Origin of the sequence: Enterococcus sp. 12C11_DIV0727 (genome assembly GCF_002148425.2) — a bacterium.
Lineage (GTDB): Bacteria > Bacillota > Bacilli > Lactobacillales > Enterococcaceae > Enterococcus_L > Enterococcus_L lemimoniae.
Window position 1 is genome coordinate 1,162,570 of sequence record NZ_CP147248.1, and the last position, 57,671, is coordinate 1,220,240.

58 protein-coding genes and 2 pseudogenes (2 of these 60 only partly in view) are annotated in these 57,671 nt (G+C 36.4%); 14 read left to right on the forward strand and 46 right to left on the reverse strand.

Annotation, left to right across the window (positions count from 1 at the left end; translation table 11 throughout):
- Together A5866_RS05580 and A5866_RS05585 are read left to right on the forward strand one after the other, a co-directional pair.
- Positions 1 to 42, forward strand: the end of a protein-coding gene (locus A5866_RS05580) for a GIY-YIG nuclease family protein (protein WP_086444119.1). Its footprint begins 234 nt before the window's first position; 42 of the gene's 276 nt are visible here — the last part of the coding sequence; the start codon falls outside the window, past its left edge; the stop codon is at positions 40 to 42.
- Positions 33 to 506 (forward strand): GNAT family N-acetyltransferase, encoded by a 474-nt coding sequence (locus A5866_RS05585; RefSeq protein WP_086444118.1) that lies wholly within the window; start codon positions 33 to 35, stop codon positions 504 to 506. The genes A5866_RS05580 and A5866_RS05585 overlap by 10 nt, the downstream gene beginning before the upstream one ends.
- 43 nt (positions 507 to 549) lie before the next feature.
- Here the strand turns inward: A5866_RS05585 and A5866_RS05590 are convergent, their stop codons facing one another.
- From A5866_RS05590 to A5866_RS05620, 7 genes are all read right to left on the reverse strand, one after another.
- Positions 550 to 1,227 (reverse strand): low temperature requirement protein A, encoded by a 678-nt coding sequence (locus A5866_RS05590; protein ID WP_254907535.1) that lies wholly within the window; start codon positions 1,225 to 1,227, stop codon positions 550 to 552.
- Positions 1,116 to 1,649, reverse strand: coding sequence for a low temperature requirement protein A (locus A5866_RS05595; RefSeq protein ID WP_254907534.1), 534 nt, complete (start codon positions 1,647 to 1,649; stop codon positions 1,116 to 1,118). Before A5866_RS05595 ends, A5866_RS05590 begins: the two co-directional genes overlap by 112 nt.
- 178 nt (positions 1,650 to 1,827) lie before the next feature.
- Positions 1,828 to 2,376, reverse strand: a complete 549-nt coding sequence (locus tag A5866_RS05600; RefSeq protein WP_086444117.1) for a cysteine hydrolase family protein — start codon at positions 2,374 to 2,376, stop codon at positions 1,828 to 1,830.
- 27 nt (positions 2,377 to 2,403) lie between these two features.
- Positions 2,404 to 3,096, reverse strand: a complete 693-nt coding sequence (locus A5866_RS05605; protein WP_086444116.1) for a 5'-methylthioadenosine/adenosylhomocysteine nucleosidase — start codon at positions 3,094 to 3,096, stop codon at positions 2,404 to 2,406.
- A gap of 16 nt (positions 3,097 to 3,112) precedes the next feature.
- Complete coding sequence (macP, locus tag A5866_RS05610) at positions 3,113 to 3,409, reverse strand: cell wall synthase accessory phosphoprotein MacP (RefSeq protein ID WP_086444115.1); 297 nt, start codon at positions 3,407 to 3,409, stop codon at positions 3,113 to 3,115.
- Positions 3,406 to 3,990, reverse strand: coding sequence for an NUDIX hydrolase (locus A5866_RS05615; protein WP_086444114.1), 585 nt, complete (start codon positions 3,988 to 3,990; stop codon positions 3,406 to 3,408). Before A5866_RS05615 ends, macP begins: the two co-directional genes overlap by 4 nt.
- A gap of 199 nt (positions 3,991 to 4,189) precedes the next feature.
- On the reverse strand, positions 4,190 to 4,885 hold the full coding sequence (locus tag A5866_RS05620; protein WP_086444113.1) for a hypothetical protein: 696 nt from the start codon (positions 4,883 to 4,885) through the stop codon (positions 4,190 to 4,192).
- A 274-nt stretch (positions 4,886 to 5,159) separates the two neighbouring features.
- Here A5866_RS05620 and A5866_RS05625 point away from each other — a divergent pair, with 274 nt between their 5' ends.
- Both A5866_RS05625 and A5866_RS05630 read left to right on the forward strand, forming a co-directional pair.
- Positions 5,160 to 5,825, forward strand: coding sequence for a 5-bromo-4-chloroindolyl phosphate hydrolysis family protein (locus A5866_RS05625; RefSeq protein WP_176332548.1), 666 nt, complete (start codon positions 5,160 to 5,162; stop codon positions 5,823 to 5,825).
- Between the two features lie 281 nt (positions 5,826 to 6,106).
- A complete protein-coding gene (locus A5866_RS05630) occupies positions 6,107 to 7,294 on the forward strand; it encodes a toxic anion resistance protein (RefSeq protein WP_086444112.1) in 1,188 nt (395 codons plus the stop codon).
- Between the two features lie 57 nt (positions 7,295 to 7,351).
- On the opposite strand, the gene A5866_RS05635 is transcribed toward A5866_RS05630, so the two are convergent.
- The 6 genes from A5866_RS05635 to A5866_RS05660 all read right to left on the reverse strand — a co-directional run bounded on the left by A5866_RS05635 (position 7,352) and on the right by A5866_RS05660 (position 13,636).
- Positions 7,352 to 8,503, reverse strand: a complete 1,152-nt coding sequence (locus A5866_RS05635; protein ID WP_086444111.1) for a mannitol-1-phosphate 5-dehydrogenase — start codon at positions 8,501 to 8,503, stop codon at positions 7,352 to 7,354.
- Complete coding sequence (locus A5866_RS05640) at positions 8,500 to 8,934, reverse strand: PTS sugar transporter subunit IIA (protein WP_086278916.1); 435 nt, start codon at positions 8,932 to 8,934, stop codon at positions 8,500 to 8,502. Before A5866_RS05640 ends, A5866_RS05635 begins: the two co-directional genes overlap by 4 nt.
- Position 8,935: 1 nt before the next feature.
- Positions 8,936 to 11,017 carry a BglG family transcription antiterminator gene (locus A5866_RS05645; protein ID WP_086444110.1) on the reverse strand — a complete coding sequence of 694 codons (2,082 nt, stop codon included), beginning with the start codon at positions 11,015 to 11,017 and terminating at the stop codon, positions 8,936 to 8,938.
- A gap of 29 nt (positions 11,018 to 11,046) precedes the next feature.
- A complete protein-coding gene (locus A5866_RS05650) occupies positions 11,047 to 12,492 on the reverse strand; it encodes a PTS mannitol transporter subunit IICB (protein ID WP_086444109.1) in 1,446 nt (481 codons plus the stop codon).
- A gap of 291 nt (positions 12,493 to 12,783) precedes the next feature.
- A complete protein-coding gene (locus A5866_RS05655) occupies positions 12,784 to 13,089 on the reverse strand; it encodes a CHY zinc finger protein (protein ID WP_086444108.1) in 306 nt (101 codons plus the stop codon).
- Between the two features lies 1 nt (position 13,090).
- Positions 13,091 to 13,636 carry a biotin transporter BioY gene (locus A5866_RS05660; RefSeq protein ID WP_086278912.1) on the reverse strand — a complete coding sequence of 182 codons (546 nt, stop codon included), beginning with the start codon at positions 13,634 to 13,636 and terminating at the stop codon, positions 13,091 to 13,093.
- A 195-nt stretch (positions 13,637 to 13,831) separates the two neighbouring features.
- On the opposite strand from A5866_RS05660, the gene A5866_RS05665 reads away from it, so the two are divergent.
- A complete protein-coding gene (locus tag A5866_RS05665) occupies positions 13,832 to 14,659 on the forward strand; it encodes an NUDIX domain-containing protein (protein ID WP_086444107.1) in 828 nt (275 codons plus the stop codon).
- Positions 14,660 to 14,698: 39 nt separating this feature from the next.
- Complete coding sequence (locus tag A5866_RS05670) at positions 14,699 to 15,220, forward strand: GNAT family N-acetyltransferase (RefSeq protein ID WP_086278911.1); 522 nt, start codon at positions 14,699 to 14,701, stop codon at positions 15,218 to 15,220.
- A gap of 135 nt (positions 15,221 to 15,355) precedes the next feature.
- Here A5866_RS05670 and A5866_RS05675 read toward each other — a convergent pair whose 3' ends face one another.
- The 7 genes from A5866_RS05675 to A5866_RS05705 form a co-directional block, all read right to left on the reverse strand.
- Positions 15,356 to 17,224 (reverse strand): acyltransferase family protein, encoded by a 1,869-nt coding sequence (locus A5866_RS05675; protein ID WP_086278910.1) that lies wholly within the window; start codon positions 17,222 to 17,224, stop codon positions 15,356 to 15,358.
- A gap of 484 nt (positions 17,225 to 17,708) precedes the next feature.
- Positions 17,709 to 18,962, reverse strand: coding sequence for a threonine ammonia-lyase IlvA (gene ilvA / locus A5866_RS05680; protein WP_176332547.1), 1,254 nt, complete (start codon positions 18,960 to 18,962; stop codon positions 17,709 to 17,711).
- 82 nt (positions 18,963 to 19,044) lie between these two features.
- A complete protein-coding gene (gene ilvC, locus A5866_RS05685) occupies positions 19,045 to 20,040 on the reverse strand; it encodes a ketol-acid reductoisomerase (protein ID WP_086278908.1) in 996 nt (331 codons plus the stop codon).
- A gap of 54 nt (positions 20,041 to 20,094) precedes the next feature.
- Entirely contained in the window at positions 20,095 to 20,577 is a 483-nt protein-coding gene (gene ilvN / locus A5866_RS05690; RefSeq protein WP_086278907.1) for an acetolactate synthase small subunit, read from the reverse strand.
- 1 nt (position 20,578) lies between these two features.
- The gene (gene ilvB, locus A5866_RS05695; RefSeq protein WP_086278906.1) at positions 20,579 to 22,273 is read right to left on the reverse strand and encodes a biosynthetic-type acetolactate synthase large subunit; all 1,695 of its coding nucleotides are present in this window, start codon (positions 22,271 to 22,273) and stop codon (positions 20,579 to 20,581) included.
- 13 nt (positions 22,274 to 22,286) lie between these two features.
- Positions 22,287 to 23,978: a dihydroxy-acid dehydratase gene (ilvD, locus tag A5866_RS05700; RefSeq protein WP_086278905.1), complete on the reverse strand. Its 1,692-nt coding sequence runs from the start codon at positions 23,976 to 23,978 to the stop codon at positions 22,287 to 22,289.
- A 481-nt stretch (positions 23,979 to 24,459) separates the two neighbouring features.
- The gene (locus A5866_RS05705; RefSeq protein WP_086278904.1) at positions 24,460 to 24,975 is read right to left on the reverse strand and encodes a hypothetical protein; all 516 of its coding nucleotides are present in this window, start codon (positions 24,973 to 24,975) and stop codon (positions 24,460 to 24,462) included.
- Positions 24,976 to 25,189: 214 nt separating this feature from the next.
- Between A5866_RS05705 and A5866_RS05710 the strand changes: the two genes are divergently transcribed.
- Positions 25,190 to 25,666, forward strand: a complete 477-nt coding sequence (locus tag A5866_RS05710; protein ID WP_086444105.1) for a TM2 domain-containing protein — start codon at positions 25,190 to 25,192, stop codon at positions 25,664 to 25,666.
- A 126-nt stretch (positions 25,667 to 25,792) separates the two neighbouring features.
- Here the strand turns inward: A5866_RS05710 and A5866_RS17055 are convergent.
- Positions 25,793 to 26,076 (reverse strand): annotated as a pseudogene (locus A5866_RS17055) (IS3 family transposase); the annotation flags it as partial.
- A gap of 496 nt (positions 26,077 to 26,572) precedes the next feature.
- On the opposite strand from A5866_RS17055, the gene clpP reads away from it, so the two are divergent.
- Entirely contained in the window at positions 26,573 to 27,169 is a 597-nt protein-coding gene (gene clpP, locus A5866_RS05720; RefSeq protein ID WP_010760682.1) for an ATP-dependent Clp endopeptidase proteolytic subunit ClpP, read from the forward strand.
- Positions 27,170 to 27,273: 104 nt separating this feature from the next.
- Positions 27,274 to 27,795 (forward strand): DsbA family protein, encoded by a 522-nt coding sequence (locus A5866_RS05725; protein ID WP_086278903.1) that lies wholly within the window; start codon positions 27,274 to 27,276, stop codon positions 27,793 to 27,795.
- Between the two features lie 15 nt (positions 27,796 to 27,810).
- On the opposite strand, the gene A5866_RS05730 is transcribed toward A5866_RS05725, so the two are convergent.
- The 7 genes from A5866_RS05730 to uvrB all read right to left on the reverse strand — a co-directional run bounded on the left by A5866_RS05730 (position 27,811) and on the right by uvrB (position 36,853).
- Positions 27,811 to 28,011: a hypothetical protein gene (locus A5866_RS05730; RefSeq protein WP_086278902.1), complete on the reverse strand. Its 201-nt coding sequence runs from the start codon at positions 28,009 to 28,011 to the stop codon at positions 27,811 to 27,813.
- A 48-nt stretch (positions 28,012 to 28,059) separates the two neighbouring features.
- On the reverse strand, positions 28,060 to 28,995 hold the full coding sequence (whiA, locus tag A5866_RS05735; protein WP_086278901.1) for a DNA-binding protein WhiA: 936 nt from the start codon (positions 28,993 to 28,995) through the stop codon (positions 28,060 to 28,062).
- A 31-nt stretch (positions 28,996 to 29,026) separates the two neighbouring features.
- Positions 29,027 to 30,025, reverse strand: a complete 999-nt coding sequence (locus A5866_RS05740; protein ID WP_176332546.1) for a gluconeogenesis factor YvcK family protein — start codon at positions 30,023 to 30,025, stop codon at positions 29,027 to 29,029.
- Positions 30,022 to 30,906: an RNase adapter RapZ gene (gene rapZ / locus A5866_RS05745; protein WP_086278900.1), complete on the reverse strand. Its 885-nt coding sequence runs from the start codon at positions 30,904 to 30,906 to the stop codon at positions 30,022 to 30,024. The genes A5866_RS05740 and rapZ overlap by 4 nt, the downstream gene beginning before the upstream one ends.
- Positions 30,907 to 31,269: 363 nt before the next feature.
- Positions 31,270 to 31,476, reverse strand: a complete 207-nt coding sequence (locus A5866_RS05750; protein WP_086278899.1) for a hypothetical protein — start codon at positions 31,474 to 31,476, stop codon at positions 31,270 to 31,272.
- Between the two features lie 443 nt (positions 31,477 to 31,919).
- On the reverse strand, positions 31,920 to 34,736 hold the full coding sequence (uvrA, locus tag A5866_RS05755; RefSeq protein WP_086444104.1) for an excinuclease ABC subunit UvrA: 2,817 nt from the start codon (positions 34,734 to 34,736) through the stop codon (positions 31,920 to 31,922).
- 122 nt (positions 34,737 to 34,858) lie between these two features.
- The gene (gene uvrB, locus A5866_RS05760) at positions 34,859 to 36,853 is read right to left on the reverse strand and encodes an excinuclease ABC subunit UvrB (protein WP_086444103.1); all 1,995 of its coding nucleotides are present in this window, start codon (positions 36,851 to 36,853) and stop codon (positions 34,859 to 34,861) included.
- 572 nt (positions 36,854 to 37,425) lie between these two features.
- On the opposite strand from uvrB, the gene A5866_RS05765 reads away from it, so the two are divergent.
- The 3 genes from A5866_RS05765 (at position 37,426) to A5866_RS05775 (ending at position 41,564) form a co-directional block, all read left to right on the forward strand.
- On the forward strand, positions 37,426 to 39,579 hold the full coding sequence (locus A5866_RS05765) for an amino acid ABC transporter substrate-binding protein/permease (protein ID WP_086444102.1): 2,154 nt from the start codon (positions 37,426 to 37,428) through the stop codon (positions 39,577 to 39,579).
- A 1-nt stretch (position 39,580) separates the two neighbouring features.
- Complete coding sequence (locus A5866_RS05770) at positions 39,581 to 40,318, forward strand: amino acid ABC transporter ATP-binding protein (protein WP_086278895.1); 738 nt, start codon at positions 39,581 to 39,583, stop codon at positions 40,316 to 40,318.
- Between the two features lie 142 nt (positions 40,319 to 40,460).
- Positions 40,461 to 41,564: an SLC13 family permease gene (locus tag A5866_RS05775; RefSeq protein WP_086278894.1), complete on the forward strand. Its 1,104-nt coding sequence runs from the start codon at positions 40,461 to 40,463 to the stop codon at positions 41,562 to 41,564.
- Positions 41,565 to 41,619: 55 nt separating this feature from the next.
- On the opposite strand, the gene A5866_RS05780 is transcribed toward A5866_RS05775, so the two are convergent.
- Both A5866_RS05780 and A5866_RS05785 read right to left on the reverse strand, forming a co-directional pair.
- Positions 41,620 to 42,561, reverse strand: coding sequence for a rhodanese-related sulfurtransferase (locus tag A5866_RS05780; RefSeq protein WP_086278893.1), 942 nt, complete (start codon positions 42,559 to 42,561; stop codon positions 41,620 to 41,622).
- Positions 42,562 to 42,798: 237 nt separating this feature from the next.
- Positions 42,799 to 43,170 carry a VOC family protein gene (locus A5866_RS05785; RefSeq protein WP_086278892.1) on the reverse strand — a complete coding sequence of 124 codons (372 nt, stop codon included), beginning with the start codon at positions 43,168 to 43,170 and terminating at the stop codon, positions 42,799 to 42,801.
- Positions 43,171 to 43,291: 121 nt separating this feature from the next.
- Between A5866_RS05785 and A5866_RS05790 the strand changes: the two genes are divergently transcribed.
- Complete coding sequence (locus tag A5866_RS05790) at positions 43,292 to 44,101, forward strand: MBL fold metallo-hydrolase (RefSeq protein WP_086278891.1); 810 nt, start codon at positions 43,292 to 43,294, stop codon at positions 44,099 to 44,101.
- A 75-nt stretch (positions 44,102 to 44,176) separates the two neighbouring features.
- On the opposite strand, the gene A5866_RS05795 is transcribed toward A5866_RS05790, so the two are convergent.
- From A5866_RS05795 to A5866_RS05830, 8 genes are all read right to left on the reverse strand, one after another.
- The gene (locus tag A5866_RS05795) at positions 44,177 to 45,568 is read right to left on the reverse strand and encodes an L-cystine transporter (RefSeq protein ID WP_086444100.1); all 1,392 of its coding nucleotides are present in this window, start codon (positions 45,566 to 45,568) and stop codon (positions 44,177 to 44,179) included.
- A 460-nt stretch (positions 45,569 to 46,028) separates the two neighbouring features.
- Positions 46,029 to 46,418 (reverse strand): DUF1149 family protein, encoded by a 390-nt coding sequence (locus A5866_RS05800; protein ID WP_086444099.1) that lies wholly within the window; start codon positions 46,416 to 46,418, stop codon positions 46,029 to 46,031.
- A gap of 125 nt (positions 46,419 to 46,543) precedes the next feature.
- On the reverse strand, positions 46,544 to 47,887 hold the full coding sequence (locus A5866_RS05805; protein ID WP_086444098.1) for a PFL family protein: 1,344 nt from the start codon (positions 47,885 to 47,887) through the stop codon (positions 46,544 to 46,546).
- A gap of 383 nt (positions 47,888 to 48,270) precedes the next feature.
- Positions 48,271 to 48,540 carry an ACT domain-containing protein gene (locus A5866_RS05810; RefSeq protein ID WP_086444097.1) on the reverse strand — a complete coding sequence of 90 codons (270 nt, stop codon included), beginning with the start codon at positions 48,538 to 48,540 and terminating at the stop codon, positions 48,271 to 48,273.
- A 348-nt stretch (positions 48,541 to 48,888) separates the two neighbouring features.
- Positions 48,889 to 49,320, reverse strand: a complete 432-nt coding sequence (locus A5866_RS05815; RefSeq protein ID WP_086444096.1) for a hypothetical protein — start codon at positions 49,318 to 49,320, stop codon at positions 48,889 to 48,891.
- Positions 49,321 to 49,401: 81 nt separating this feature from the next.
- Entirely contained in the window at positions 49,402 to 49,860 is a 459-nt protein-coding gene (locus tag A5866_RS05820) for a WYL domain-containing protein (protein WP_254907636.1), read from the reverse strand.
- Positions 49,794 to 50,288 carry a helix-turn-helix transcriptional regulator gene (locus A5866_RS05825; protein ID WP_254907263.1) on the reverse strand — a complete coding sequence of 165 codons (495 nt, stop codon included), beginning with the start codon at positions 50,286 to 50,288 and terminating at the stop codon, positions 49,794 to 49,796. Before A5866_RS05825 ends, A5866_RS05820 begins: the two co-directional genes overlap by 67 nt.
- Entirely contained in the window at positions 50,281 to 50,682 is a 402-nt protein-coding gene (locus A5866_RS05830; RefSeq protein ID WP_086278885.1) for a DUF3224 domain-containing protein, read from the reverse strand. Before A5866_RS05830 ends, A5866_RS05825 begins: the two co-directional genes overlap by 8 nt.
- Positions 50,683 to 50,921: 239 nt before the next feature.
- Here A5866_RS05830 and A5866_RS05835 point away from each other — a divergent pair, with 239 nt between their 5' ends.
- Complete coding sequence (locus tag A5866_RS05835) at positions 50,922 to 51,878, forward strand: NAD-dependent epimerase/dehydratase family protein (RefSeq protein ID WP_086444095.1); 957 nt, start codon at positions 50,922 to 50,924, stop codon at positions 51,876 to 51,878.
- Here the strand turns inward: A5866_RS05835 and A5866_RS05840 are convergent.
- The 8 genes and pseudogenes from A5866_RS05840 to A5866_RS05875 form a co-directional block, all read right to left on the reverse strand.
- The gene (locus A5866_RS05840) at positions 51,875 to 52,753 is read right to left on the reverse strand and encodes a MurR/RpiR family transcriptional regulator (RefSeq protein ID WP_086278883.1); all 879 of its coding nucleotides are present in this window, start codon (positions 52,751 to 52,753) and stop codon (positions 51,875 to 51,877) included. The two genes, A5866_RS05835 and A5866_RS05840, sit on opposite strands and share 4 nt — an antisense overlap.
- A 92-nt stretch (positions 52,754 to 52,845) precedes the next feature.
- A pseudogene (locus tag A5866_RS05845) lies at positions 52,846 to 53,850 on the reverse strand (IS30 family transposase).
- A 146-nt stretch (positions 53,851 to 53,996) separates the two neighbouring features.
- Positions 53,997 to 54,527, reverse strand: coding sequence for a hypothetical protein (locus A5866_RS05850; RefSeq protein ID WP_086444094.1), 531 nt, complete (start codon positions 54,525 to 54,527; stop codon positions 53,997 to 53,999).
- 22 nt (positions 54,528 to 54,549) lie between these two features.
- Positions 54,550 to 56,535: an FtsX-like permease family protein gene (locus A5866_RS05855; protein ID WP_254907533.1), complete on the reverse strand. Its 1,986-nt coding sequence runs from the start codon at positions 56,533 to 56,535 to the stop codon at positions 54,550 to 54,552.
- The gene (locus A5866_RS05860; protein ID WP_339099751.1) at positions 56,514 to 56,657 is read right to left on the reverse strand and encodes a hypothetical protein; all 144 of its coding nucleotides are present in this window, start codon (positions 56,655 to 56,657) and stop codon (positions 56,514 to 56,516) included. Before A5866_RS05860 ends, A5866_RS05855 begins: the two co-directional genes overlap by 22 nt.
- Positions 56,641 to 56,904: a hypothetical protein gene (locus A5866_RS05865; protein ID WP_254908750.1), complete on the reverse strand. Its 264-nt coding sequence runs from the start codon at positions 56,902 to 56,904 to the stop codon at positions 56,641 to 56,643. Before A5866_RS05865 ends, A5866_RS05860 begins: the two co-directional genes overlap by 17 nt.
- Before the next feature lie 90 nt (positions 56,905 to 56,994).
- Complete coding sequence (locus tag A5866_RS05870; protein ID WP_254907532.1) at positions 56,995 to 57,345, reverse strand: ATP-binding cassette domain-containing protein; 351 nt, start codon at positions 57,343 to 57,345, stop codon at positions 56,995 to 56,997.
- Positions 57,346 to 57,412: 67 nt separating this feature from the next.
- A protein-coding gene (locus tag A5866_RS05875) for a GntR family transcriptional regulator (protein ID WP_254907259.1) crosses the window boundary here: on the reverse strand, positions 57,413 to 57,671 show its 3' portion. 32 nt of this gene lie beyond the right edge of the window; the window shows 259 of its 291 coding nt (coding positions 33–291); its start codon lies off the right edge, out of view; the stop codon is at positions 57,413 to 57,415.

Consider the following 57,671-nt stretch of genomic DNA (forward strand, 5'->3'; position numbering starts at 1 on the left):
ATTGCTTATTTAATAGAGAAAGGAGTAAAAAAATGGCCTTAATCATTCGACCATTCAACAATAATGATGCGACTAAAATTGCCCTACTCTTAAAAAGAAACTTCTTAGAAATAAACAGCAACGACTATCCACTTGTCCAGATGCACAAATTAGCTGCTGAATACACGCCAGAAAAAATTTCTACTCAAGCAATATTTGGTCATACTTATGTAGCTGAAATAAATGGTACTCTAGTCGGTACAGGAACGATTTGTCCATTTTGGAATAGTCAAACGGAAAGTATTATTTTGAGTCTGTTTGTTCAACTAGAATTCCATGGACAAGGGATTGGTTCAGCTATTATGAAGTACCTTGAACAAGATGAATTTTATCTTAGAGCGCATCGCATCGAAGTTCCTGCATCTAGAACTGCCAAAGAATTTTATCTACATTTAGGGTATCAGCTAAAACATGCTGAAGGCATTGAAGATGAGAACGGCTATATTCGGATGGAAAAGCGACGTTAAAAAACCCTCCGTCATTCATTCAACGGAGGATTTTATAGCGCATCTATCTAAGCTCTTGTTTAACTTTATAAAGTAAGAATAGCAGAAATACAATATTAACAAATAAAAATGGTACCATAAAATCTTGTAGTAGTAAACTTGCCACGATCCAAGCTACAAAATACAAGACACTTTTACTATTAAACGGAAGATAGTTATGCTCTCGTTTACTATAAACAACCATATTCACAATGCTTCCACCTAAGAAACATACCAAACTTGCTGCCAAACATAAAATAAAGAATAGCGGTTGAATTTCGCCATTTACATAATTTTCATATAAAACGATCGACAGCCCCAAACCAACAAAAACAAAATAATGAGAATGGATCAATACTAAGCCAGCTGTCGACTTTTTCCGGTCAATCCCTGATTTGTATACAGCATTATAAAAGAGAAACATCACCACAACTAACAGAAAGAACAAAACACTACCAATGCTTATCTTATTAAAGGCAAACGTACTCGCTACAGCAATCACTGCTTCACCAAATAATAATAACGTAAATAAACTATAACGTTCCGTCAAATGACTAAAATTCGTGGGAAAATCTTCTAACGCTTTTTTCATTACAATTGGGAAAAAGGCTGTAATAAAAATTGAAAAAGCATATACGGTAAAGCGAATTGCATAGGTCCCCCAAGGTAAAATGTAATAAAACCGATCAACCCACTTGCACATAAAATAATTGCCAGCTGATAACATAATTTTTTGACCACAAGATCTTCTGTACTTCTCATTTTTAAATAATACTGTAATGCAATGCTAAAAAATAAGATCGATGTAGCTCCGGCAAAAGTAAAATGGGTCTTTTCAAAATCCACATTGATTGATTGAGCCAAAACCATTACCCAGAACATATCAAAAAATAAAAACAATGCACTGGTCTTATTTTTGATAGAAAAGCGATTAGCAAAAACGGTTTGATAGGTCCAAATTGTCCAAAATACCAGCGTCAACATTAAAAATTCACCTAGGCTTTGGAAAGATAACACTTGATTTGCATCAACAAACAAGATTGATGCAATACGACTAATGGCATAAGCAAAAATCAAATCATAAAACAGTTCGAATTCGGAAACCTCTTTTTTTAATACCTGCATTCGATCACGTCCATTCTGATTGATAGTTATCATCGTTTATTTTTATTATAATCGCGTTGGTCTAGTTAATACAAAAATAGTGACTTTTTGTCGTCAAAAAAAGAGCCCTGAAACAAAACTTATCATCAGCTTTGTTTCAGGGCTCTAAATCCGAAAAAGGGGAGAAAAAACGACATTGCTATTCTATTATTTCTGCACCTAAGGTTTGTCTAAAATGGTTCAAAGCCCATTCGTGACCTACTGGATCAAAACTTGCAACCGAATGTTTATGAATCACGATTTTATACCCTAAATTGTACGCATCCACAGCGGTGTGCAATACACAAATATCTGTACAAACACCCACTAAATGAACTTCTGAAATGCCTCTTTCTCGTAAACGAATATCTAGATCAGTTCCACTGAAAGCTGAATAGTGGCGTTTATCGATCCAATAAACATTAGCATTTTTACAACTTTTTTCATAGACTTCTGCAAGTTTCCCATACAGATTTCGACCAGAACTATTCGCAAGATTATGAGGTGGAAACAAAGCATTTTCTGGATGATACGGGTCATTTTGGTCGTGCCTATCAATCGCATAAACAACGAAATCTTTATTTTGAGTAAACGCTTTTGTCACCGTTACGATTGCTTCTTCAATCGCTTGTCCAGCAACTCCCGTGGTCAAAGCGCCTTTTGTCGCAACAAAATCATTCGTATAATCAATCGAAATCAATGCCTTCATTCTAAGACCTCCAATTAATAGACTCGACTAAACAAGATGTTCTACAAAATTAATCACCATTTGAGCTGACTTTTCTCCTGCTTCTTCAATAAATTCATCAAATGTTTGTGACGCTTCATGGTCAGCTGTGTCACTGATTGCTCTAACAACTAAAAATGGAATATTGAATTGTGCCGCTGCTTGAGCGATCGCTGCACCTTCCATTTCACAAGCTAATGCTTCAGGAAATTCGTTGATGATCTCTTTGACCTTTTCTTTGTCATTCACAAATGAATCCCCAGTTACGATCAATCCATGACGGATCGACATACCTGTCTTTTCAGCCGCTTTTTTCATTTCTAATTTTAAATAATCGCTTGATTCATAATATAACGGCATACCTGGTAATTGACCTGGTTTATAGCCAAATCCTGTGACATCTACATCAAAATAAGCTAATTTATCGGCAATCACGACATCGCCTACAGCTAAGCCTTGACCGATACCGCCAGCAGACCCTGTGTTGATCACCATGTTCACACCATACTGATGAATCAATAATGTTGTTGTCACAGCTGATAACACTTTTCCAATACCTGAACGGACAACGATCACTTCATGACGACCTAAAGAACCTGAAACGAATACTGCACCAGCTCTTTCCCAAGAACGCATATCAGATAAGCTCTCTTTTAAAATTTTTACTTCTTGATCCATAGCGCCGATAATTCCAATTTTCATAGAGACATCCTCTTTTCTATAAATTCAATACTATAAATAGTACAATAGCCAACAAAATTGCCACAACAATAATCGCTTTGGTCAGCGTATTACTGCGTTCGCGAATTTTTGTTTGCTCATTTGAGCGTGATTTGGTTATTTCTTTTTGCTTCTTGTGTTCTTTTCGGTAGAAATTCGAGATTTCTTTTTCCTTTTTACGGTACTCTTTATCCGCTTCTTTTTGTTCCTGCTCAAATATTCGTTTTGCGGCCTTTTCTTCTTCTTCTTTTCGTCTCCGTAATTCTGTCCGAGTGACCAGCGGACCTTTACTCATCGTTTATCCTCCTTCAGCAGCTCTTTTAATTGTTGCAGTTCCCAATACTGTACAGCAAATATCGTTTTTGCATCGCAAATCAAGCCACTGGCGATTTCTGCTTTTGCTTCATCCAATGTTAGTGTATATAATTCTAAAACTTCATCATCATCTTGAGGACGAGGATTAGGCACTTTTTCTAAGTCTTCTGCATAATAAATATGAAGGAGTTCATCAGCGAACCCAGGCGAAACGTACATCGACGTTACAAAGGTAAATTTATTAGCCCGATAACCAGTTTCTTCTTCTAATTCCCGTTCTGCTGTTACTTTTGGGTGATGTTGTTCACCAGGATCGATTTTTCCAGCAGGAATCTCTAAAAGAATTTTTTCCATCGGTTTTCTAAATTGTTTGACCATGATCATTTTATGATCGGCTGTAATCGGAATGACTGCAACCGCTCCTGGATGGAAAACCAATTCACGAGTACCAGTTTCTCCATTTGGTAAGCGGACTTCGTCTAAAACAACGTCAATGATCTTACCTTTAAATATTTCTTTTCTAGAAATCGTCTTTTCTTCAAACTCTTCAAAGTTCATCATGCAGTTCACCAATCTTTCTACGGATATATCATACCCTAATTTTGAAATTTTATCACTTATCGGTCTTTTTGTGAATCCTTTATAGATTCTATCGAGGTATTTTTTGAGTTTATTTAATCAATTTAAGAAAAATAGAGAGGAATAAAACTAAGAATCTAGTTTTATCGCTCTCTAAAGATCTTGATCTTCAATCATTTTATTATTTTTCTAATTCGGCTAGAGAGTTCATGATTTTAATTAAATCAGATTCATTATCACTTTTCTTACTATCTAATGTCCAACTGATACATTGTAAATAATGATCTTTCCCTTCCATTAAATCATAGATATAATAAACCTCGACACCATCTTTACTCGCAGTAAACTTACGACGTTCACCTTTTAGTTCATGGTATTTAATCTCTTCTTTTTTTTCATCTTTGATCTCACCTAAATCAGATAGATCAACAGAACTTTTGAAAGCATCAAAGTTGGCAAAATCCTTTTTAGCTTCACTCAATACCATATAGTATTCTTCATTCACCGCATTTTTCAAACTAACATCGGCATTATCACTTAACTCTTTTGCCTCAACAGTTTGCCAGCCATCCGTCAATTCTATTTTAAAATTACCATTTTTAGTCTTGACTACCTCTATCTTGCCCTTAGCCTCTTTTGATGAATCTTGGGTTGTTTCAGTAGCTGTTTTATTCTCATCAACAGTAGCGCTTGTTTTTGTTTTATCGCGTGGTTCATAGAATACTTCATCGTCACTATATGAGCTTGATTCCTCAACGCTAGAACTAGTTTGATCCCGATAAGCATCGAAATCTTCTTCTTCTTCAACTTTACGTCCAGAACAGCCTGTGACCAACAAGCCAACCAACAGTAGTGTCATGATTTTTATTTTCTTCACAATGTTTCTCCTTTTATCCAGATCGTTACCTTTCATTATACCTCACGTTTTTAATTTTTTCTCTTTTTTCTTTTGACTTTTTTGTGAACAATTTAGTTCATTCTACATCTAAAGTAGGAAAAAACACGATTTTGCCTTGTCATTTCTTACATTTTCTCTAAATATCAAAATCAACCTTTGGACTGATATTCTTTCTATATCAGAATGTGCTAAAATAACTTATGTAGCGAAGGTTAACTACTTTCGATGGAATGAATGATTGGAGGGAATTTAAATGAGAAATAGAAACATGTTCATAATAATTGCAGGTTTATTTTTAGTAGGTTTAATTTTGCGCCTTGTCACTGGTATCCATACACCAGTTATTGCTGTGGCTCTTTTGATCCTATTGATTTTATTTTTTGTCGGATCAAAGAAAAAGCCTGGAAAAACAGAAGATCCACTGCCTAACCTTACGAAAACTAAAGAAGAGCATTATGCCAGTTTAGGAATGACCGATCAGGAAATCGATTTTTTCCGTGATACAATGAACATTACCAAGAAACAAATCGTTCAGCTACAAGAGAATATGAATGCCTCTACTAAATTAAGAGCGATCGACTTACGCAATGATACAATAAGAGTTTCAAAAGCATTGTTTAAAGAATTAGTGAAAGAACCAAAAAAATTGCATTTAGCGAATCACTTTCTTTACACTCACCTACCTAACTTAGTTGATTTAACAAGCAAATACTTGGAAATCGATGATCATGAGATCAAAAATAAACAAACTTATGAAAAGTTAGAGGAAAGTGCACAAATCATCGATCAAGTCTCTAAATTGATCAAAAAAGACTATGAACAGTTTGTAGCAGAGGATTTAGAAGACTTAGATGTTGAGATTTCTGTTGCTAAAAATAGCTTAAAAAGAGATAATGAAGGTAACAATCATCAAGAATAATCGTTTTGTTTCACTTTTGCTTTGAAACATGCCAAGAAATACAATAACGTTATGAGCTGATATTGATTGCTCCTGCGATTACTCGCCGTACGAAAAGACTTGGTACAAGGTCAAGATGACTGAAAAGAACGTTGTTGCCAGATGTTACCTAGCTTCACGGGCTAACTCTTCGGGAAAAAGATAAAAATAGTTTGTGGCAAAAAGCACCACAATCGATTTTTCCTATTTTCCTGTCAGAGTTGAACGAGCCCGCTACGCTTTTAAATTTAGGAGGATTCAGAATGGAAAATGACCCAAAAAATGTAACACCAGTGAATGATACACTGGATGATTTATTAAATAATCCCTTTTCAACCCCTGTTGACTCATTGACTACGACTCAACAGAGTGAAATTTCTGCATTACAAGATCAACAAGTTGCTGAACGTTTAGTTGATAAACTACCTGCTGATAGACAAGCTCAAGCAAGAGAGCTTGCTTCAAAAATCGATGTTCAAGATTCGCAAGCAGTTATCACGTATGGATCAGCCGCACAAACAAAGCTAAGTGAATTTTCACAATCAATGTTAAATCATGTACAAGCACAAGATATCGGACCTGTCGGTGATTCATTGACTGATTTGATGTATCGTTTAAGCGAAGCAAACCCTGATCAGCTTAAAGCTGGTGAAGGAAATTTCTTTTCAAAAATGCTTGGAAAAGTTAAACAATCTGTTTTTGAAATCACTGCAAAATACCAAAAAATCGGTGCTCAAATCGATAAAATTTCAATCAAGTTAGATCATGAAAAAAATGGTCTTTTAAAAGACAACTTAATGTTGGATCAATTATATAATAAAAACAAAGACTATTTTGATGCGTTGAATATTTATATTGCTGCTGGAGAATTGAAGATGGAAGAATTACAAACCACCATTATTCCCGAAGCCATGAAAAAAGCTGAAGTCTCAGGCGATCAGATGGATGTTCAAATTGCAAATGACTACACCCAATTTTTAGATCGTTTAGATAAACGAACACACGACTTACGTTTGGCACGTCAAATCACGATCCAACAAGCACCACAAATTCGTTTGATCCAAAATACAAACCAAGCATTGGCAGAAAAAATCCAAGCGTCAATCAATACTGCCATCCCACTGTGGAAAAACCAAGTGGTCATTGCTTTAACACTCTTACGTCAAAAAGATGCTGTTACAGCACAACGCCAAGTTTCTGAAACAACCAATGACCTATTGAAGAAAAATTCTGAAATGCTTAAAATCTCTGCCATCGAAACTGCTAAAGAAAATGAGCGTGGTATCGTTGACATTGATACATTACAAAAAACACAAAATGATTTAGTTGAAACAATTCAAGAAACCCTAAGAATTCAGCAAGAAGGTAAAGAAAAACGTCGTGCAGCTGAAATTGAATTAGGACATATGGAAGAAGATTTGAAGAGTAAATTATTAGAATTAACTCAATAACGATAAATATAAGCGTGAGGCAAAACTAAAGATAAGTTTTGTCTCACGCTTATATCTTTAGACTAATTCATGATAAGATGTGCGAATTTTTTCAAATAATTTTGTATATGGTTTTAATCCAGTGTACTGTTCAATCGCTTGATCCAATCCCTGCTCTTTAATCGCCTCTTGCAATGCGCATGCTTCGGCATCTGTTGGCTCTTCAAATTTCATTGCTGCCGCAATCGCAATCGCCAACGCTTTTGGTGTTTCATTAAAAGCTTCCACAAATTGTCTCGCCGGTTGAATAAACCGATCATTTTCGCCAATTTTCCTAATTGGCGAGCGGCCGACGCGAGTTACATAATCTGAAACATAGGGATTTTTAAAACGTTCAATAATTTTATCGATATACGCTTGGTGCTCTTGGTGGGAAAATTGAAATTTTTTTTCTAATAACGCCCCCGTCTCCTCCAAAGCACTACGTACGATAAAGAGCACTTTTTCATTATGGATCGCATCTTCAATTGATTCTATATCTCGCATATGCCCAAAGTAGGCTGTCACAGCATGACCTGTATTAACGGTAAATAGTTTCCGCTCAATATAAGGCGTTAGATCTGGCACATAGTTTAATCCGGCGATTTTTGGTGCATTACTTTTATTCATAGGCGCTTCTACTACCCATTCATAAAATGGCTCTACCGTTACAGTTAAAGGATTTTTATGATGCTGGTTTGGTACGATCCGATCTACCGCAGAATTAGGAAACGCAACAAATTCATTCGCATATTCTTTAGCCTCAGTAGATAAAAGTGGCAACACGGCTGATCGAATAATTTCAGAGCCCCCAATCATATTTTCACAAGCAATCACAGTCAAATAGTCTTGCTCATTTTTTCTTAGCTCGATCCCTTTGGCAATGATTTCTGCCAATTTTGGTAAAATTGTTGGCCCGACCGCAGTTGTTATTATCTCGGCTTTGCTAATATAAGTCGCTAACTCTTCAGTTTCAGTTATACTATTAACGGCCTTGATTCCTTGAACAGTAAATTGTTCTTGTTCCTCATTTGCCAAAATAACCTCATATTCTCCTTGTTCATTGATCTGAGCTACGATTGCTTCATTCACATCAGCAAATACCAGTTTATAACCTGCTTGAACCAACAACCACCCAATAAATCCTCGCCCAATATTACCAGCACCAAAATGAACAGCTAATTTTGTCATGCGATCACCTCTTCTTTAAACAGATCGATAATTTCTGCTTTGGTCCCAGCAGCAATCAATTGATGTACGTTCTCCATCTCGGCACAAACTAATGCAATACTAGATAAAAGCGCTAAGTGTTCATCCCCTAAGCCTGCGATTCCAATAATCAATCGCACTTGATTTCCGTCAAAATCCACACCTTCCGGTACTTGTAAAACAACGATCCCAGATTGCTTGATCAACGATTTTGAATCGTCGGTTCCATGAGGGATTGCTACCATATTGCCGATATAAGTAGTTGTTAGACGATCGCGTTCAATCATCTTTTCAACATAATCAACCGATACATATCCCTGATTCGATAATTGTTTTCCTGCTGCTTGGATAGCTTCGTTTTTATTTGAAAAATGTTGTTGTAATAATATATCGTCTTTTTTTAATGTCATCATATTATTTTTTCCTCATTTCTAAATAAGATAATAATTTTTGAACAAAATAGGATGTGATTTCTTCGTTCGCTCCATGTTCCAAAAGTTGGATCATTTGTTGATCGTCTACAAATAAGGTGCTGATATAGCTGATCATTTCTAAGCCTTCTTGTGAAAATTTCTCAGGAACTAAAAGTAAAATAATTCGATCAACAGGCATTCTTGTATGATCCATTGTTTCAATGAGAATAGACTGCTCTAATGAAAACAATTGAAAAAAGGGTTCTTTGATTGATTCATTGCGAGCGTGGAACAGTCCAATTTTTGTATCTGGAATGCCAAAAGCTTTCCAATTCCCATCATGTAAAAAAGTACTGACTAATGACTCTACATTTAATCCTGGCGCTTTTTCTAACAATTGCGTACAAATAACTCGAACCGTATCTTCCATCGTTCCTACATTTTCATTTAACTTAGAATAGTTAAAGTTCTTTAAAATTGCTAAAACGATTGATGTGAACATTTTCTGCTGTTCTAAAAAATGAGTGGCTTCCAGCAAGGTTAGCTGCACTGCTTGCTCTTCTTGGGCAATTTTTTTATGATACCCACTGTGTAAACTTTTCAAAAAAACACTGATTTGTGAAAGTTCTCTTTCCGTCAAAATAGGTGAAACTAAAAAATAATCAAAATCTACCTGACCTAGATCGATCGTAGAAATAATGACAGTGTATTTACCTTCAGCTTTCCTTTTCCCTAACTCAAATAAAGAGACTGTTTCTAATTTTTTTAATTGAGGAATTCGTTGCCGTAATCGAGTAACAAGCATCCTAGAGGTGCCAATGCCACTAGCGCACACAACCAACCCAGAAAAACTGTTTTCACTTTCTAATTGCAACAACACTGCCCCAAAATGTAATACTAAATACCCGATTTCTTCATCTGGTACCGTCTTGTCTTGATAGACTTGATCAAATGCTCGTCTGACTACTTTAAACAAAGCTTCATAGTCTTGCTTGATTGATTGAATCAAGGGATTGTAAATACGCATACCTTGTTTTAATCGTCTTAACGTTGGGCGTAAATGAGCGATCAATCCTTTTGTTAAAAGCTCTTTTGGTAATTTTTGACCTAATTCTGCTTCAACGTTTGCAATTAATTTTTTGACGAACATCATGATTTCCAGTTCTTCATTTTCCAAGTTATATACTGTACTTTCAGTGCTTTTAACCCCTCTCAGATGCGTCGTAACATAGGCCGCTTCACCATCTGGTACGAATTCTGCTTCCATATCCAAAATATCAGCTAACATATTTTTGGCTACTGTAAACTCGGGGTATTGTGTCATTTTTTCACCAGTGCCATTGGGTTGGATAAAATTACCTGCGATCATTCGTTCAACTGAAATCGAAATATGCACGATCAAATTCGCATAAGCTTCATCATTGATTCCCTCTATATTGTTATTGCGCCAGCTTTTAACACTGCACTCCACTTTTTTTAATAACGTTTCACTAACTAAATCGAGTAAACGATCTTCCACCCATTCGTTCGTGGTATGATCTCGAGATTTTTCTTGGAAAAATTTTAGTAAACGATAATCTGGAAATTGCTGCCCAAAAAGCTCGCTCATCAACTGTCTTTTTTGCACTTCATTCGCTTTTAGAGAGACACCAAATCCTCTTCTTCTTTCAATTTTGACTGTATTTGGTAATCGTTCTTCAATTTTAGTTAGATCATTACTAATTGTTGAAATCGTAACACTTAAATCATTAGCTAGTCCGACTAATTTTACTGACTCTTCTTTTAAAAGAACTTTAAGAATTTTCTGTTGGCGTTCTTCTGGACTATAATCGTTATAAGATAAATCCATCAATTGCCAACGGAAGCGTTGCTTATCAGAATCAAGACCTACTAAGGATAAAATTCCATGCTCTTTTGCTAACGTAAGTTGATAAGAAGTCAGTGTACTTTCGACTTCCTTTAAATCACGTCGAATGGTTCGATGACTAACACTTAGATCTTCTGCTAGTTCGTTGATTGAAACAGAACGATTACTTGTTAACAGCTGTTCCATGATTAGTCGAGCTCGTGCTGAAAGATACATGGAATTCTCCTCTCTAACTCTTTTAGTTGTTAAACAGATGTTTTAACAACTAATATTTTTTCAACTAATTCATCATAGCGATCACTGCTTAAGAAATTATCAACAGACACATGATACGCCTTAGGTAATTTTTCCTTTGCTCGCGAAGTTAAGTCCTTATGGGTTACAACAATATCCGCATCTTCAGGTAATTGTGCGATAGCAGAGTTGATCACCTCGATTGATAACCCAGCTTTTTTCACTTTGATTCGTAAAACAGACGCGCCCATCGCACTTGACCCCATTCCTGCATCACAAGCAAAAATAATTTTTTTCGTATGCGCAAGCGTTTCAGCAGTATCACTGATTTTTTCAGCAGACGAAAAGCTACTTTGAACTTCTGGTACTAATGTCTTACGACCTTTTAAAGCACTTGCCTTTTCAGAAGCATCTTCAATCGTAGTATCCGTTGCTTTTGATGTTTTCAAGACAACGGAAGAAATCGCAAATGAGACGCTCGTCGCCACTATAATTCCTGCCAATACACCTATATAACTATCACGAGGTGTCATTGCTAAAATTGCAAAGATGCTACCAGGTGAAGCTGGAGCTACTAATCCAGCATTAAATAATAAAAACGTCATTACACCTGCCATTCCACCACCGATTGCTGAAAGAATCAAAACAGGTTTCATCAAAATATATGGAAAATAAATTTCATGAATACCACCTAAAAAATGGATAATAATCGCGCCAGGTGCCGTTTGTTTAGCGCTACCTCGACCAAAGATCGTATAGGCCAACAAAATACCTAATCCTGGTCCAGGATTTGATTCTAATAAAAATAACACTGAGCGCCCTGTTTCGGCTGCTTGTTCAATAGCAATTGGACTGATTACACCATGATTGATGGCATTATTTAAAAAGAGCACTTTAGCTGGCTCAACGAAAATACTTGCTAATGGCAACAATGAGTTTTCAACTAAGAAACCCACTCCAGTTGCCAAGAAATTATTCAATGCTTCAACTGCAGGACCTACAATCAAAAATGCAATAATGGCTAAAATAGAGGACAAAATCCCTGATGAAAAGTTATTGACCAGCATTTCAAAACCTGGTTTGATTTTCCCATCGACAAGTTCATCAAATTTTTTAATACAATATGCACCAGCAGGCCCTACGATCATCGCTCCTAAGAACATAGGAATCTCTGCACCTGTAATCACGCCCATTGTAACCATTGCACCAACGACTCCACCGCGAATATCATAAACCAAGCGCCCACCTGTAAAACCTATCAAGATCGGCAATAAATAGGTGATCGTCGGCCCTGTTATTTCATTTAATTGTTCATTTGGAAACCAACCTGTTGGAATAAATAAAGCGGTCAAGATTCCCCAAGCAATAAATGCCCCGATATTGGGCATGATCATTCCACTAAGAAAACTGCCGAATTGTTGAACTTTCACTTTTAAATTACCTTGTGTTTGTTCCATTTTTTTCCTCCTTCTTCTTATAACAAGAAAAATGTTGAGTCATCGATCTGCGCAGATCTTCTCAGACAACCCTTCGTTGTCTTTTACATTGTAAACGCTCACTAAAGATGATTCAAGAAGATGAAAATTCGGTTTTGTCCAAAGGCGTTGGACAAAACTTGAACAAGATATCTTGCTCATGAATTGAATGAGTTTAAACTTTTTAAAGACAACAAAAAAGTCGACCAAAACGAAACATCCGTTTTGATTGACTCTTTAAATCCGAATTATCTTTTCAATGCTCTATTCCTGTTAACTAAAATAAATTTGACTATGCAATGCGCAGTTGGGGTTAAATAAGTGCCCACAATTTACACATTTAGCATGTGTTTTATATTCCATTGCACTTAGTTCCGTACGGCAAGAACCACAAAGAACGATTTTTTCATTTGAAACTGGCCAAGCAGAGAAAAGATGATCTTCCTGCTCATCATGGCACTGAAAACAAGCGTAATACTTTTTACAAGAGTAACATTTATTTGCCACTATATCGACTGATGAACTATAGTGAACACACCGTCCTTCATGATCGATCGTCGCTCCATATAGTTTCACCATATTAGTTTCTCCTTTGATCGAACGATTTTGATATTCTTTGTGCTATAAAAGCAGTCAAAAATGCTTTGATCGTATCTCCAGGAATAAACGCTAGATTTGCCATCAAACTTTTAGACAAACTCATATCAGATAAAATACTCATCCCGACTGCTCCACAAAAATCAATAAACAATGCACCAAAAAGGAGGGTAATTCCAAATCCCCAGAAAATATTTTGATTATAAGGATTGACCCTTTCACTAGCCCAGCCTATCAAAAAAGTCGCAAATGGATAAGCAAAAAGGTAGCCTGCTGTGATACCGAGAAAAACAGCGATTCCCCCTCTTCCTCCAGCTAAAATAGGAAAACCAATCGCAACAAGTAGTAAAAACAGTAAGGTTGCAATCGTTCCATTTTTCTTACCGAGTAGCAATCCACTTAACATAAAGCCAGCATTTTGGATCACGATCGGTACTGGTAATAAACCAAGCGGTATCGGTGGGAAAAAGCCTAAAACAATAATAATGCTGATCATAATAGCAATTCTCGTGATATCTTTTGTTTTCATTTGTTCTCTCCAAACGTAAAATAATATTTTGTCTCTATAAAATACTATTTAAGAGCACAATTGTCAACCTCTATATAAAAAAAGTTAACCACAAAACTTTATTTTAAGTGTTATCAGTCTTTAGTTGTTTTTCCTGTTGATAATGATACAATAAAGTACAAAGTACTTTTATCGGATGTAGAGAGGATGAGCAACTTGACACACTTTAGGTCAAAGGAAGCGGAAAAGCAATATTATGAACAAGAAGCTAGCGAAACTGAGTTTTTAAAATGGTATCACCAACAAGAACTTCCTGAATATGAAAAGCCTTCTCTGACTGTAGATATTGTTTTAATGTGCTATAACAAAGAAGAAGATCAACTTAAAATACTGCTGATTAACAGAAAAGGACATCCTTATAGAAATTCTTGGGCCTTACCTGGTGGATTCGTCAATAGAAATGAATCAACTGGAGAAAGTGTTTTACGGGAGACAAAAGAAGAAACTGGCGTGGTTATTTCTAAAGAAAATATCGAACAACTTCATAGTTTCAGTCGGCCGGATCGAGATCCTCGCGGCTGGGTCGTAACCGTTAGTTATCTCGCTTTTATTGGTGAAGAACCATTGATTGCAGGAGATGATGCTAAAGAAGTCCGCTGGTTTACAATGGAGCGGAAAGAAAACACACTGGCTCTTACCAATGGCGATGTAGAAATCATTTTGGATTTACAGACAGGTGCTTCAACTGGGAAAGATACTTTAGCTTTCGACCACAGTGAAATTATTCTGAAAGCTTTCAATCGAGTGGCGAATAAAATGGAACATGATCCTCAGGTATTGCAAGTTTTAGGGAAAGATTTTACGATCACAGAAGCTCGCAAAGTATTTGCAAAGTTTTCTGGTATTGATTATAAAACAATCGACCACTCAAACTTTAAAAAAGCCATGCTTCATCATTTTGAAGAAATTGGAGAACGTCCGGTAGGTATTGGTCGCCCTTCAAAAATTTATCAGCTAAAACCTGAAAACTCTGTTAAAAAATAATATCTCCTCACATAGTTACGGTGAAGAAAGGCGGATGAAATGGTCGTTTATTTAAGAAAAGCTGAAGCAACTGATCTAGTTAACATCATGGAAATTATTGCTGCTGCGAGACAAATGCTCCATGACAAAAATATTCCTCAATGGCAAAATGGTGAAGGACCTAATGAAGAACAGTTGAAACAAGATATCGTTTTACACCAGTGTTATGTCTTGATCGTCGATCAACAAATTGCAGGTCTGGGCATCCTTTCAACAAGTCCTGAACCGCCATATGAACAAATAAAAAATGGGCAATGGCAACAGACTCCTGGAAGCTATTCAGCGATTCACAGAGTCGCTCTTGATCCTACCTACCAAGGGAAAGGATTAGCATTGCTTTTAATGAATCTATTGATTACGACATCTAGATTGAATGGATACCTTGATATTCGCATCGATACCCATCCAGAAAATAAAACAATGCAACAATTGATTCAAAAAGCTGGTTTCACTTATTGCGGTGACATTTTACTGCCAGTAGCTGATGGCGAACGATTAGCTTATCAATTGGTATTGACTTAACTATAAAAAGCCTAAAACAAACAATTCAATCGTTTGTTTTAGGCTTAATTCGTCTCTTACTTTCTTCTTTTCTCTCTAGTAAAAGTTATCTCAGCAGATGTATTGTTAGTTAGGACGTTGCAGCTTTACCTGACGCTATTTCACTAACTGTTTTGCAATAAAACTTGAGTATTTTACTTGTCCGTCTACATTCGGATGAACTCGGTCATCATAAAACCATTCCTCATGCTCATTACTGTAGCCGTACCAGTCAATAACGACTAGATTTTTGTACTTCTTCTTCATTGTTTCGAGCATTCCATTGACTTCATTTTGCCATCTACGAGTAGGAACGCGAACGTTGATCCAAAAGACCTTGCGTTTTGAACCGATTGCTGTCATGAATTCATCAAATTGCGCTTCGGTAAATGATCCATTAGTCCCAAGACCAACTAAAACATTATCTTTCAATAATTGTTCTTTCTCTAGTTTTTCAATGACTGGTGTACTGGTATATAATTGTCTCCCTACTTCACCATCTACGATCATCTTAGGAAAAATCTCTTGTAATCCTGCAGCTGCATCTAAGATAACAGAATCACCGAAAGCTGTAACGTCCATCTCTTTGGCTTTCTTCGCTTCTTCAGCAGTTAAATCAAAATTCGCCTCTGACTCTGGCGTTGCCGCTTTTGTCGAATCGGTCGTTCTGCCTTCGTTTTTGGCTTTTTCTTCTGCTTTTCTCTGTTCTGCTTTCTTTTTGTTTGCTTCAATATTTTTTTGTAGTTGTTGCTGTTCTGCAGTAACTTCATTGGAAGGCGCAACAGCTAGAGCAAAGAGTGCAAAACAAGATAAAACAACACTGATCAAAGCCGTCACTTTAGCCACTGTAAACCATGGTTTGCGGAAAAAATCTTTGATAGCAAACCACGTATACTGATAATAAAATTTGCCCAATGGTTTCTCGATAAATCGATAGGATAATTCACTAATACCTAAAATCAAAGCAATCTCGATCAAAGAATGCAACAACACATGATCACTTAAATTTTTGATTTTAGCTTCATAAAAAATCATGACTGGGAACTGATACAAATAAATTCCGTAACTTCTTTTTCCAAACCAGGTGAAAACAGGATTTGTCAGCCAACGATTTAAATCGGCGCCTGGATGAGCTGTAACTGCCACTAGAATCGTTGCAAAAATACTGACAATAAACATTCCACCATAATAGACAAAAGCCAGATGGTCTGCTAAAAATAGGAAGGAAAGCAGTAAGACAACCAAGGAGGTAATTCCAACGCCATTCAGTAAATTTTTAGCCTTTATCGGTATTTCTTCTTTCAGACGGAAACTTGGCCAAACAAAGGCCAGCCCACTTCCCATTAAAATCGAAAATAATCTTGTGTCTGTTCCATAATAAACTCTTGTCGGGTCGGCACCAGGAGTATACAAAACTGCCATCAAAATACCAGATCCAACAGCCGCTGCCATGATCAAACCAAAAATTTTACCACTATGTTTCACATACTTTTTTAGTACAATAAATAACAACGGCCAAATCAAATAATTCTGTGCTTCAACTGCAAGAGACCAAATATGTGTAAATGGTGACTGGGTGGTAAATCGATCAAAATAAGAAAATCCTTTAAAAATTTGCCACCAATTATTATAGTACAAGACACTACTGGCGACTACACTACGTAAATTATTGAGTAAGTCTTGCTGGAAAAAAACAATATAGGCTGAAGCTGCTACCAGCATGGCGACTAAGCCTGGATAAAGCCGTTTCATACGACGAATATAAAAGCTTTTAACATCGATTGCTTCAGTTTGTAACCATTCTTGCCTTAGTAAATCAGTAATTAAATAACCAGATACTGCAAAAAAAATAGGGACACCTAAATAGCCCCCATGCATTATATTAGGGAACAAATGATACAGAATCACGCCGACGACCGCAATAGTTCGTATTCCATCGAACCCGGTAATATAACGGCGATTTTCTAACCTTTTCTTATTATTCATTTATATTTTCCAACTTTACTAATATTCTTTTTTATATTTCGAGTAATTTTTAACAAAGGAACATGATTTTAAAAATGATAGACGATAGAAAAAATAAGTCTTATTTGACCCGAAAAAGGTGGTCTGTTGAAGTGTTAAAAAAATTCTATCTGGGCTCATGTTCTTTGACGGTCGGTGTTTTTCTGACCGATTTAATGTAGTAAGTTAAATATACGTTCTTTCCAGACAAATGGCAAGAACTCTCTCTCCTATTTTCCATTTTTTAAGTAAATTTTAGACATTCTTTTGAAATAAAAAAAATGAGTTGTCAGTTAGAATTTCATCTAGTCGGCAACTCATTTTTTATTCATTTGTAAGAGAGCGAAAAAACGGCAAGAAAAAAGTAGCTACTACACTTCGTTTCGATCTCATCAATCTCTATACCTTAACGACACTAGGAATTTAAGGACTTGGTTCTTGGAGCTAAACACTTTCGTCTCGGCCTCTAAACAAGTAACGCATACAATGACGGATTATCACTTAAATCAATATACTTAGGATCAAACTCTGCCATTTTCTGTAGTAGATTAGGTAACTCCTCTTTGTCTTTCAGTAAAATACCCAACACTACTGGGCCTGTTCCACGATTGACTTTTTTCGTATACTCAAACCGGGTAATATCATCATTTGGACCTAAGATATCTGTTACGAATTCTCTTAATGCGCCTGGTCGCTGAGGGAAGTTGATCACAAAGTAATGTTTTAGTCCTTCAAAAATTAAAGAACGTTCTTCGATTTCTTCCATTCGATTGATATCATTATTACCACCGCTGATGATACAAACAACATTTTTCCCTTTAATCTCATCTTTGATCAGTTCTAATGCTGAAACACTCAGAGCGCCAGCTGGCTCGACTACAATTGCTTGTTTAGTGTATAACTCTAAAATCGTAGAACAGACTTGTCCTTCATCTACAGCTAAAAGCTCATCAACATATTCAAGCGTATGTTCATACGTTAAATTGCCCACTTGTTTAACTGCTGCACCATCAACAAATTTTTCTACACTATCTAGCATTACCGGTTTGCCTTCATCAAAAGCCGCCCGCATCGATTGGGCACCTAATGGTTCTACGCCAATAACAGCCGTCGTTGGACTAACGCTTTTAGTATAGGTAGAAACACCACTAACTAAACCACCACCACCGATTGCTGCCAACAAATAATCTACTTGAAATGCAGCTTCATTCGCCTCCTGAAAAACTTCAATGGCTACTGTCCCTTGTCCAGCCATGATATTTAAATCATTAAAAGGATCAATAAAAGCTTGATGATTGGCATTAGCATATTCTTTAGCAGCTTTAGCGGATGCATCAAAAGTATCACCAATTAATTTAACTGTCACTTCATCTCCACCAAAAAACTTTACTTGAGATATTTTTTGTTGCGGCGTTGTTGTTGGCATAAAAATCGTTGCCGCAACGTTCATTTCATGACAAGTGTATGCAACTCCTTGAGCATGATTCCCTGCACTTGCACAAACTACACCGTTTTGCAGCATCTCATGAGGAGTTTGTTTAATCGCATAATAGGCCCCTCTTAATTTGAATGAACGAACTTTCTGTAGATCTTCTCTTTTTAAATAAACGTTGCATTGATATTTTTGTGATAGATACATATCGTATTGCAATGGCGTTTTGGTTACTACGTCTTTTAGCACATCATATGCTTCTTCAACATTTGTTTTTGTTAATGTCAACAAATTCTCCCCACCTTTCAGTATGTAAGAGAGACCGAGAAAAATGACTATTTTCTCAGCCTCTGCTCGCTAATCGTTTAATTTAGTCTTCTCTTGAAACAAATGGCATCATCTTACGTAATTCTGCACCGACTTTTTCGATTGGGTGTCCAGCATTTTCTTTACGCATTTGATTAAATTCTTTAAAGCCGTTTTTGTTGTCATCAATGAAGCCTTTTGCAAATTTGCCATTTTGGATATCCGTTAAAACCTCTTTCATGTTCGCTTTAGCTTCAGCCGTTACGACACGAGGTCCTGAAACATAATCGCCATATTCAGCAGTATTTGAGATTGAGTTACGCATTTTCTCAAATCCTCCTTCATAAATCAGATCAACGATCAATTTCAATTCATGACATACTTCAAAGTATGCCAATTCTGGTTGGTAACCAGCTTCTGTCAACGTTTCAAATCCAGCTTCGATCAAGCTTGTTAAACCACCACATAATACTGCTTGTTCACCGAACAAATCAGTTTCAGTTTCTTCTTTAAAGGTTGTTTCTAACACACCAACACGTGTTGCGCCGATTCCTTTGGCATAAGATAAGGCAACATCACTGGCTTTTCCTGTTGCATCTTGATAAACCGCAAATAATGCAGGTACTGCAAACCCTTCTGTAAAGGTACGACGAACAAGGTGTCCTGGTCCTTTAGGAGCAACTAAGAAAACATCCACATCTTTTGGTGGGTTGATTACATCAAAATGAATATTGAAGCCGTGTCCGAAAGCTAACGCGTTACCTGCTTCTAGATTTGGTGCAATCTCTTTGTCATAAAGATCTCCTTGAATTTCGTCTGGTGCTAAGATCATTACAACATCTGCTTTTTTAGATGCTTCTTCAACAGATAATACGTCGAAACCATCATTACGAGCAGCTTCTGATGATTTTCCTTCACGGATTCCGATGATCACTTGATTACCGTTATCTCTTAGGTTTTGCGCATGAGCATGACCTTGTGAACCATAACCGATGATTGCAATTGTTTTTCCTTCTAATTGATTGTTCTCTACTGAATTATCGTAATATACTTTTGCCATTGTTGAACCCTCCAAATTTTTTATGCTTATAAGCGTATGCTTTAAGACCCATTTTTAGTTGTTGCCTCTGGTAAATCCAGTGACGCCTGTTCTTGCTAATTGTTTGATGCCATATGGTGCGACAACATCAACGAAAGCACTGATTTTTTCACTCGTTCCTGTAACTTGAATCACCACTGAGCGAGTGCCGACATCGATCACATTGGCTCTAAACGGATCGATCACTGAGAATAATTCAGCGCGAACTGCTGCTGGTGCATTGACTTTTACCAATGCTAATTCTCTTTCTAAATGCGCTTCATCTGTGATATCTGAAACTTTAATCACATCGATTTGTTTATTTAATTGTTTAGTGACCTGTTCTGCTTCTTTTAAATCTGATACTTGAACCACTATGGTGATTCGTGATACATGATCTAACTCTGTTGGACCAACTGAAATACTGTCGATGTTGACTTGTCTGCGTGTCAGCACGCCACTGAAGCGATTCAAGACACCAGAATTATTATTGACTGTTGCTGTAATGATCCGTTTCATTTTAGTCCACCCCCAGCATTTGATAGTTAGCTTTGCCAGCCGGAACCATTGGTAGTACATGTTCAGTTGGCGAAACCATCACTTCGATCAAAATCGAACCAGTTTCTTTAAATGCCTCAGTCAAATCAGCTTCAATGGTCGCCGGATTATCAAGCCTAACGCCTTTGATATGATAAGCTTCTGCCATTTTAACAAAGTCTGGTTGGCTCTCAAAGACAGATTCTGAACGACGTTCGTTAAAGAAACTTTCCTGCCACTGGCGAACCATCCCTAATGATTGATTGTTTAGGATCACAATCTTGATTGGACTATTATAAATGTTCAAAATAGCTAATTCTTGATTGGTCATTTGGAAACCGCCATCACCTACGAATAATACGACTTCCTTATCTGGACACCCTAATTTTGCACCGATTGCCGCTGGAATGCCATACCCCATTGTCCCAAGACCACCACTAGTAATCAATTGCTTCTCATTTTTGAATGGATAAAATTGAGCTGCCCACATTTGATGTTGACCTACATCGGTTGCAACAATCGCTTCACCCTTCGTCAATTCACCGATGAATTCGATGACTTTTTGCGGCTTGATTTCAGTGGTTTGCTCTTTATCGTATTTAAACGGATGTAATTTTTTTCTAGAAAGATTTAATTTTTTCCAATCAGTCGTATCGCTGCATGTGACTTCGATTTTCAGCATTTCTTTTAAGGTCTCTTTGGCATCGGCTACAATCGGAATTTGTGTCTCAATGATTTTCCCAATTTCAGCTGGATCGATATCCACATGAGCAATCATTGCATTTGAAGCAAATTCTTTTGGTGCACTGGCTAAACGATCATCAAAACGAGAGCCGATATTAATCAGCAAATCGCAATCTGTCAGCGCCATATTGGCTGCAAACGATCCATGCATACCACCCATCCCTAAGAATAATTCGTGTTCAGTTGGGATAGCCCCTAACCCTAGTAAAGAACTCAATGCTGGTACTTGATATTTATTGATAAATGCTACTAATTCTTTTCCCGCATCAGCGTGTAAGACACCCGCACCTACAAGTACTAGTGGTTTTTTGGCTATAGCAAGAGCTTCCATCAATTTTTTCACCTGAAGCTTATTCGGTTTCAAGGTTGGTTGATAGCTTGGTAAGTTTAGTTTGACCTCAATCTCTGCATCTGATTCCATTATAGTGATATCCTTTGGTAAATCGATCACAACTGGTCCTTTTCTGCCCGTTGTTGCAATATGAAAGGCTTCTTCGATAATTCTTGGTAGCTCTTTGGTTTCTCTAACCTGATAATTATTTTTGGTGATGGGCATGGTTAATCCGATCACATCGGCTTCCTGAAAAGCATCTTTTCCGATACCATCTGTGAGAACTTGACCTGTAAACACAACCATTGGAATCGAATCACTCATCGCATCCGCAATCCCGGTAATTGCATTCGTTGCACCAGGACCGCTGGTTACGATCACAACACCAGGTTTACCAGTTGCTTTAGCGTAACCTTCAGCCGCATGTACAGCGCCTTGTTCATGTCGCGTCAAAATATGAGGAATATCGCCATCATATAAAGCGTCATATAAAGGAAGGACTGCTCCACCAGGATAACCAAAAATCATTTCTACCTTTTGCTTCAACAACGCTTCTATCAAAATCTTTGAGCCATTTTTCATTTTTCTTCGTTGTTCTGCCATGAGCTTCCCTCCTCTAGTCTAGCAAATCTTCTGGAATCTGCATGATTCCGCCTGTATGAGCTGAAGTTACCAATGCTGTATAACGTGCTAAGTATCCTGTTTTTACCTTAGCTTTGAATTTCGGCAATTGGTCATTTCGTTTCGCCAACTCTTCATCAGAAACATGTAGTTCTAGTGTTCTATTGATTAAATCGATTTCGATTTCGTCACCATCTTTTACCAAAGCGATTGGACCACCTGCAGCTGCTTCTGGAGAAATATGTCCTACAGCAATTCCCCGAGTTGCTCCAGAGAATCGGCCATCAGTGATCAAGGCAACATCTTTACCTAAACCACGTCCAACGATACTCGATGTTGGTGCCAACATCTCTGGCATACCAGGACCGCCCTTTGGTCCTTCATAACGAATCACAACAACATGTCCTTTGGTTACTGTATGATCATCGATTGCAGCAACAGCTTCATCATGGGAACTGAAACAAATCGCTTTTCCAACAAATTTTTTGATTGATGGATCAACACCACCAACTTTGATCACACTGCCTTTAGGTGCAATATTGCCATATAAAATCGATAAACCACCGACTGGGCTGTATGGATTTTCTTTTGGATGGATGACTTCTTCATTTTTGATTACAGCATCCTGAACATTTTCACGAATCGTTTTTCCTGTAACCGTGATTCGATCTGGATGAATAGCATTACCTAGATCAACTAACTCTTTCATGATTGCTGGAACGCCGCCTGCTTCATGTACATCATGCATTGAGTACGCAGAAGAGGGTGCAATTTTAGAAAGGTATGGAACACGCTCTGCAATTGCATTGACTTCCTCCAGGTTATAATCAATCTCAGCTTCATTAGCGATCGCTAAGGTATGCAAGACAGTATTTGTTGAACCGCCCATTGCCATATCTAAAGCAAAAGCATCATCAATTGCTTCTTTCGTAATGATATCTCTTGGTTTCACCTGATTTTTAACTAGGTCCATCAAATGAAAAGCGGATTTTCTAACTAATTCTCTACGTTCATCTGATACAGCTAAAATCGTACCATTACCCGGTAAAGCCATTCCTAAAACTTCCATCAAACAGTTCATAGAGTTTGCCGTAAACATTCCTGCACATGAACCGCAAGTTGGGCAAGCATTTTGTTCCATAAAATTAAATTCTTCTTCAGTCATTTTACCTTCTTTAAAAGTACCGACCGCTTCAAACATATTAGAAAGTGTGGTTGTATGTCCTCTTGGGTCAACGCCTGCTTTCATAGGTCCGCCTGAACAAAAAATGGCTGGAACATTGGTCCGAACACTGGCCATCAACATTCCTGGAGTGATTTTGTCACAGTTTGGGATGTAAAAAACACCATCAAACCAATGAGCATTAATGACAGTTTCTGCAGCATCTGCAATAATTTCTCGACTTGGCAGTGAATAACGCATACCAATATGTCCCATAGCAATCCCATCGTCTACACCGATCGTATTGAATTCAAAAGGAATTCCTCCCGCTTCACGGATTGCTTCTTTTGCCACATCCGCTAATTCTCTCAAATGCACATGACCCGGGACAATATCAATATAAGAATTGCAAATTGCAATAAACGGCTTGTCCATATCTTTGGCATTTTTAACCTGTCCAGTCGCATAAAGCAAGCTTCTAGCAGGGGCGGCTTCGATTCCTTTTTTGATTTGATCACTACGCATGTTTCATCCACTCCAATTCTGTTATCTGCAGAGAATTCCATTTTTCAGATTCTTCTGCTTCAGTTTCTTATTTATGCATTGCCTCTTTACAGCACAGCACTTTCTACAAAAAAAACATCCCATCGATTAAATGGGATGTCTTAGTAAGAACCCCATCTACCAAAGACAAACAGGACTCAAACATCTGCGAAATTTCTCAGTGTTCTAAGTCCTACACGATAAAATAATGACTAATACGTGGTTGTTGTTTGTCTTTTTCATGGCAATGGTCTCCTCTTTTATAAAATCTATAAAGATTAAAATAGCATGTGATAAATAAAAGCTTTTGTTAACTATAAACCGAATAAATGAGAATGTCAATAAAATTTGATAAAAAGATTCAGAAAATTCTAAAAACATCCGTATTAATTTTCTTACTTATCGTTTGTATTTTTGACTATATAAAAAAAGACACCCCAAATGATTGGAGTGCCACCTATTTTTAACCTCTTTGGAAATAATATAACGGTTTATGCGTTAATCGCTTCATTTGTCGTTTCTTGTCTTCGATGATTGAAAGTAACTCATCTGAAAAACTTTCTAAGATGACCCGACCGCCTTTATACGTACTGCCGCCCATTGAGATCACTTCATCAGGCGTTAAAATGACTTTTCTATGTGCAATTTTTTTGAAAAACTCTTCAATCAAGTATGTAGGCAAATAGAAATTATTTTGAGCCGAAAACGATTCTAAATAGATAAAATCGTCGATACTGATATAACAATCATCCATTGAAATAAAATTGACTGATTTGTCGACATAGATGTCTCTTTTTTGGAGGATCTCATTGATTTTCTTGTTCAGAAGATTCAATGTCTCTATTTCCTTGACATAGTTTTCTAGTTCTCGATACCGGACAGCCTTACGCTCCTCATAGGTCACACGTAATGCTACGCCGACTGATACGATCACAGCACCGATCAAAACACCTGTAATACCTGCAATAAAAACAACCATTGGGATTCCCTCACTCTTTTCATTCTTGTTTTTTTAGTATAACACACTCTTTCATATGCGCAAAAAATAAGAGAAGAATTAGTTATTTCACTTAGTTTTTTATTTTCTTTTGTATATTCTAATTATCTACTTTATTAAAAGGTCTAGATTACCCATTCCATTAATGATATAATATGACAGTAGTAATATTATATATGAGAGTTGGGAAGTTAATATGGGGAAAAAAGTTATTAAGTTGGATTTCGATGATGTTGTTATCGCAAATGAAGATGGAAGTACGACACGCGCACTGTATGAATGGTTTAATTTTAAACCAGAAATTGGTGATCTTGTCGATGTATTTGAAGATGGTGACGAATTAATCATCCACAAAGCAGAAAAGGCTGTAAGTGCAACTGACAATTTACAAGACAAAATCAATATCAACATTGTTAATGAAAATAACAATACACAATCAGTTGGTGGCTATGTACAGCATGGCAGAGTCGTTAACAAATGGATTTATTTTATCTTAGCATTTTTCTTAGGTGGTCTAGGTGTTCATAAATTCTATTCTGGCTTTTCTGGAAAAGGCATTATGTACTTAGTATTCTGTTGGACAACTATTCCTGCAATTATTGCATTTTTTACATCAATTGCTACATTACTTAAACCTGCTGATCAAAACGGAAACATTGTTGTAACTTCATAATAATCAAACAAAAAAACTTAGGATATGTAGTGACTCCCAAAAGTTAGACTTTTTGTAGAGTGGATTTTTCCACTCTATTTTTTATGTAGTCTTTTGATTGAATTGTCGAAACTCTACAGGACTTTTTCAATTCAATTTTTCTTTGATCCGGTGATGATTATAATAATAAATGTAGTTCTCGATTGCTTTTCTTAACTCATTTTGACTTTACCATGATACAATTCTTGCTTTAAGATACAGAAAAAATTCTCCTATGGAGAATTATCTAAACAGGTTTCTTTTCGAGACATATTTTGAAAAATACAGGTGTCCTTTAATGTTTGTCTATAGGTATTCATTTGATAAGCCCAACCTAGATCAGAGTGGAAGGTGCGACGATAAGGACAATCATTCGTTTGAGACATAGCTTCTTATAGACCAGTCATAATTGGCTACTTCTTGATAGGATAACTCTGTATTTAAATACAACTCTATAGCATCTAACTTAAATTGAACAGAATAATTTTTATTTTTTAGACTACGAAGCAGTCCTTCTTCACCAAATTCTTTATAGGCATTGATCCATTTTCTTATTTAAGAATTATCTTTAAACCCATACTTTTTCTGGAGAAAATGTGTACCTCCATGACCTGATAAGTAGTCATAGACAAATTTAAGTTTAAATTCAAACGTGTGTTTTGCCATACAAAAAAAACTCCAATCCAAAAGTTAGACTTTCAGGTCTAACTTTTGGATTAGAGGTGCAATATTCTAAAGTTTTTTTACCAAAAACTCCTTATTTTTTTGTTTAACCTTGTGCATTAATGTTGACCTTTTTTGACCAATAAAGTATACTTTTTTTAAGCATTAAGGTATGCTTTGTGATAAAATGATTTTGAAGAGTTTTTTATATAGGAGGAATATACTATGAATTTAATACCAACAGTCATTGAACAGTCATCTCGTGGAGAAAGAGCGTATGACATTTATTCACGATTATTAAAAGATAGAATCATTATGTTGAGTGGTCCGATCGATGATAATGTAGCCAACTCAGTTATTGCGCAATTACTATTTTTGGATGCGCAAGACTCTGAAAAAGATATCTATATTTATATCAATTCACCAGGCGGAAGTGTTTCTGCTGGTTTAGCTATTTTCGATACAATGAATTTTGTTAAAGCAGATGTTCAAACAATCGTCCTTGGCATGGCTGCTTCTATGGGGAGTTTCTTACTAACAGCTGGTACAAAAGGCAAACGTTTTGCCTTACCAAACGCTGAAATTATGATCCATCAACCGCTAGGCGGCGCTCAAGGTCAAGCAACTGAGATCGAAATCGCAGCGAAACACATTCTTGACACGCGCGATCGCTTAAATAAAATTTTAGCAGAGCGCACGGGTCAACCACTTGAAGTCATCGAACGTGATACTGATCGTGATAACTTTATGACAGCTCAACAAGCAAAAGAATACGGCTTGATCGATGAAGTAATGGAAAATAGTAGCTCATTAAGCAAATAAACTCAATGCCCAAAATTTCTTTTAAGAATTTTGGGCATTTTTATTTAAACTACGAACAAAAAGCGCTACACTAAAGAGAGAAGAAATGAAAGGATGGTATTAAAATGGATATTTCAGTAATTGATGCAACAAAAGTTACAACAGAGAACGGTTTAGCTATTGGTAATGATTCAGCACCCGTAAAAATGGTAGAATTTATGAATGTTCGTTGCCCTTATTGTAAAAAATGGTTTGAAGAATCTTTTGACTTGTTAAATGAATATGTTAAAGCCGGTAAAGTTCAACGAATCATCAAACTTTTAGATAAAGAAAAAGAAAGTTTGCAACGTGGTAATGTCATGCATCATCATATCAATTATGATCTACCTGAAAAGGGTTTAACTGATTTAAAACAAATGTATGATACCCAAGATCAATGGGGACATCTTTCTTTAGAAGATGTCGCGATATTTGCAGAAGATAATTTGCAACTAGCTAAAAAAGAAGAACCTGCAATTGTTCAAGCCATCGTAGCGGAAGCGGAAGCTGCTAATATTAAATTTGTGCCAACCATCGTAATTGGTGAGCATATCTTTGATGAGTCAGTGACAAAAGAAGAATTAATTCGCTACATTGAAGGGAACTAAAAAAGTGAGACAAAGCTATTTAGGCTTTGTCTCACTTTTTTTATTTTCATGATCGGTATTTACGCTTTTATCTATTGAGGCATCTTCCACTTCTTTTTTAGCATCTTGACCAAAGCTCAAAATCTTATCTACATCTTCTTTTCCAAGAAAAGTCCCTAGTCCTTCTCCCAGTTGTTTGATTTGCCTCATGATAAAATCTTTATCTTCTACACCCATCCTACTCACCTAGCCCTCTGCTATTTGGATTTAGCCTTCTACACGGAACTATGCACTTTTTTCTCTTAGTTTATCTGCAAATTCATTGATTTTACGAATCCGATGATTGATGCCAGATTTCGAAATAGCGCCAGATGGAATCATCTCACCCAACTCTTTCAAACTGACTTCCGGATATTCTAAGCGTAATTCTGCAATCTCCTGCAGTTTCTCCGGTAAAGCTGAGAGTCCAACAACACTTTCAATATATTGGATATTTTCAATTTGTTTCGATGCTGCATCGATGGTTTTATTTAGATTTGCGGTTTCACAATTTACTAAACGATTCACTGAATTACGCATGTCTCGAACGATACGGACATCTTCAAATTTTAGCATTGAATTAGTCGCACCAATCAAGGTTAAAAAATCAGCAATTCTTTCGGCACCTTTCAAATAAGAAATGTAACCATTGCGCCGCTCCAACGTCCGGGCATTTAAGTCATAGTAGTTCAGCATCTGGCAAATATCGTCATTATGTTCTTCGTAAATCGAAAATATTTCCAAATGATAACGACTTGTTTCCGGATTATTGACCGAGCCGGAAGCCATAAACGCTCCTCTTAAATACGATCTCATTTTTTGTGCATTCCCGATAATATCATCGGATACATGGGTGTTGAACATCATGCCATCTAAAATATCCAAATCTGCTAGGACACTTTTCGTGTCTTGCTTTAGTCGAACGATATATACGTTATTTTTTTTTAGTTTCATTTTTTTGCGGACTAACAATTCCGATCGAACATCGTAATGATCTTTTAAAAGAGAATAGATTCGTCTGGCAATCGCTGCATTTTCAGTTTGAACATTCAGTACAAATTGCTGGTTTACAATACTTAATGATCCGTTCATCCGAATCAAAGCAGCTAACTCAGCCCGAGCGTGCTCTCGATGAACCTCCAATGTCGTCAGTTCTTTTTTTACATCTGCTGCAAATGACAAGTTTCAGCCCTCCTCTCTTATTGATAAGTCCTTAATATCTTGCGCCAAATACAATTCGGAATAATTCGTCTACTACTTTATCCCCATCATGAAAAACGCCACCATCACGTAGCTTTAAGAAGTCCGTAGAAATCACACGACAGCCTTCGTCTCGTAATTTTTGGAAGTCATGTTCCACTTGGACTAAGTACTCATCATAAACTTCTGGATCCATATAGCCATCAGGAACGTTTTCTGTATTGACCAAAACAGTATCAACAAATTTACTATTCAAGTGTTCATGAAGTACACACACATGATCAGCATCAGTAAAATGTTCTGTTTCACCTTTTTGAGTCATGATATTACAAATATAGACGACTTCACCTTCCGCATTAATGATCGCATCGCCAATTTCATTGATCACCAAATTAGGTAAAATACTGGTGAACATACTGCCTGGTCCCAACACGATCATATCCGCTTCCTCAATTGCTTTAACAACTTTTCTAGCCGCTTTAGGTTGCTCATCGTCATTGGTATTGGTTACAAAAACATGATCAATTGTTTTACGATCAACGGCAATGCTTGATTCACCGATCGCAGTCGTACCATCTTTAAATACAGCATGAAGAGTCAATGGTCTTTCTGACGAAGGATAGATATGTCCATCTACATGCATCATTTTTGAAAGTAGCTGAATTGCTTCATAAGTGCTGCCACGCATTTCTGAAACAGCAGCAATAATCAAATTACCAATTGCATGGTTGGCAAAATACTTGTCTGATTTATCAAACCGATATTGAAAAATATCTTCATAAAGCTGGGGCATATCAGACAAAGCAACCAACACATTACGTAAATCTCCTGGCGGCGTCATATTCATTGACTCACGAATCGCCCCACTACTGCCACCATCATCAGCAACAGTCACAACAGCTGTGATATCAGCACTTTGGTTCCGCAAGCTTTTTAAAATAACAGGCAAACCCGTTCCACCGCCAACAACGACGATTTTAGGTTTTCTAATCCGGTAGGTTTTCATTTTCATGAGCGGTTCACCGTCTCTTTCCGCTTGCCTTTGTCACGATGTGTGATGTTTACATGGTAATCTTGTTCAAGTTCCTTAGCCACACGCTCTGTCAAAGCTACTGAACGATGTTGTCCTCCCGTACAGCCGATAGCAATCGTTACACTGGATTTGCCTTCTTTTTCATAACCAGGCATCACGTTTTTCAACAAATCGATAAAACGAGTATAAAAACTTTCTGTCTCTGGAAAACTCATGACATAATCATAAACAGATGAATCTTGACCTGTCAGCGGTCTTAGTTCAGGGATATAATGAGGGTTTGGTAAAAAACGCACATCCATCACAATATCAGCATCAATCGGCAATCCATATTTAAAACCGAATGAAATCAGCTCAATACGAAATTCATGGGTATCTCTTGATTTGAATTCTTCATTGATTCTTTCTCGTAATTGTCTTGGAGATAATTCAGTCGTATCGATCACAACTTGAGCATCACCTCTGATCTCTTCAAGAATCGCTCGCTCTTTTCTAATGCCTTCTGTAATTAGGCCATCCATTGCTAATGGATGCGCACGGCGCGTTTCTTTATAACGAGAAACTAATTCTTCATCTGTTGCATCTAAAAACATGATCGTTGTGTCGATCAAATTAGTATTTTCTAATTCAACTAACATATCTTGAATTTCTCTAAAAAAGTTACGAGAGCGTAAATCAATTACTAAAGCAATCTTCGTTACTTTTCCAGATTCTTTGATCAATTCCCAAAACTTAGGGATTAAACTTGGGGGCATATTATCGATACAAAAATACCCCATATCTTCAAAACTTTGAATGGCTACAGTCTTCCCTGCACCGCTCATTCCAGTGATTATCACTAATTGTAAATTATCAGCCATGTATAGCGCTCCTTTGAAAACATTTTACTAATTATAGCATTCCGGGCGTATCAAAGAAAGCTTTTCAAACGATTCTATTGATTTATTCGGATTTTCTTATAAATTGATGCGAATAAAAATTGGAACAGTATTATCTATCAGTATTGCTTCAGATTACTATTTGATACATCACTAAATCACTTCGACTAGAGCCAAAGACACTTTTCTACTATATTATAACCACATAACAATGGATTCCATATATATAAAATGAATTAAAAAAACATTTGTAAAAAAACAAGAGAACAAAACAAACGTTTTGTTCTCTTGTTTTTTGTTTATTTATGTTTGAATAAAATAATTTAAGCAAGTCTCTCTACCTAACTATGCATTCTCAATGACATTAAAATAGGCTAAATTCAAAATAGGCTCATCACAACTTATGACTGGACGATCAGACGGATGGCATTTAACCACTTTGACTTGTACATCTTCTTCTTTTTTGGAGATGGCTTCCCCTACAAAAAACCAAGAAAAATTTGATTCATGACAAACATAATGTTCACCAATTTTTACTTCTCTTTTTTTCAAGAAAAAATCATCCTTTCATACTCTTCTGATATCTATAGAATATCATGTTTTTTAAGAAATTATTATTCAACTTACGTATATATTCTTTCTTTTTTTGACTTTTTTTAAATAAAAGTGATTATAAAACGTATGTTTTCATTCGTTTTATCATTTAATTCTCATTTTTATTTATCAAATAGTTCTCTTATATTTACTTTTCACGGAATAAGTCCTTATTTTAAAAAAAAAAAGACAACCTTCACTGATGAAGGCTGTACTTTTCTTTTTTGAACGGATTATTTATAGAAGGAAAGATATATACCAATTAGGTTGAACAATATATCTATCTGATTGTGATTCTACTGCAACCACTTTAAGAAATCAATACCAATAGACAATTTTGTTCCAAACTTCATACTTTCTTTAAAAACAACGGTAATACTTTCAAAATGGAGTATACCAATTTATAAAACTCGTTTTAAATACTTACCCGTATAGCTGGCTTTGACTTTGGCGATGTCTTCTGGCGTCCCTGTTGCTACAATTGTTCCACCACCATCTCCACCTTCTGGACCCAAATCAATTACATGGTCTGCCGATTTTATCACATCTAAATTATGCTCAATCACAAGAACCGTATTTCCAGCTTCAACCAATCGTTCCAAAACGACTAGTAATCGTGCAATATCATCAGTATGCAATCCTGTTGTCGGCTCATCTAATATATAGAAATTTTTACCATTTGAATTTTTGTGTAGCTCACTAGCAAGCTTCATTCGCTGTGCTTCTCCACCAGATAGCGTGGTTGCTGGTTGGCCTAACGTAACATAGCCTAATCCTACATCGACAATTGTTTTCAATTTACGATGAATCTTAGGGATATGTTGGAAGAATGCCACTGCATCTTCAACAGTCATATTCAATATATCAGAAATATTCTTTCCTTTATAATGAACTTCTAGTGTTTCTGAGTTATAACGTTTACCATGACACACTTCACAAGGAACATAGACATCTGGTAAAAAATGCATTTCAATCTTAATAATTCCGTCGCCACGACATGCTTCACAACGGCCGCCCTTCACGTTAAAACTAAATCGTCCTTTTTTGTATCCACGAACTTTAGCTTCATTAGTCTTTGCGAATAAATCGCGAATGTCATCAAACACACTTGTATAGGTCGCCGGATTACTTCTTGGCGTACGCCCAATCGGACTTTGATCGATATCAATGATCTTTTCGATATGTTTGTATCCAGTAATACTTTTGTGTTTTCCAGGTTTATTCGAATTACGATTGATTTTTTGAGCTAAAGCTTTTTTCAAAATTTGGTTGACCAAGGTACTTTTTCCAGACCCTGAAACACCAGTTACAGCCACAAATTCTTCTAAAGGAAACTCTACTGTGACATTTTTCAAGTTATTTTCAGCTGCACCGGTAACTTTGATTATTTTACCGTTACCTTTACGACGTTCTTTAGGGACTGGGATTACTTTTTTCCCAGATAAATACTGACCAGTTAAAGAATTAGGATTTTTTGCGACTTCATCCGGCGTACCAGAAGCTACGATTTCTCCGCCTAAATGTCCAGCACCAGGTCCCACATCGATCAAGTAATCAGACGCTCTCATTGTGTCTTCATCATGTTCCACGACGATCAAGGTATTGCCTAGATCACGCATTTTCTTCAGTGATTCGATCAGACGATCATTATCTCTTTGATGAAGACCAATTGATGGCTCATCCAATATATATAAGACTCCCGACAAATTAGAACCAATTTGAGTCGCTAAACGAATCCGCTGTGCTTCACCACCCGACAATGTCCCTGCCGCTCGACTAAGTGTCAAATAATCTAGTCCGACATTTTTTAAAAAGTTCAGACGATCTTCAACTTCCTTTAAAATTGGTTTGGCAATCATTTGTTCTTGTTCAGATAATGTCACTGTTTCGAAAAATTTCACTGCATTTTTGATAGCCAATTCACTGACTTGACCGATATTTGTATTATCGATTTTAACTGATAAGGCTTGTGGATTTAAACGGTATCCTTTACATGTCTTGCAAGTTAATTCAGTCATATATAAACGCATTTGATCACGAGTAAAGTCGCTATTTGTTTCATGATATCGACGCTTGATATTTGTTAAGACACCCTCAAATGGAACTTCCACATCACGCACTCCGCCAAAATCATTTTCATAATGAAAGTGGAAAGGTTCTCCATTCGAACCATTCAAAATGATTTCTTGATGTTCCACGGGAAGTTCGTTAAATGGTGTATCCATGTCAATATTGAAACTATCAGCTGCTTGTTCCAACATTTGCGGATAATATTGAGAACTGATTGGATTCCAAGGTGCAATTGCCCCTTCTCGCAATGTTTTAGTTGGATCTGGAATGACTAGATCCCGATCGACTTCTAATTTTATTCCTAATCCATCACAATCAGGACAAGCTCCAAATGGCGCATTAAAAGAAAACAATCTTGGCTCTAATTCACCTACAGTAAAACCACAGTATGGACAAGCATAATGTTCACTGAACAACATTTCTTCTCCACCAATCACATCAACTAGTGCATAACCGTCTGCTAATCTCAATGCTGCTTCAAATGAATCAAATAAACGAGAACGGATACCTTCCTTTACAACAATACGATCAATCACAATCGCAATATCATGTTTTTTATTTTTTTCAAGTTCAGGTGCTTCGCTGACATCATAGGTTTCCCCATCTACTCGCATCCGAACATAGCCTTCCCGTTGAATCATTTCAAATACTTTTTTGTGTTGACCCTTTTTCTTCACGATCACAGGTGCTAATACTTGGAGCTTTGTTTTTTCTGGCAGTTCCAAGACTTTGTCTACCATCTGTTCAACAGACTGACTAGTAATTTCAAAACCATCATTTGGGCAAATTGGATGCCCTACTCGAGCAAACAACAATCTTAAGTAATCATTGATCTCGGTTACGGTTCCTACTGTCGAGCGTGGGTTTTTACTTGTTGTTTTTTGATCGATCGAAATCGCTGGACTCAACCCGTCAATACTATCCACATCTGGCTTATCCATCTGACCTAAAAATTGTCTTGCATAAGCTGAAAGACTTTCCACATAACGGCGTTGTCCTTCTGCATATAACGTATCAAAAGCCAGTGAACTTTTCCCAGAACCAGAAAGCCCAGTTACTACAACCATTTTGTCACGAGGAATCGTGACATCTATATCTTTTAAATTATGTGCACGTGCACCATGAATAACAATCTTATCATTTGCCATTACTACTCTCCTTTGCTGTGAAACACAGTGATAATGTTTTTCTGAACTGATGTTGAACAGTACAAGGTGACCACAGGGAACGTTGATCCTTATTATTTTCTATTTCCTTTAGCCAATCCACCTTACTCTGCTGCTTTCAACTCCAAAATCGTATCTCTTAGAGTTGCTGCTGTTTCAAAGTCCAATGCTTTAGCTGCATCGCGCATTTCTTTTTCTAGTTTCATTAATAAATCAGCTTTTTCTTGGCGACTCAACTCATGATATGATTTATCGATCTTGATTGGTTCGCCTTTTTCATTTGTTTTAGAAATTGAAATCAACTCGCGGATTTCTTTAATGATTGTTTTCGGTATAATACCATGTTCTTCGTTATATTTTTCTTGGATCGAACGGCGTCGTGCTGTTTCATCCATCGCTTTTTGCATAGAATCAGTGATTTTATCAGCATACATAATAACTCGACCATCTGAATTACGGGCGGCACGACCAATAGTTTGGATCAATGAGCGCTCACTCCTCAAGAAACCTTCCTTATCAGCATCTAAAATCGCAATCAATGATACTTCAGGTACATCTAACCCTTCACGGAGCAAGTTGATCCCGATCAAGACATCAAATTCACCTAAACGTAAATCTCGAATGATTTCTGTTCGTTCTAAGGTCTTAATGTCACTATGCAGGTATTTGACTTTGATCCCTAACTCTTTAAGATAATCGGTTAAGTCTTCAGACATTTTCTTCGTTAAAGTCGTGATGAATACACGTTGATCTTTCTCAACTCGTTCATGGATCTCGCCTACTAAATCATCGATTTGTCCCATGATCGGACGAACTTCGATCAATGGATCTAATAAGCCTGTCGGACGAATGATCTGAGGAATAACAGTATCTGTTTGTTCATACTCGTATGGTCCAGGTGTTGCAGAAACGTACACCACTTGATGCACATGTTTTTCAAATTCTTCTAACCGTAACGGACGATTATCCAAAGCACTAGGTAAACGGAAACCATAATCTACCAGCATTTGTTTTCTAGCACGGTCACCATTATACATACCACGAATTTGCGGCATCGACACGTGTGACTCATCGATCACAAGTAAAAAGTCATCTGGGAAAAAGTCAATCAATGTATACGGCGGTTCGCCTTCTGAACGGCCATCCATATGACGAGAATAATTTTCGATACCAGATGTATAGCCCATTTCCCGCATCATTTCGATATCGTAATTCGTTCTCTGCTCCAAACGTTGTGCTTCCAGTAATTTATTTTCATTGCGCAAAACAGTCAAACGAGCATCCAACTCTGCTTGGATTTGTGAAATTGCATGTTCCATATGATCTTCATTGGTTACAAAGTGCGTTGCTGGAAAGATCGCGACATGTTCTGTCTCACCGATCACTTCACCAGTCAATGCATCAACTTCTCGAATCCGCTCAATCTCATCGCCAAAAAATTCAACTCGTAACGCATGATCATCTCGTGATGCAGGAAAAATTTCAACAACATCGCCACGAACACGAAAGCGTCCACGTTGAAAATCTATATCGTTTCGCTCAAATTGAATATTTACTAAATCAGTCAACAGCTGACTACGATCAATCTCCATGCCTACACGAATCGAAACAACTTGCTCACTATACTCTTTGGGATCACCTAAACCAAAAATACATGAGACAGATGCCACTACGATCACATCGTTTCGTTCTAATAAAGAGCTTGTCGCAGAATGTCGTAACTTATCGATCTCATCATTGATACTGGCATCTTTTTCTATATAGGTATCGCTTGAGGGTACGTAGGCTTCTGGTTGATAATAATCGTAATAACTAACAAAATACTCGACCGCGTTATTAGGGAAGAATTCTTTGAACTCTCCATAAAGCTGTCCAGCTAATGTTTTATTATGGGCAATGACTAATGTTGGTTTGTTTACTTCGGTAATCACATTGGAGATCGTAAATGTTTTCCCGGTTCCAGTTGCACCTAATAAAATTTGTGCTTTTTCCCCGCCTTCGATACCGTCTACTAATCGTTTGATTGCTTCTGGCTGATCTCCATCTGGTTTATATTTTGAGACTAAATCAAATGTATTGGAGGTCTCTCTTTCTATCATCCAACATCCTCCTTTTACTTCTTTTAATTACGGCTTCATTTACTAAAAACAACTGGGAATATGAATCTCACTAACTGATACAACTCGCCTTAAGTTGAAATGAAACTACTGTCATTATTTTAACATACCGAACATATTTTCGCTAGTTTTAGAATAGTTTGCGTATACGCATTTTTTGCCAATTTACATTTTATTTAATCTTTTGTTTGCCTCTAAATTAGTATCCTTCGATAATTCCCAACTCTTTTATGTCACATTTCATAACATAAGATGTGAGGAAATGAGTTTTTTTTGACTTTCTCATTGTGAATGACTTGTGTTTTTGCCTTTTTTTACTATATAATTATCCAATATGCGAGCTATCTAGCTACACAAATTAATTCTTAGGAAACTAGAAAAATTGTCATTGAAACAGAAAACGTTTCAAAGTCAATTCCCTAACTTTCTACAGGACTAAACGATTTGTTCCGCTTTAAAACGTTATCTAGCTGGGTGGGCTAGTCACTACGCTCTACTTCGATCTCATCAAGACTGGACGAGCCCACTACGCTTTTAAAATTAGGAGGTATTTTATGAAAAAGAAACACTTTTTACTTTCATTCATTGTAATGATGGCAAGTCTACTGACATTTACACTTGGGCAAAGCGCTCAGGCTGAGGAAAAAACATATACTATAGGAACAGATTTGACTTTCGCCCCTTTTGAATTCCAAGACTCTAAAGGAGAATATGTTGGAATCGATGTGGATCTGCTTCAGGCAATCGCTGAAGCTCAAGATTTTAAAGTTAATCTGAAGCCGCTTGGGTTTGATAGCGCCATTCAAGCTGTACAATCAAAACAAGTAGACGGTATGATTGCCGGTATGAGCATTACTGATGAACGAAAAAAATCATTTGATTTCTCAGATCCTTATTTTGATAGCGGTCTGCAAATGGCCGTTAAAACAGGAAACGATAAAATCAAAAGCTATGATGATCTAAAAGGCAAGACAGCTGCTGCTAAAGTGGGAACTGAAAGTGCTGCTTTCTTAGAGAAAAACCAAGAAAAATACGGCTATACAATCAAAAATTTCGATGATGCAACGGGTCTTTATCAAGCACTTGAAAATAATGAAGCAGATGCCATTTTCGATGATTATCCAGTTTTAGGCTATGCCGTAACGAATGGCCAGAACCTGCAATTAGTTGGTAAAAAAGAAACAGGTAGTTCATATGGTTTCGCTGTTAAAAAAGGGCAAAACAAAGAATTGATTGAAAAGTTTAATGCTGGTTTAAAAGAACTAAAAAGCTCAGGTAAATATGACGCTATCTTAGCGAAATATATTACTACAGGAACTGAAACAGATTCTGATTCTAAAATGAAAAAGATCCAACCTAAAAAAGATACCTATGTAGTCGCTAGTGATTCAACCTTCGCTCCTTTTGAATTTCAAAATGCTGATGGTAAATACGAAGGAATTGATGTTGACTTAGTAAATCGAATTGCCGAACTGCAAGATTTTACTATCGAGTTTAAATTTATCGGCTTTAGCTCTGCTGTTCAAGCAGTCGAGTCTGGTCAAGCAGATGCAATGATCGCCGGCATGACGATTACAGATGAACGTGAAAAATCCTTTGACTTTTCTACGCCTTACTTCAATAGTGGCATTCAAATCGCTGTCAAAAAAGGCAATGACAAAATCCATTCTTATGAGGATTTAAAAGATAAAAAAGTTGGCGCTAAAATTGGGACTGAAAGTGCTGATTTCCTTGAATCGAACAAAGATAAATATGGTTACTCGATCAAATATCTAGATACGACAGATGCATTATACAGTGCGCTTGAGATCAATGAGATCGATGCTATGATGGATGATTATCCTGTCATTGGTTATGGTGTGGCACAAAAACAACCATTAACAACGCCAATTCCACGTGAAGAAGGCGGAAAATATGGATTTGCTGTTAAAAAAGGTAAAAATCCTGAACTGATCCAAATGTTTAATGAAGGTTTAGCAGAATTAAAACGAACTGGTGAATATGATGAGATCATCGGAAAATACGTAAAAGATGGCGCTACTGAAAATAAAGTGGATGAATCAACATTTGTCGGCATGATTCAAAATAACTGGAAACGATTATTAAACGGATTATGGATGACTATTCAATTAACCTTGGTTTCATTTATTTTAGCTCTGATCGTTGGAGTACTTTTTGGATTATTCAGTGCCTCACCATCAAAAACTTTACGTGTGATTTCGACGATTTATGTTGATATCATTCGTGGGATTCCTTTAATGGTTTTAGCTTTCTTTATCTACTTTGGCTTACCTGGAATTCTAGGTTTCAACATTCCAGTATTTCTTGCTGGAATCATTACACTGACCTTAAATGCAAGTGCTTATATCTCTGAAATCGTCCGTGGCGGGATCAATGCAGTGCCAGTCGGTCAAATGGAAGCGTCACGTAGTTTAGGTCTTTCATACAACCGTACAATGCAAAAAATCATTTTACCACAAGCAATCAAAATCATGATTCCTTCTTTCGTCAATCAATTTGTTATCTCATTAAAAGATACAACGATCCTTTCTGCGATTGGTCTGATCGAGTTGTTGCAAACAGGTAAAATCATCGTTGCTAGAAACTTACAAAGCACAATGGTCTACTTCGTGATTGCCATGATGTATTTGATTTTGATCACAGCCTTGACGAAATTAGCTAAAGTTTTAGAAAAGAAGGTGAAATAATATGGCTGAAAAAATTCTAGTAGAACATTTAGTAAAAAAATATGGTGATAATACCGTGCTTAACGATATCAATGTATCCATTCAAGAAGGCGATGTAGTTTGTGTTATCGGCCCTTCTGGTTCTGGTAAAAGTACCTTTCTTCGTTGTTTGAATCAACTTGAAGAAGCAACTAGTGGTGATATTATCATCGATGGCGCTAATCTAACGGATAAGAATACGAATATCAACAAAGTACGTCAACACATCGGTATGGTTTTTCAACATTTTAATTTATTCCCTCACCTATCGATCATGGAAAATATTACATTAGCCCCAACCGACCTAGGTCGTCTTTCAAAAAAAGATGCGGAAGAAAAAGCTATTAAGCTTTTAGATACTGTTGGGTTAGCGGATAAAAAAGATAGTTATCCTGAATCATTATCTGGTGGACAAAAACAACGGGTAGCGATTGCTCGTGCCTTAGCAATGAATCCTGATATCATGTTATTCGATGAACCAACATCTGCACTTGATCCAGAGATGGTCGGTGATGTACTGAACGTTATGAAAAAATTAGCAAAACAAGGTATGACCATGGTGATCGTAACACATGAGATGGGCTTTGCTAAAGAAGTTGCAAATCGCGTGATGTTTATTGATGGTGGTAATTTCTTAGAAGATGGTACACCACAACAAATTTTTGAAAATCCGCAAAATGAGCGTACAAAAGATTTCTTGGATAAAGTACTTAATATTTAGATAAAAAAGGATAGATTGCTTCTATTACAAAGTAATCTATCTTTTTTTATTTCCTCTAACGTTACACTTGATAATTTAGTCTTTTTAAAGTAAATTTGAACAGTCTTCAGAATATCTTTTCCTAAAAAAGGAGTGTTACTAAATGAAACGATTATACACTTTTTTTACCAATGATTTATTATTTTCACTTTCGCTTCTTATTGCTCTCATCAGTTGCGCATTTGGTCGATTCTCTATAGACTCAATTGATTTTAAAGTTGTTTTTTGTTTATTAGGTTTGATGCTTTTGGTAAAAAATTTTGAGAACCTAGGGAGTCTAACCTATTTTGCTGACAAGATGATCGATTACTCTGCTAACACTCGCAGTCTGATTCGAAATATTGTGATCTTATCCTTTGTTAGTTCTATGATTTTGACGAATGATGTCGCAATCCTTTCGTTAATGCCGATTTACTTAACAATCATCAAAAAATTCCCTGAAATGGAAAATAAGATTTTGGGAGCTGTCTTACTGATTGTTGCAGCAAATTTAGGGAGTAGTTTTTTCCCGTTTGGTAATCCACAAAATCTCTTTTTATTTTCTTATTATTCCCTCTCCACGTTGTCTTTTTTTAAGTGGTCTATAGTGCTACTTTTTTCTTCAATTTTATTTTTATTGATTTCTTTTTTGTTTATAAAGAAAAGTGTGATTCCCACACAACATACCTCAGTTCCAACGGTCAACAAAAATAAAACAGTTTTCTCAAGTATGGTTGGAGGCCTCATTCTTTTAGGCATTTTCAATGTCCTTCCATATTATATTGTCATTCCAATTGCTGTGATAATTCTCACTGTATATGATAAACGTTTGCTAATACAACTTGACTATAAACTGTTGGGGACATTCATTTTTTTCTTTATTGCCGTTGGAAATTTTGCACAAGTAGAATTACTTTCCTCATTTATAAAGGTACAATTTACGACAAGTACACGGACCTTTTTTGGTAGTATTCTAATCAGTCAGATTATCAGTAATGTTCCTGCAGCCATTTTGATTGCGCCATTTACAGATCAATCTCAAGCACTTTTTTGGGGTGTGAATGTTGGTGGTTTGGGAACCATTATTTCTTCTTTAGCAAATCTGATCGGATTCAAATTGTATAAAGAGTATTATCCTACCCAGTCAAAAACATTTCTTTGGCAGTTCACTGCTGTGAATCTAGTATTTTTACTTTTCTTTCTCTTATTTTTTGCTTTTATACTATAAAAAAATTCGACACACAACGGTCAATCGCTTTGTGTCGAATTTTTTGTTTTAGTGATTAATTTGCAATTGCTTCAAGTCTAGCCTTTACATCTTGTTCTGACAGTTCATTTCTCATTACATAACGATTTGCCGGATGATGACGACACTCATCTGAACAGCTGCCAAGGTATTTTGCTTCATTTTCTTCTGAGGCTAAAATTTGTTTATTACAGAATGGATTAGCGCAATTAATATAACGTTCGCAAGGTGTCCCGTCAAACCAGTCTTTACCGATAATTTTTTTATCGACATGGTTGATTTCAACACTGATTCGTTCATCAAAAACATACATTTTTCCATCCCATAACTCGCCTTGTGTTTCTGGATCTTTTCCATAAACAGCAATACCACCATGTAGCTGAGCAACATCTTCAAAGCCTTCTTTGATCAACCATCCAGAAAATTTCTCACAGCGAATTCCACCAGTACAGTAAGTTACCACTTTTTTATCCATAAATTGTTCTTTATTGTCTCTGATCCATTGTGGTAATTCTCTAAAGTTACGAATATCAGGACGAACAGCTCCTCTAAAGTGACCTAGATCATATTCATAATCATTTCTAGCGTCGATCACTACTGTATTTTCATCTAGAAGTGCTTCTTTAAATTCAATAGGTTCCAAATATTTTCCGGTTAACTCTAACGGATTCACATCTTCTTCTAGGCTTAAAGAGACCAGTTCTTTTCTAGGACGGACAAACATTTTATGAAAGGCATTTTCTGGTACCTCATCGATTTTGAAATACGTATCCTTGAAACGCTCATCTGCTAACATTGCTTCCATATAAGCATCTGTATCAGCAATCGTACCTGAAAGTGTACCATTGATCCCTTCAGTCGCTACTAAAATTCTACCTTTTAAGTTCAACGATTTACAAAAAGCTAAATGCTCCTTTGCAAATTCCTCCGGGTTTTCGATCGTCGTATATTTGTAATACAGTAATACGCGGTAATCCATTTTATCTTACTCCTTTTTCTAGAAACTGCTTAGCTATCTCCAAAATAACTGTACAATTCCGATTTTCTATTCATACGTATTCAGTATATAAAAAAAGAAATACAAAAAGCGAGGTATTTGCTTGTGGAATAGTGAACATAAAACGAAAGGCGAAATGAACCGTTTAGCACACACTAAAAAATAGAAAAACTACCTACACTTAAAAAAAAATGTGGGTAGTTCATTTAAATTAACTCTTTATTGACCAGATACTGCAAAATAATTTTCATCATTATCTGCAAAGTTGAAGACTAAACCAGTTGGTAATTGTACTAATTCACCGACACGCACGTCAGCATCTTTCATTTTTTTATATAGCTCCACTACATCTTCTGCAAAAAACATCAGTGATGGTGTATTTCCTGCAACTTCTGGTGAATGTTTTTGGATAAATGCTAAGTCATATAACACAATCATTGTTTCCGCAGTTTCACTTGGTGCAATCTCTACTACTAGGGTACCGTCCACTGCATCTCTTTCTTTTTCTACAAAGCCAATTTTTTGCCAGAATTGGCTTGATTTTTCTACATTTGTGACGTATAGCATGATTTTAATTTGATTTGTAAACATGGTTTTAGCTCCTCATCATTGTTTTTTCTCATTTTAAACTAAATGCTTTTTCATTATATACTTTTTATCATAGCTTATGGTAAGCTTTATGAAAATAAATTTGCTTCAAAAAGGAGAAAAAATGAACTTAACTGTTTTGGTAGATAATAATGTCTATATCGATCACTATTACTTAGGAGAACCCGCTTTATCTTTTTATCTAGAAGATGGTGACGAAAAAATTCTCTTTGACACAGGTTACAGTGACGTTTTTATAAAAAATGCAGACTTGCTTTCTATTGACCTGAGCAAAGTTTCAAAGTTAGCATTATCTCATGGTCACAATGATCACACTGGTGGTTTGAAATTAATTTCTAGCATTTTTACAAAAGAGAAACCACAAATCATAGCCCATCCACTCACTTTTTTTCCTAAAAAAGAAGAAGAATTGGTTATCGGTTCAGCTGTGACTAAAGAAGAACTAAAAGAAAACTATGAGTTGGTGCTTACAAAAGATCCAGTTAAACTTTCACCTAATATTACTTTTTTAGGCGAAATACCTCAACTAGTAGATTTCGAGCCACGTAAACAAGTAGGTGAAACAAAATTATCTGATCATTTTACACCTGATTATGTGCTAGACGACTCTGCCTTGATCTATGAAGGTCATGATGGTCTTTATATTATCACTGGTTGTTCTCACAGTGGTATTAGTAATATTTGTGAGTACGCCAAGCAAGTCACCGGTATCCAGACGATTAAGAGTATTATTGGCGGGTTCCACTTATTTGATGAAGATCAACAGTTAGACAAAACGATTGAATATTTTGAAAAAAATCAAATTACTACGCTCTATCCTTGTCATTGTGTTTCCTTTCAAGCCAAAGCTAAACTTCATTATCATATACCAATCGAAGAAGTTGGCGTTGGTCTGCAGCTTGAATGGCATTAAAAAAAAGTAAGATCGTTTAAACGATCTTACTTTTTTTATTATAACTCTCTTGGGGAAGAAGAAGCGGATCACATCTTAAACATTTTCTTCAATCACTAAGTTACGATCATTTAATACGTCACGATCTAATTCGTTGATTCGAGAACTTGTCACGATACCAGCTACCATACTGTCACTAACGTTAACAGCAGTTCTTGCCATATCAATCAATGGCTCTACAGAAATAACTAAACCAACGATTGCGACCGGTAAATTCATAGCACCTAAAACGATCAATGAAGCAAATGTTGCTCCACCGCCGACACCAGCTACACCAAATGAGCTGATTGTGACGATTGCAACTAACATTAAAATAAATTCTAAACTAAAGACATTGATTCCCACAGTTGGTGCAACGATCGTCGCCAACATTGCAGGATAAACACCAGCACAACCATTTTGACCAATGGATAAGCCAAAACTTGCAGCAAAGTTCGCTGTTGCATCATCAACACCTAGAGCCTTTGTTTGTGTTTCAATATTTAAAGGTAATGCTCCAGCACTTGATCTTGATGTAAAAGCAAAACTCAATACTGGGAATGATTTTTTCAAATAATTCACCGGGTTTACTTTTACTGCCACTAAAATCAATAGATGAACAAGCATTACAATAATCAACGCAGTATAGGAAGCTAACACAAATTTTCCTAAGTTAAGAATCGCATCAAAATCACTAGTTGCAACAACGTTGGTCATCAACGCTAAAACCCCATAAGGTGTTAAACGTAAAACCAAGGTTACGATACGCATTGTGATCTTATAAAGACTGTCGATCAAATTAGCAAAAAATTCTGCTTCTTTCGGTGCTTTTCTTTTTACGCCTAGATATGCCACACCGACAAAAGCTGCGAAAATCACCACACCAATTGTACTTGTTGGACGCGTCCCTGCAAAATCTGCAAACACATTTCTAGGAATAAAAGCTAAAATTTGTTGTGGAATCGATAGATTTTCAACGGTTTCCTGTCTCGTTGCAAGTTCTGCAATTCGTGCCGTTTCTGCCGTTCCTTGAGTAAATTGCGCACCTTGTAGTCCAAATAATAATGTTGTTCCGATTCCAATCAACGCAGCCACAGCGGTTGTACCTAGCAATGTTGCCAATACATTGAAGCTGATTTTTCCTAGTTGTTTGGATTCTTTCATCTTAGTAAAAGCTCCTACGATAGAAACAAAAACTAAGGGGATTACGAGCATTTGTAAAAATGCTACATAACCATTACCTACAATACCGATCCATTCCATTGCTTGCGTAGTAACTTTGTCTTGGGTACCGAATGCGAATTGAATAATTGCACCTAATACAATACCGACACCTAATGCAGCAAAAACACGTGTAGAGAACTTATAGTGTTTTGTTTGCATACGATAAAAAACGTATAACACTGCAAGAAAAGCAAGGACCACTAAAACAGTGATGAGTGTTGTCATTTTTTTCCCTCCTAAATTTATAAGCGTAGCAAATAGATTAATCCTGTAGAAAATTAGGAAATTGGCAATGAAACAATCTATGTTTCATTGATAATCTATCTATTTTCCTAAGAATTGATTTGCGCAGCTAGATGTATTAAAAGCTGAACGGGCTCGCCTAGTATCAACTGGAAAAATAGGACTGGGGTGTTTTTTGCCACATCCATATTTTATCGTTTTCCGAGGTAGTAGCTCATAAAGCTAGATAATACAAATGACAAGTACATCAAAGGAAGTAAAGGTTCCCGGGGATCATTCTTCAACAAGCCCCCTAAAAATAAAAGTAATTCATTTTCAGTGATATGTCTATTGTACCTGATTTAATAGGTCATGGGGTATTATTTTGTCTCTAATATGATAGCAAAAAGAGTTTGTGATAGTTTTTAACTATCACAAACTCTTCGATTTTACTTTATTTAAGTTACTGTTCTGGTGCAGATTGAAAGTTCAATTGAATCCCTGGTTTATCCAATGCAATTTCAGTCACTTCATACGCCATACGTTGAACAATGCTGAATAATGGACTAACTAATTCATCGACTTCTTCTTGTGAGATATCTTCTTGGTTTTCAATCTTATGATTGATCACATGATTGATTTGACTAACTGAACCTGATAAAACATACTCTTCAAAAAATAGACGAAACTCTAAACGAGCTGCGATAATTGAATTTTCTTTTGGATAATTTTCATCAGTTGATTCGATTGGTGAAAAACCAACTCTAAGATCTGTTTCGACTTCTTCCATATCTTGGGTACGCATATCATAATGAAAAGCCTCTACGACTTCTTGTTGACGTTTTATTTCCATGCATTAAAATCTCCTTTTTTATGTTCAATAACTATTCGTTCACTCTATAATGAATATAGTTTATCTATGTTTTTATTATACCATATATCTTTTTATAACAAATAGTTATACTCATTTTTTCTAATCTAATTTTTAAATGAATGGATTGGTGCAGGGATTCTGCCACCACGGATAATAAAGTCTGTTGAAGCATAATCATTAACTTTCATAACGGGTGCTCTTCCTAGCAAACCACCAAACTCGACCATATCACCAACTTTTGTTCCTTCAGCTGGAATGATACGAACAGCTGTTGTTTTGTGATTGATCACACCGATTGCTGCTTCGTCTGCAATCATTGCGGCAATCGTCTCTGCTGATGTTTCACCAGGAATAGCGATCATATCTAAACCAACGGAACAAATTGCCGTCATTGCTTCTAATTTTTCTAAATTCAGTGCACCATTATTGACTGCATCGATCATTCCTGCATCTTCTGAAACAGGGATAAACGCACCTGATAATCCTCCAACATGGTTACATGCCATCACGCCTCCTTTTTTTACTGCATCATTCAATAAAGCTAGTGCAGCAGTCGTTCCATGCGTCCCAACACTTTCTAAACCCATCTCCTCTAAAATATAAGCCACACTATCACCCACAGCCGGCGTTGGAGCTAACGATAGATCCACAATGCCAAAGGGAACATTCAAACGTTCTGACGCAATTTTCCCAACTAGTTGACCCATTCTAGTAATTTTAAATGCCGTTTGTTTGACAACTTCTGCGACTACATCAAAAGGTTCTCCTTTGACCTTCTCTAACGCACGTTTGACAACGCCAGGTCCACTGACACCAACATTGATTACGCAATCAGCTTCTCCCACACCATGAAAAGCACCCGCCATAAAGGGATTATCTTCCACCGCATTTGCAAATACGACTAATTTAGCACAGCCCATATCAGATTGGGCCGCCGTTTCTTTGATGACATACCCCATATGACGAACAGCATCCATATTGATTCCAGCTCTTGTTGAGCCGATATTTACAGAAGAACAAACAAAATCAGTTTCAGCTAAAGCTTGCGGAATAGAATTGATCAAAATCTCATCTCCGTGTTGATACCCTTTTTCAACTAAAGCACTAAATCCGCCGATAAAATTAACCCCAACCGCTCGAGCCGCTTTGTCTAAAACCTTCGCATATTTAACATAATTTGAATCCGAACTAGCTGCCGCTACAATTCCAATCGGCGTTACAGAAATCCGCTTGTTGATGATCGGAATCCCATACTCAGATTCGATCTCTTCTCCAACTTTGACTAGATTCTTCGCTAAACGCGTTATTTTGTCATAAATTTTTTGACAAGCTCGATCACTGTCACTATCAATACAATCTAACAATGAAATCCCCATTGTAATGGTTCTAATATCTAAATTTTCTTCTTCAATCATACGGATCGTTTCTAGAATTTGATTCGTCTCCAAAAAAATTCCTCCTAATTTTAAAAGCTGAATGAGCTCGGTCAGCACCGACTGAAAAACAGAAAAAATCGATTGAGATGGTTCTCGTCTCACTCTATCTTTATCTTTTTTCCGAGGTGCTAGCTCATGAAGCTAGATAGTTTTAAAAGCTTAGCGGGCTCATTCAACCTCGACTGGAAAATAGGAAATTATGACTGAGATGCTTTTTGCCTCATTCATAATTTATCTTTTTCCCGAGAGGTTAGTCCGTGAAGCTAGATAGTTTTAAAAGCTTAGCGGGCTCGTCCAACTTTGACAGGAAAATAGGAAAAATCGATTAAGACATTTCTTATCCCACTCTATTTTTACTTTTTTTCCGAGATACAAACCCGCGGAACTGATAATTATTATAGTTTATGCATAACATTAAAAATCTCTTCGTTTTGAATACTAATGGTCACACCTAATTTTTCACCTAGAGTGTTCAGCTCAGAACGAATTTCTTCAAAATTATTTTTGTCTTTAGAGATTTCTAACACCATCATCATTGTAAAATAGCTGTCCATGATTGTTTGCGAAACATCCAAGATGTTCATATCAAGCTCAGCCAATTTATGACTAACACCAGCTATGATTCCAACCTTGTCTTTACCAATTACTGTTAATACTGCACGCATATAAATTCCTCCTAATTTTAAAAGCTGAATGAGCTTGGTTAGCACCGACTGAAAAATAGGAAAAATTGATTGAGGCGTTTTTGTCTCACTCGATTTTTATCTTTTTTCCGAGGTGCTAGCTCATGAAGCTAGATAACATATAGTGACAACGTTCCGCTTCATTTCACCCAGTACTTTTCAACATCAGTTCACTGTGTTTCAAAGCAAAATGAGTTTTTTTCATTATATCATAATTTGTTCAATTATTAACAAAAAATCAGAACGAAATACTTATAAATAGATTTATCGTTCGTTTTTTATATAAATTAAAAAACTTCTGAGCTTTAGAAGCTTCTCAGAAGTTTTTCTTCATACTATTTTAGTAAATTGTTGTTTACAACTTGAACAAGTTACTTTGATTTTACCCTTTCCTTTTGGTGCTCGCAATTGTTGTTTACAATTGGAGCACTTAAAAAAAGTATACGTCTTACGTGTGTTGACTCTTTCTTTTACACGATTGAATTTTTTTCTTAATTGCTGCATTTTTAAAATATAACGAGTATTTTCATTCGAACGCGGATAAATTCTTTTTGAAAAAAAACGGTAGTTGATCCAGATTAATAGCGCTACTGCTAGCCAAAAAGCGATCGATGTTGGTAAAACTAAATTGAGCAATAATAAAACTAGAGTGCTTTTCATCAGCATATTGCTCAATCGATCCATTTGAGCGTATCGTCCTACCAATAATTTTTGAATCTTTGCATTCCAACGAAGTAATCGTTCAAGCCAAATTTGTCCCATATGCTCCCTCTTTTCTTTGCTATTATCTCAATCAATCAGCATTCTTTCAAGAGGAAAAATAGAAATAATTGAATAAACGAATTAAAAATAAATTTGAGTGATCTTCGTGATCTCTTCTTTGATTTTCTCTTTCAATTCAATTGGCTTCACCACTTCAACCGCCGCGCCGAATGACAATAAATAAGTAGTCAGCCACGTACCTTCTGGCTGCCAAGTTTTGACTTTGGTGAATTCACCCACTTGCTCGAACTCAATATTCGTTAAGTCTTCCTGTATGCGGTAAAACAGGGCATTTTTTATCTTAAACTCAACACATATCTTGGCAGATTCTGGTTGATAGTCTTTGATCAAATAAGCATCATCAATATTGTTTGCTGAAATTAGCAAATCCTTCATCCGTCTTAATTTAAATAGTCGAGTCGTTTCTCTAGCACAACAATAGCCTGCCAAGTACCAGGCATTTTGTTTGAAGATCAATTTATTTGGCATGACTTCTCTGTTAGCTTTTTTTCCTTTTCCGTTCGTATAGGAAAAAGTAATACATTTTTTTGATTTTTTGCTTTAGTGATCAATTCGATTACAGTTGCTTCATCTTCTCGTCCCCATGTTGAAAAATCAATATCGATCCAAGGTTCGACTTCTTTCTTAAATAAGGAGGAAAGCTTATTCATTAATGGGGTAATGCTTTTTAGATTGGTAGCGGCTAAATTCTGCAAGTCCACCATAATATGATCTTGCTCTTCATCATCCACAAACGTTGCGGACAGATGATGCGTATCCAACAAACGGATTCCGCCATCTCGTCCACTTTGAGCATATACTGGAAAACCTAAGGAAGACAGTGTATCAATATCTCGATAGATCGTACGAGTCGATACTTCCAGTTGCTCTGCCAAAATTGTCGCGTTTGCTTTATTATGCATGGTTAAATAATGCATAATATAAAATAATCTAGATAGATTATTCATCAGCCTTAAAGTCCAAGATCAACTTACTGTTTTCGCCAACAAAATCATATTGATAAGACCCCGTCAAGGCTTGTAACTCTCCTGTACCTTTAATGATCATTCCTGGTGAATCAAGTGATCCTTTATCAAAAATTCCTTTTTCAGCCGCTGTAAAGGTTCCTGTTTTTCCTTTATATTGGCCTTCAAAGTGAAGAAATCCTGATATTCGTGCTGTTGCAAGGTGTCCATCTTCTTTGTTGCTTTCTAAATAATAAAGAAGATACTCGACCCAAGCTTTGCCTTCTAGATCCCCTTCAAGTTCATATTCTGCCTGAACTCGATTCACTGGAAAATTGATCTTTTGTTCATCTACTGGTTGTTCATCCCATCTTGTCACGTTGAATGTTGCGCTCATAATGATCCCTCCTTATGAATAACAGGATAGCAAACATATGTTCTTTTTACAAGCTAGAATTGTCTAATTAAGTGCAACATTATAAAAAGTTTTGGCTTTAGGAGTTTGTAATCGATTTTCACAAAAAAAAGAAGTTCTTTTCATTTTTTTTAGAAAGACTTTCTAAAATGACGCAAAACTATGTCTATAGCAGAATAAAAATGATACTCTTAAACCAAATTGAAGGAGGTAATTATCACATGAAAGCTATTGTAATAGGTGCATATGGTCACATAGGATCATATTTAGTTCCAAAACTAATAAGAGCAGGCTATGAAGTAATAGCAATCAGCCGAGGAAAGAGTAAGCCTTACACAGAAGATATCTTATGGAAACAGGTAACGCATATCACTATGGACAGAAGCAAAGAACCTAATTTTCCAGAAAAAATTGCAGCATTAAAAGGAGATATTGTCATTGATTTAATTAATTTCACTGTAGAAGATACTCGGTTAATGGTTGCAGCATTGAAAGAAACAGATATTAGTCACTATCTGTACTGCTCTTCTATTTGGGCTCATGGACGAGCAACGATTCTTCCTACAGATCCCAATAGCAAAAAATATCCACTAGACGAGTATGGTATCCAAAAATATGAGAGTGAAAAGTTACTAAAAAATGAATATTACACAAACGGATTTCCAGCGACTATTATTATGCCAGGACAAATATCCGGCCCTAAATGGACAATCATTAATCCTTTGGCTAATCATGATCCAGAGATTTTTCAAAAGATAGCAAATGGTGAGGTGATTTACTTACCAAATTTTGGAATGGAGACATTACATCATGTTCACGCTAGTGATGTGGCACAAATATTTGTGGATGCTATCAAGCATAGAGAGTCAGCATTGGGAGAAAGTTTTCATGCCGTAGCAGAAGATTCACTCACTCTCTTTGGTTATGCGCAAGCTACCTATCACTATTTTAAAAAAGAGCCCAAGATCAAATTCTTATCTTGGGAAAAGTGGTGTGAGTTTATAAATAATGAAGATTATATTGATAAAACCTATTTTCATATTGCTAGAAGTGGAAAATACAGTATTGAAAATGCAAAAGATCGAATCAACTATTCTCCTGAATATTCCACTTTGGAAGTAATAGAAGAAAGCTTAAAAAGTTACATTGATAACGAATGGATTTCCGTTAAAAACTAACTGTCTTCACGAACAATTTGATTATCTATTTGGCGCAGCTCTGTAGCTTGTGCCAATTTTATTTTATACTCATAGTTTTCTTCATAATTGATAGCAAAATAACAGGAATATAGTGCGTCCAAAACTAAGGAAATAGACTCTATAGAAGAAAAACCAGCAATTTTTGAAAATGATTTTTCTCGTGTAGTGACATGTAGCGTAATATCAGCGAGCCTAGATAGTTGATTGTCTCCAATACTTGTAATAGCAATAATTGGGACCTCATTTTGTTTAAGCAGCTGAACTGTTTTAAACAGTGGATCAGATTCACCAGAATAAGAAATAAATATGGCACAGTCTCTATTGGTTGTCATAACAGCTTCTTGAAACATTGTATTTTGGATTGGGTAAATTTCAGCCTTTTTATTAATATGTCTCATCTTAAAGACAAATTCTTCTCCTAAAAATATCAAATTAGAAAGACAAAATATCTTTACAGTATCATGAGTTTCAATTAGTCGAATCGCCTTCTTTAAAGAATCATGGTTTATTAGTGTAAGTGTATCCTTCAGACTCTCAGTTTTGAGTTGCGCCACTTTATTAGTAATTGCCATAATAGAGTCACTTTTTTTAAATGGTAAATTTGCATCCAAATTTTTGAAATTTGAGTCTAAATAGGCTATCTCATTTAAGAACTCTCTTTTTAATTCACTCCAGCCGTTAAAATCAAGCTTTTTTGCTATTCTTGATAGCAAGGAAGGCGAAGTATATGTTTCTCCAGCAATCATGGTTGCAGAGTATTTTTCTATCGATTCTCGCTTTTCCAACATGAAATCTACAACCATTTTTTCGGTTGGAGAAAATCGAGTAAGTTCTATTTTCTCTAGTAATAGCATTAAATCAGTCCTTTGTATAAATTCTATAAAAAAGTCAACCTTACTAAACTTCTTTTCTTACTTAAAAAATTGTTAATAGAAAAGCACAATAATCAACAAATTTGAATTGCTCTTGCCGACGCATCATAAAAAATTTCATGTGGTGTTTTCCAACCTAAACACTTTCTAGGTCGATTATTTAGTTAGTAAACAACAGATTCGATGTATTTTTCTGATACGGGTGTCATATCCGAACGTTTGGGCAAGTATTCTCGCATTAATCCATTTGTATTTTCATTCGTTCCACGCTGCCATGGAGACCAAGGATCTGCAAAGTAGCAATCAATACCGCATACTCTACTGAAGTACTTATACTTTGCAAATTCTGGTCCTCTATCTGGCGTAATAGTTTTGCATTGCTTTTTGTTTAGAGGAGATAACAATTGTACAATCATATCCCTTACGCAAATTGAATCATTTTTAGGAATTTTTCCCGCTAGCAAAAATCGAGATTTTCGATCAACTAGTGTTACAAGACATGATTTTCCTCGATGTCCCAAGACAGTATCTGCTTCCCAGTGGCCAAGTTCTTCTCTAGTCTCAGCTTTTGTCGGATGTTCATGAATCGTTTTCACATCAGTAAATCTTCCACGACGATCACCAATTCTTTTATTCACTGATTTTCTTCCTTTTCGTCTTAACATTTTTCGTGTCCCAGGACTACCTTCAGGAAATCCTTCATCAAATAGACCATTGTAAATAGAACGATAAATAGTAGGATAGCTGACAACTGATTCATTACTCTCTAAATTAATTCTATTCGCTATCTGTTCTGGAGACCATTGATCTTCAAAAAGTAGTTTACGAATGGCTTCCTTATAAGGCGAGTGATCCAAGATTTTCTTTCTTCCGCATTTTTGCTTGTTATTATGATACGATTTTTGTGCTAGAGAAGGCGAATAGGCTCTAAACTTTGTAGTATTCCTTTTAAGTTCTCTCATAACAGTCGAAGGGCTTCTTTTGATTAAGCGTCCAATTCTACGAATAGTAAAGCCAAAACCATGATAGAGAAAGATCATTTCCCGTTTACGTATCGTAAGGTGTGTGTATGAAGTCATAGCTGAATACTTCCTAATCGATATAATTCGTCAACACTATTATAACAGGATTTTTTACTTTCAAGTTTTAGTGTTGCACTTAAATTATACATTCTAGAGCGAACATTACGATAATTTTTTTGTTTGTTCCAAATTTTGGCTTATTCTTAGTTCAATAGAAATTCTTTGATTTTTCTACTAAACACAGTAATATTTTCTGATTTTGATGCTGCTGTTGTCACATCTAGATACCCAGGATCTTTTGACCACCCACCTGAATCTGCCGTTAAGTAAATACTCAGTTTCTTTTCATCTTTATGCTTATTCATATAATCTAAAGCAGGTTTGGGAGGGTCGCTTGATTGTACAGTAGATAAGATGATAACTTTATCCCAATCCACCAGCTTATTCTCTCCGATTTCTTCAACTGGTTCAACTTTCAAATAGATATTTTCATTTGCTAAATTATTTTTCACTTCATTTATCACCTCATTTTTAAACGCTCGATCTTGGGTGTAAACGATTGCTTTGTATACGTTTGGTTTATCCTTCAGTGCTCCATTGATTTCACAACTTGAAATAATTCCTTGAACTCTGGTCAAGCGGTAATACCCTAAAAAACCAGCACTTCCTAAAACGATCACAAGGATTCCGAGCACGCTATATCTAATTAGTTTATTTTCCCATAATTTTTTCATTTTTATTCCTACTTTCCTGATTTTATTCGTATCGTAATGCAGTTATTGGATCTAATTTTGCTGCTTTAGCTGCCGGATATAGGGCAAAAATGACACCTAAAAGTCCAGTGATCCCTAACGTAGCTAGCGCATTGAGCGGTGCGATTTGAATCACTTGGTCAAAACCGATACTTGATTCGATGACAGGGTTTGCGACAATTTGAATCAAATAAGCAAAAGCCACTGAGATAACATTTGATAAGAGCATAATGTAGATTGCTTCCATCCTGAATAAACGCTTGATATAGCCTTTTTTATAACCAATAGAACGCAGTACGCCGATTTCTTTCGTCCTCTCAACAACTCCGATATATAACACAACAGCTATCATCACACCGGCAACGATCAATGAAAGTCCTGCAATAAAGGCTAATAAATAAACGATAATATCGGTAAATTGTTTAAATGTATCTAAGAATGAAGATGCATTCGTGATGGCATAATTTTCATATTCTGGATCTTCTTTATATTTTTCAATAAATGATTCAGCATCTTCTGTTTTTTTTGCAAAAGCATCAACCGTATAGATCGGCTTATCGATCCCAATACTCTTTATCATTTCCGCAAAGGTTTTTGGTGAGGCCATAAATCCTTGGACAAAACCTTCTTCATCTGGTGAGGTGATCCCTTTAACAACTGTCTCGATCTCAACTGAGCCATTTACACTTCCTTGTTCTCGCCCTTGGTAAACTAGTCTGATAGGCTTGTTGATCAGCTGTGTCACATTCTCTTGCGTTAATTCTGAACTTTTTAAGCCTAGGATTTCTCTTGCAACAGAGGCTGGTAAAACAATACCAGCTTCATCTGCTTTTATAAAATTTCCAGCTAACAAATAGCCATCTGCCACTGTATTTGTCTGATATCTTTCTTTATTTAAATTTGCTTCATCCATTTGTGATGGTGCTAAGTTTTCAATTAATCGATCGTCATATTTAAAGCGGATTCCCACCAAATTGGCACGCTCATAAACTTCTGTGATTCCTTCATTTTTATAGAGCTCTTTTAATTTTTTTATTTCTTCCCCTTTTAACAATTCAGAAGGTCTCGGCGGTCCCCCTCTTTCTGGATCTTGATAATAAGAAGTGATTTGATTGGGAGAATAGGCTGTTTGAAAAAAATCACCCAGTACTTCTGTAATCCCATTACCGATTCCCAGTGCTAATAAAATTGCCGTAATACCGATCGAAGTGCCGAAAGCGACTAACAGATTTCTCAAGATCCGACTAAAAAAATTTTTACTAACTAGCTGTAAGGTAGCACCTAAAGAAAGCGAAACTCTAGAGGCAACTTTTGGCTGCGACTGTGTCTTAGTGAAATCTGGTGTCTTGATTCGATCGTCGCTTAAAATGTGACCGTCTTTGACTCTTAAAATTTTCGTTGCGTAAGCCATCAAACTTTCATCATGAGTAACAGTTATCACTAACGTCCCTTCATTACTCAATTGTTTTAATAAGTCAATAATCGCAGAAGCCGTGACTGAATCTAGAGCTCCTGTTGGTTCATCTGCGATAATTACTTTTGGATCATTAGCAAGTGCTCTGGCGATTGCCACACGTTGCTTTTGCCCTCCTGAAAGCTGATTTTGAGGGAAATAATGACGTGTCACATCGTTCATTAAAACGATCATGACCCAACCGATTGCAACAGCAAATGGTTTGGAAACATTTGGTAACCAAAGTTTAGCGATCACGCCTCTAAATAAAATGGCATAACTGATCATGCTCGCTAGATAAACGGCCAATTCTAATGCAATAATCAACAGCTGTATCACTCCTAGTGAAACAGTCGTAAAATTAAATACTAAATTAACAGTACCAATTACAAGTACTTGAAAATAAGCTAGTAAATACTTCGCAATGATTTTTTCTAACGTCGACTGTGTTGCTGTACTTGCTAAGGTTTGATGATTTGGCTGAATATCAAGCTGATTGATCCGCCAAGTCAGCACTACAGCGGCAAACGTTCCCACTGAGATTCAGGCATGATCCATTGAAAAACGTATTTGGCAAAATAGCTAATTAAAATCAAAAGTAAACTACTAAAAAAGAACTTCTTGCTTTTTTCATGGTAAAAATTAAATAAATGTATCATCGGCTTCCTCCTCATAGATTTCTTTCAGGGACATTCCTTTTTGTTCTCGTAAGTCTTCTAGATTGATCACTTCGCAATAGCGAAATGGATTCATAAATAAAACGTCTGTAAACAATGTATCCATATCTTCAATAAAATTAGTCGAAACTATGATCATCTTGTTTTCACCACTGGCTCTTCTCAACATCTTTTTCACTTGGATACGAGAGGAATAATCTAAATAGGCAAATGGTTCATCTAATAGCAAAAGGCTTGTCGCTTTGGCATATTCACAAGCAATCTTGACTTTAACTTTGCTGCCTTCTGAAAGTTCTTGCCATTTTTGTTTAGGCGAAATCTACCACAACTCCAATTGTTCGACAGCTTTTGCTAGCTGAAAATCTGGAAATAAAAGCGTGTATTCCAGTAGAATCTGCTGTACCGTTTCACTTTCATCAAAAAAATTTTTGGTTGAAACATGAGCAACACTTGTTTTAAATACCAGACTGCTTTGCGGTTGGTCATTGTACATGACCATGCCGCTGCTTATTTGCTTTTGTCCTGAAATACAATCCAATAAGGTTGTTTTCCCTGTGCCGTTTTTCCCAAGGATTCCGAGAATCTGACCCTCGTTTAAGTTAAAAGACAGGTCTTGAAAAACACTTTTTCGATAGTGCTTACCAATATTTTTTATTTGTAATTTATTCATTTGCACTCCTCACAATCTGCTCAATGATATGCTCTTTTTCATTTTGTGTTAGCTCAAGTTTTCGTAATTACGTGATAAATGCTGTTAAATGGGCTTCGATCAAGCGCAAGCGTAAATCGCTGATTTTTTCGGTTTTATCTGTCACTAACTTACCAATTCCTCTCTGACTAACTAAAATTTCTTCTTGTTCTAGTAAACTGTAAGCTCTTTGGATGGTGGTTGGGTTTACTTCTAGATCTTCGGCTAGTTGTCTAACAGATGGAACTTTTTCATTTTGCTGCCAATGATTACTGGCGATCCAATGTTCGACTTGCTCGATGATTTGC

What these genes read in the sequence shown, in the direction of transcription:
- A5866_RS05585 (WP_086444118.1), top strand. Translation starts at nt 33, where the DNA reads ATGGCCTTAATCATTCGACCATTCAACAATAATGATGCGACTAAAATT.
- A5866_RS05590 (WP_254907535.1), bottom strand. Translation starts at nt 1,227, where the DNA reads ATGTGCAAGTGGGTTGATCGGTTTTATTACATTTTACCTTGGGGGACC.
- A5866_RS05595 (WP_254907534.1), bottom strand. Translation starts at nt 1,649, where the DNA reads ATGCAGGTATTAAAAAAAGAGGTTTCCGAATTCGAACTGTTTTATGAT.
- A5866_RS05600 (WP_086444117.1), bottom strand. Translation starts at nt 2,376, where the DNA reads ATGAAGGCATTGATTTCGATTGATTATACGAATGATTTTGTTGCGACA.
- A5866_RS05605 (WP_086444116.1), bottom strand. Translation starts at nt 3,096, where the DNA reads ATGAAAATTGGAATTATCGGCGCTATGGATCAAGAAGTAAAAATTTTA.
- macP (WP_086444115.1), bottom strand. Translation starts at nt 3,409, where the DNA reads ATGAGTAAAGGTCCGCTGGTCACTCGGACAGAATTACGGAGACGAAAA.
- A5866_RS05615 (WP_086444114.1), bottom strand. Translation starts at nt 3,990, where the DNA reads ATGATGAACTTTGAAGAGTTTGAAGAAAAGACGATTTCTAGAAAAGAA.
- A5866_RS05625 (WP_176332548.1), top strand. Translation starts at nt 5,160, where the DNA reads ATGAGAAATAGAAACATGTTCATAATAATTGCAGGTTTATTTTTAGTA.
- A5866_RS05630 (WP_086444112.1), top strand. Translation starts at nt 6,107, where the DNA reads ATGGAAAATGACCCAAAAAATGTAACACCAGTGAATGATACACTGGAT.
- A5866_RS05635 (WP_086444111.1), bottom strand. Translation starts at nt 8,503, where the DNA reads ATGACAAAATTAGCTGTTCATTTTGGTGCTGGTAATATTGGGCGAGGA.
- A5866_RS05640 (WP_086278916.1), bottom strand. Translation starts at nt 8,934, where the DNA reads ATGATGACATTAAAAAAAGACGATATATTATTACAACAACATTTTTCA.
- A5866_RS05645 (WP_086444110.1), bottom strand. Translation starts at nt 11,017, where the DNA reads ATGTATCTTTCAGCACGAGCTCGACTAATCATGGAACAGCTGTTAACA.
- A5866_RS05650 (WP_086444109.1), bottom strand. Translation starts at nt 12,492, where the DNA reads ATGGAACAAACACAAGGTAATTTAAAAGTGAAAGTTCAACAATTCGGC.
- A5866_RS05655 (WP_086444108.1), bottom strand. Translation starts at nt 13,089, where the DNA reads ATGGTGAAACTATATGGAGCGACGATCGATCATGAAGGACGGTGTGTT.
- A5866_RS05660 (WP_086278912.1), bottom strand. Translation starts at nt 13,636, where the DNA reads ATGAAAACAAAAGATATCACGAGAATTGCTATTATGATCAGCATTATT.
- A5866_RS05670 (WP_086278911.1), top strand. Translation starts at nt 14,699, where the DNA reads ATGGTCGTTTATTTAAGAAAAGCTGAAGCAACTGATCTAGTTAACATC.
- A5866_RS05675 (WP_086278910.1), bottom strand. Translation starts at nt 17,224, where the DNA reads ATGAATAATAAGAAAAGGTTAGAAAATCGCCGTTATATTACCGGGTTC.
- ilvC (WP_086278908.1), bottom strand. Translation starts at nt 20,040, where the DNA reads ATGGCAAAAGTATATTACGATAATTCAGTAGAGAACAATCAATTAGAA.
- ilvN (WP_086278907.1), bottom strand. Translation starts at nt 20,577, where the DNA reads ATGAAACGGATCATTACAGCAACAGTCAATAATAATTCTGGTGTCTTG.
- ilvB (WP_086278906.1), bottom strand. Translation starts at nt 22,273, where the DNA reads ATGGCAGAACAACGAAGAAAAATGAAAAATGGCTCAAAGATTTTGATA.
- ilvD (WP_086278905.1), bottom strand. Translation starts at nt 23,978, where the DNA reads ATGCGTAGTGATCAAATCAAAAAAGGAATCGAAGCCGCCCCTGCTAGA.
- A5866_RS05705 (WP_086278904.1), bottom strand. Translation starts at nt 24,975, where the DNA reads ATGGTTGTTTTTATTGCAGGTATTACAGGTGTTTTGATCGGTGCTGTG.
- A5866_RS05710 (WP_086444105.1), top strand. Translation starts at nt 25,190, where the DNA reads ATGGGGAAAAAAGTTATTAAGTTGGATTTCGATGATGTTGTTATCGCA.
- clpP (WP_010760682.1), top strand. Translation starts at nt 26,573, where the DNA reads ATGAATTTAATACCAACAGTCATTGAACAGTCATCTCGTGGAGAAAGA.
- A5866_RS05725 (WP_086278903.1), top strand. Translation starts at nt 27,274, where the DNA reads ATGGATATTTCAGTAATTGATGCAACAAAAGTTACAACAGAGAACGGT.
- A5866_RS05730 (WP_086278902.1), bottom strand. Translation starts at nt 28,011, where the DNA reads ATGGGTGTAGAAGATAAAGATTTTATCATGAGGCAAATCAAACAACTG.
- A5866_RS05740 (WP_176332546.1), bottom strand. Translation starts at nt 30,025, where the DNA reads ATGAAAATGAAAACCTACCGGATTAGAAAACCTAAAATCGTCGTTGTT.
- rapZ (WP_086278900.1), bottom strand. Translation starts at nt 30,906, where the DNA reads ATGGCTGATAATTTACAATTAGTGATAATCACTGGAATGAGCGGTGCA.
- uvrA (WP_086444104.1), bottom strand. Translation starts at nt 34,736, where the DNA reads ATGGCAAATGATAAGATTGTTATTCATGGTGCACGTGCACATAATTTA.
- uvrB (WP_086444103.1), bottom strand. Translation starts at nt 36,853, where the DNA reads ATGATAGAAAGAGAGACCTCCAATACATTTGATTTAGTCTCAAAATAT.
- A5866_RS05765 (WP_086444102.1), top strand. Translation starts at nt 37,426, where the DNA reads ATGAAAAAGAAACACTTTTTACTTTCATTCATTGTAATGATGGCAAGT.
- A5866_RS05770 (WP_086278895.1), top strand. Translation starts at nt 39,581, where the DNA reads ATGGCTGAAAAAATTCTAGTAGAACATTTAGTAAAAAAATATGGTGAT.
- A5866_RS05775 (WP_086278894.1), top strand. Translation starts at nt 40,461, where the DNA reads ATGAAACGATTATACACTTTTTTTACCAATGATTTATTATTTTCACTT.
- A5866_RS05780 (WP_086278893.1), bottom strand. Translation starts at nt 42,561, where the DNA reads ATGGATTACCGCGTATTACTGTATTACAAATATACGACGATCGAAAAC.
- A5866_RS05785 (WP_086278892.1), bottom strand. Translation starts at nt 43,170, where the DNA reads ATGTTTACAAATCAAATTAAAATCATGCTATACGTCACAAATGTAGAA.
- A5866_RS05790 (WP_086278891.1), top strand. Translation starts at nt 43,292, where the DNA reads ATGAACTTAACTGTTTTGGTAGATAATAATGTCTATATCGATCACTAT.
- A5866_RS05795 (WP_086444100.1), bottom strand. Translation starts at nt 45,568, where the DNA reads ATGACAACACTCATCACTGTTTTAGTGGTCCTTGCTTTTCTTGCAGTG.
- A5866_RS05800 (WP_086444099.1), bottom strand. Translation starts at nt 46,418, where the DNA reads ATGGAAATAAAACGTCAACAAGAAGTCGTAGAGGCTTTTCATTATGAT.
- A5866_RS05810 (WP_086444097.1), bottom strand. Translation starts at nt 48,540, where the DNA reads ATGCGTGCAGTATTAACAGTAATTGGTAAAGACAAGGTTGGAATCATA.
- A5866_RS05815 (WP_086444096.1), bottom strand. Translation starts at nt 49,320, where the DNA reads ATGGGACAAATTTGGCTTGAACGATTACTTCGTTGGAATGCAAAGATT.
- A5866_RS05825 (WP_254907263.1), bottom strand. Translation starts at nt 50,288, where the DNA reads ATGAATAATCTATCTAGATTATTTTATATTATGCATTATTTAACCATG.
- A5866_RS05830 (WP_086278885.1), bottom strand. Translation starts at nt 50,682, where the DNA reads ATGAGCGCAACATTCAACGTGACAAGATGGGATGAACAACCAGTAGAT.
- A5866_RS05835 (WP_086444095.1), top strand. Translation starts at nt 50,922, where the DNA reads ATGAAAGCTATTGTAATAGGTGCATATGGTCACATAGGATCATATTTA.
- A5866_RS05840 (WP_086278883.1), bottom strand. Translation starts at nt 52,753, where the DNA reads ATGCTATTACTAGAGAAAATAGAACTTACTCGATTTTCTCCAACCGAA.
- A5866_RS05850 (WP_086444094.1), bottom strand. Translation starts at nt 54,527, where the DNA reads ATGAAAAAATTATGGGAAAATAAACTAATTAGATATAGCGTGCTCGGA.
- A5866_RS05860 (WP_339099751.1), bottom strand. Translation starts at nt 56,657, where the DNA reads ATGATACATTTATTTAATTTTTACCATGAAAAAAGCAAGAAGTTCTTT.
- A5866_RS05870 (WP_254907532.1), bottom strand. Translation starts at nt 57,345, where the DNA reads ATGAATAAATTACAAATAAAAAATATTGGTAAGCACTATCGAAAAAGT.